The sequence below is a fragment of the Gaetbulibacter sp. PBL-D1 genome, assembly GCF_050509525.1.
GTDB lineage: Bacteria > Bacteroidota > Bacteroidia > Flavobacteriales > Flavobacteriaceae > Gaetbulibacter_B > Gaetbulibacter_B jejuensis.
Genome location: NZ_JBNWKB010000002.1, coordinates 173,014 through 230,684, shown reverse-complemented (window position 1 = coordinate 230,684; position 57,671 = coordinate 173,014). Strand labels below are relative to the sequence as shown.

Genomic DNA, 57,671 nt, shown 5'->3' with positions numbered 1-57,671 from the left:
ATTCAATACCATCAAGAAATTCTTCAATAACAACTTTTGAACTTGCGTTACCAAATTTTGCATCAACTAACATGTTTTTTAATTCGGCTTTAGCTTCGTTCAAATCATTTAAAATCAAAACACCTTTACCTGCAGCCAATCCATCTGCTTTTAATACATAAGGTGGATTTAAAGTTTCTAAAAACGCATAACCATCCTCAACATTACTTGCATTAAAACTTTGATAAGCAGCAGTAGGAATGTTGTGACGCATCATAAACTCTTTTGCAAATTCCTTACTGCCTTCAAGCTCAGCAGCAGCTTGTTGAGGTCCAATTACAGAAATATGTTTAAGTGCTTCGTCATTTAAAAAAAAGTCGTGAACGCCTTGTACCAATGGGTCTTCAGGACCAACAACAACCATGTCAATTTGTTTTTCTAAAACTAAGGTTTTAATAGCAGAAAAATCGGTAACTCCAATGTTTACATTTTGAGCAATTTCAGCAGTTCCTGAGTTACCAGGAGCTACATAAAGTGATTTACATAAAGGACTTTGGGCTATTTTCCAAGCGAATGTGTGTTCTCTTCCTCCAGAACCTAGGATTAAAATTGTCATAGTTTGTGTTGTTTGCCGCAAAAATAATTGCTTTTACGCTCAAAAAATAATTATTTTACAGAAAACATCTAATATGCTTTTCGTTTGAATTTATTTGACCTTTCATTACAACTCAACGGTTTTCCTATTAAAAAGGCAAGAGCTGTTTTAAAAGCTGTTCAACAACAAAATGATAACGAATTTAAGGCTTACATTGAACAAGAAAAACAAAACATTGTTAGCTATCATTTAAAGCATAATCCCTTTTACAAGAATTTATCTAAAAACATTACCGTTGAAGACTGGAATTCAATTCCTGTAATGACTAAAAGTGATTTGCAGCAACCCTTAGAGCAAAGGCTCTCAAACGGTTTTAGTAAAGGTAATGTATACATTAATAAAACTTCTGGTTCTTCTGGAGACCCTTTTGTGTTTGCTAAAGATAAATTCTCACATGCATTAACATGGGCTGTTATTCAAAATCGATTTGGATGGTTTGGTTTAGACTTCAACAAGTCCAAGCAAGCGCGTTTTTATGGTATTCCATTAGATAAAAAAGGGTATTATAAAGAACGATTTAAAGACTGGTTAGGGCATCGTTATCGGTTTTCGGTTTTTGATTTAAGTGATGGTGCTTTTGAAAACTTCCTTAAAAAATTTAAAACATCCTCCTTTGATTACATTAACGGTTACACGAGTTCAATTGTTCAGTTTGCAAAGTTTTTAGAGCGAAAACAGTTGGTTTTAACTACAGTTTGTCCAAGTTTAAAGGCTTGCGTTGTAACTTCTGAAATGCTTTTTGAAGATGATAAAACACTTATGGAAACGCAGTTCGGTGTTCCTGTAATTAACGAATATGGCGCTTCTGAATTAGATTTAATTGCTTTTGAAAATAAAAACAACCAATGGCAGGTTAATAGTGAAACCTTGTTTGTTGAAATTTTAGATGAAGAAAACAACATATTACCAAACGGAAATGAAGGCAGAATAGTCATTACCTCATTATACAACAAAGCACATCCTTTTATTCGCTATGATATTGGAGATATTGGCATCCTTTCAAAAGAAAGCACAGCTAAAACACCTATTTTAAAACAACTTATTGGAAGAACCAATGACATTGCGATTTTACCAAGTGGTAAAAAAGCTGCAGGATTAACTTTTTACTACATCACCAAAAGTATTATTGAAAATGATGGTAATGTAAAAGAATTCATTATTGAGCAATTGCAACGTGATACTTTTAAAGTTATTTACGTAAGTAAAACCATTTTATCAGCTAAAAAAGAAGCGATAATTAAAGTAGAAATGGAGACTTATCTTGAAAAAGGGCTTCATATTATTTTTGAACGACAAGACGTTTTAAACCGCACAAAAAGTGGTAAATTGAAACAGTTTTCGTCATTTGTAAAACATAACACATGAACATTACCATAGTTGCTGGCGCACGACCTAATTTTATGAAAATAGCTCCAATTCTTGAGGCTTTAAAACAAAAACAAACCCAAGGTTTTAATATAAATTTTCGTTTAGTGCATACAGGTCAACATTACGATAAAAATTTAAGCGATACGTTTTTTGAAGAATTAAACATCCCTTTTCCTGATGTTAATCTTGAGGTAAAAAGTGGCTCACAGGCTGAACAAACTGCAGGAATAATGATTGGTTTTGAAAAAGAACTAGCACAACACCCTTGTGACCTCGTAATAGTTGTTGGTGATGTTACCTCAACAATGGCTTGTACTATTGTTGCCAAAAAAGCTGGTATTGATGTTGCGCATGTTGAAGCTGGAATTCGATCGGGTGATATGGCAATGCCTGAAGAAATAAATAGAATAGTAACTGATAGTTTAACCGATTATTTTTTCACTACCTCAACAATAGCTAATGACAATCTTAAAAACTTAGGTGTAAAAAATGAGCAGATTTATTTTGTAGGCAATGTGATGATTGATACGCTTAGAAAAAACGAATCGCGCTTAAAACAACCCAACATTTGGAACGAGCTAGGTTTAAAAAACCAACAATATCTTGTGATAACGCTACATAGACCAAGTAATGTTGATGAAGAGCAACAATTAAAATCAATCATTACCCAAATTGTAACTCTAGGAAAAGACTATCCAATTGTATTTCCTGTTCATCCAAGAACAAAAAAGCTATTGGAAGGTCTCAATTTAAACTTTGAAAACTTGCACTATATAAGTCCTTTAGGGTATTTGGAATTTAATTACTTAGTGAAACATGCTTTGGGAGTATTAACAGATTCTGGAGGAATAACCGAAGAAACTACAGTTATGAATATCCCTTGTATTACGCTTCGCGAAAACACTGAGCGACCTGAAACCTGTGATATTGGAACTAATGTGTTGGTTGGCAGTGACTCTAAAAAAATTGAAACTGCGTTTAAAGCCCTATTGTCTAACAACTGGAAACAAGGGCAAATTCCTGAACTTTGGGATGGGAATGCAGCACAGCGAATTGCAAATCATATCATTGAAATTTATAATTTATAGTGTCAGATATTCTTATCATAACAAGTTATTTTCCACCTGAGACAGGAGCTGCTTCTAATAGAATTTTTCATTTGGCAAATGGCTTAGAACAGCATCATTTTAATGTTTCGGTAATCACACCTTTACCTAATTATCCTAAAGGAAAAATTTTTGACGCGTATAAAGGTAAATTCAGGCATACTTCAACCGAAAACAATATCAAAATTCATCGTTTATGGATTTATGCAAGCAACTCTAAAAACAAGATTCTACGTTTATTTGCAATGCTATCGTATAGCTTTAGCTTAATCTGGTTTTTTATAAGCAATAAAATCCCAAACAAAGTTATTGTACAGTCTCCTCCTTTACTTGTTGCGTTTACATGTATGTTCTTTTTGCGTCGAAAAAAGAGAAAACTCATTTTAAACGTAAGCGATTTATGGCCTATTGCAGGCTTAGAATTAGGAGCTTTTAAAAAGAATTTTAGTTATAGAATTTTGGAACGAATTGAGCATTTCAACTATAAGAAAGCCGATTTAGTTTTAGGCCAAAGCAATGAGATTTTAAAGCATGTTACGTCTTTATGTCCTAGTAAAAATGTTTTCCTTTATAGAAACTTTCCTGATTTTAATCCTCCAACAATTGAAGAGGCTGTTTCTAATGAAAAAATAAAAGTGGTTTATGCTGGTTTGCTTGGGATAGCCCAAGGTATTTATAAATTATGTGAACATCTAGATTATAGCAATATTGAGTTTCATATTTATGGTGCAGGAGCTGAAAAAGAAAAGATTAAAACTTTTATTTCAAAAAAACCTCACTTGCCAATAATCTATCATGGAGAAATATCGAGAGAGTTGCTTCATAAAGAGCTTTTAAAATACGATTTAACCATTATTCCTTTACTTAATAGGATTTATGGGTCAGTGCCTTCCAAAATATTTGAATATGCTCGCTTAGGGTTTCCTATGGTTTATTTTGGTGGTGGTGAAGGCGAAACTGTTATAAGAAACTATAACTTGGGTTGGGTAGCAGAATCTAGTAATTATAAAGATTTAAACTCTGTTCTAAACAAGATTAAAAAAGAAGATTTGACAATCGCTTCTAAAACAATAATCCAAAAAACAGCATTACAGCATTTTAATTTTAATAAGCAATTAAATGAATTAATAACTATAGTTTAATAGGCTTTTTCTTCACCTTGAACTGCATTCATAAAGGTTTTGAAAATAATTTTAAGGTCTAAGAAAATAGACCAGTTTTCAATATAGAAAATATCATATTTAACTCTACCGATAATATCTTTATCTGTTTCTACTTCTCCTCTAAATCCGCTTATTTGTGCTAAACCTGTAATACCTGGTTTCACAAAATGACGAACCATAAATTTGTCAACCTTCTTTGCATACATGTCTGTATGGCTAACCATATGTGGTCTTGGTCCAACTACTGACATGTCTCCAAACAACACGTTAAAAAACTGAGGTAATTCATCAATACTAGTTTTACGTATAAAGCGTCCTACCTTTGTTACTCTCATGTCATTTTTTGTTGCCTGTTGTAAATGAGCATCTTTATTAGGCATCATAGACCTAAATTTATAGCAGTCAAATTCAGTGTAGTTAAATCCATTTCTAGATTGTTTGAAAAAAACAGGTCCTCTAGATTCTAGCTTAATAAGTATCGCTATTATTGGCGTTAACCAAGACAGGATAAATATTATTACTAAGCCTGAAAAAACAATATCGAAAATACGCTTTACCACCATATTAATAGAATCTTCCAAAGGAATATTTCTTAATGAAAGAATCGGGATGTAATCATAATATTCATACTTCAATTTTTTTGAATAAATTTCTTTGTTATCCGGTAAAAACTTTAAAATTTTCAAGTTGTTATCTGCAAAATCTATTACTTCTCCTATCTGGTTATTAGTCAATTCTGAAATTGAGCAATATATTTCATCTACACCTTCTTCGAGAATAAAATTGAAATATTTCTCAAGACTTACTTCTTTTTTTTCTTTAAAAGAGAACGTTCTTTTGTGAACATATCCGTACTCAGGGTTTTTGTTGAAAAAATTTTCTAAAGCCAAGGTTTTTTTGTTGACTCCAAAAATCACTGTTTTTCTATAATTTCCTCCAAAAGCTGTTCGATACTTTTGTAGTAAATAGTATATAGCAAATTTAAAAATCGTAACAAGCAAAAAAACCGTAAACGTGTAACTAACAACCAGTTTAGGTTTAATGTTCAATTCATTGTTATATCCTGAAAACGCGAGCATAATCAAAAAAAACAAAACAAGTTGCCTGATAATTAATGACAGTATTGTCACCTCTCTAGTATACCTATAAACATCATAGAATTTTGAAGAAATAGATAGTATTACCCATGACAACGATATAACAACAATAAACACATTGGGATCAATAATATTTTTGAAAAAGTAAAATACCGCCAACCCATTTACTATACTTAAGTCAATTAAGTAAGAAATTGGTCTTAAATACCCTGAATATCTTCCTTGTTTAAACGTGCTCAAATTATAGTTTTATGTGTTTTGAAAAATCTTTGTGTTCACTTTTATAGAGTTCTTCTTCAGTGAGACCTTTAAAATAATCAAAAGTTAGTTTCATTCCCTCGTCTCTACCTACTTTTGGTTCCCAACCTAATACTTTTTTTGCTAATTCTATATTGGGTTGTCTTTGGAGCGGGTCGTCTTGAGGTAATGGTTTATAAATTATTTTTTGATTTGTTCCTGTCAGTTTTATTATCTCCTCAGCAAAATCTTTAATTGAAATTTCATTAGGATTGCCAATATTTACAGGATATACGTAATCGCTAAATAATAGTTTATAAATTCCTTCAACCTGGTCATCTACATAACAAAATGAACGTGTTTGAAAACCATCTCCAAAAACTGTTAAATCTTCACCTCTTAATGCTTGTCCTATAAAAGCAGGTATTACTCTTCCATCATTTAATCTCATTCTTGGTCCATAGGTGTTAAATATCCTTACAATACGCGTTTCTAAACCATGAAATCTATGATATGCCATTGTTATAGATTCTTGAAAACGTTTAGCTTCATCATAAACACCTCTTGGACCTATTGTGTTAACGTTTCCATAGTAACCTTCAGATTGTGGATGCACTAATGGGTCTCCATAGACTTCAGAAGTTGACGCAATTAATATTCTTGCGTTTTTAGCTTTAGCTAATCCAAGAAGGTTATGTGTTCCTAAAGAACCTACTTTTAAAGTCTGTATTGGGATTTTTAAATAATCTATTGGGCTTGCTGGTGATGCAAAATGAAGAATATAATCTAACTCACCTGACACATGTACAAACTTAGAAACATCATGATGATAGAACTCAAAATGTTCTAGAGGAAATAAATGCTCTATATTTTTTAAGTCCCCAGTTATAAGATTATCAATTCCTATAACGTGAAATCCTTCGTTTATAAATTTATCACAGAGATGCGAACCAAGAAATCCTGCAGCTCCTGTTATTAATATTCTTTTCATAAATTATTTAACAGTAACTCTGCCAATTGAGTTATAGTAAAACCCTTCTCCTTTCATTTCATGAATATCATATAGATTTCTACCATCAAAAATAACAGGGCTATTCATGTTTTTTTTAAGCTTATTAAAATCTGGTGTTCTAAATATACTCCATTCTGTACAGATAATCAATGCATCTACATCTTTTGTTGCATCATACATGTTATTTGCATAATTTAAAGTGTCTCCAAACTTTCTTTTAATATTAGGCATCGCTTCTGGGTCAAAAACATTAAGCTTTGCTCCTCCAGCAAGAAGTTTTTCCATCATGTAAATAGAAGGTGCTTCTCTAATATCATCAGTTTCTGGTTTAAATGCTAATCCCCAAACAGCAAAAGTTTTACCGTTTATATCATTATTATAATATGATTCTATCTTAGGTATTAAGATTGTTTTTTGGGTATTGTTAACACTAATAACCGAATTAAGAATATCAAATGTGTAATCACTATCCTTCCCTGACTTATGAAGTGCTTTAACGTCTTTTGGAAAACAAGAGCCACCATAACCTATTCCAGGAAAAAGGAATCGCTTACCAATTCTAGAGTCGGTTCCCATACCACGTCTCACCATATCAACATCTGCTCCAACTTTTTCACAGAAATTGGCAATTTCGTTCATAAAAGTAATTTTAGTAGCCAAGAACGAGTTAGCAGCATATTTAGTAAGCTCAGCAGACTTTTCGTCCATTACTATAATAGGGTTTCCAGATCTAACAAAAGGTTTATAGAGCTTTTGCATTAAAGCTGTTGCTCTTTCAGAGCTTGACCCAATTACAATACGCTCAGGTTTTAAAAAGTCATCAACTGCAAAGCCTTCTCTTAAAAACTCTGGGTTTGATACTACATCAAAGTCAACGTTAGTTTCTTTTGCGATAACCTCAGTCACCTTATCAGCTGTACCAACAGGTACTGTACTTTTATCTACTATAACTTTGTACTCTTTTATAAGTTTTCCTATATCTTTTGCTGCACCCAATACATATGAAAGATCTGCAGAACCGTCTTCATCTTCAGGAGTTGGTAATGCTAAAAAGATAATGTCTCCATGCTCAATACCTTCTTCTAGTGAAGTTGAAAACTTAAGTCTTTGGGCTTTTATATTACGATCAAAAAGCACGTCTAAATGCGGTTCATAGATTGGAACTATACCCTTTTGCATTTGTTTTACTTTTTCTTCATTTATGTCTATACAAAGAACTTCGTTACCTGTCTCTGCCAAACATGTTCCTGTAACTAAGCCGACGTATCCTGTTCCTATTACTGATATTTTCATTTAGTTTCTTTAAATAGGTTGTAAATCATTAAATTCGGTTTTCACACAAAAAGACTCTCTAATAATCAATAAGTATATAACAACATTAGAATATGTGAAAAAATTTCCAGCAATAAAAATAATACTAATTAATACCAAAAGAAATAAAGCAGGTATTTTTTCTATCTTAAAATTTAAAAATGCTTTTAGGTATGAATAGATATAAATTATTGCTCCAAGTATACCGAAGAAGAAAATAAGATCAATAAATCCCATTTCAGATTTTAATGAAAAATCATTTACACCTCCAAATAAATAATTCACAGCTCCCCAATTCATCTGAATATAAGGTAAGGTATCATTAATAAAACTATAATTTCGATAAGATAAAAATGTAGTCAAAAAACCATCGCTCACTCTAATACGATTAAAAATTCCAAATTGGAAAAAACTTAAATATCCGAAAATTATTAGTGCTATTAATCCAATAGAAACAAGAACGATTTCTTGTTTTTTCTTTGTAAACACTATTAAATAATAAAGAATTATAATAAACAGAGAGAAATAAATAGTTTTTGTTCCAATCAATAAACTGCCAATCAATATAAAAACACCAATAGGCTTAAAGAAAAGCTTCTGCTTATACGCATTTAAAAAATAAAAAAGAGAAATAACATATATGTAGGAACTAGTAGAGGAATTCACTAAAAACCCATTATATCCAAATCTATCTCCATTATATGTTTTAAAAAAAGAAATACTAAAAATAAAACCCAAAAAAACAAATATCGTGTTAAAAGCAATAACTTTCTCAAAGATTTTAAACAATTTATTTTTATGTTTTTGATGAAGTGGTTTTTCTTTGAAATAAAATAATAACAACAAAGGAAATATATACTTTAAAAAAAAAACTATAATACTAAATTCGAATGGACTCTTAGTAAATAACTGTCCTAATATAAAACTAGAAAATACAGCAAAAATTAAATATTTTGCTTTAATATCTTTAGCTTTAAACAACGAAAATACTAAATAACATAAAACTATTAGTTTTGTAAATTTTTGTATCTCTAGATCAACATTAAAATAATATTTATAAACTTTGCTTATGCTTTCAGTTGAGAAAAACAACATTAGTAATAGCGATGCTAAATGATTATTTAAAAATATAATGCCCCTATTACTTTTCATTTCTAAATTTTAAAATCTTAGCTGGCACTCCACCCACTATAGCATAATCGGGCACATCCTTTGTTACAACAGCCCCTGCCGCTACAACAACATGGTTGCCAATATTACAACCAGCTGTAATTATAACATTGGCACCTAGCCAAACATCGTTACCTATTCTGGTTTCAAAACAATTCTTACCTTGCTTCTGAATAGGTATGGTTATTAAATCAAACTTATGATTTCGAGAATAAATTTTTACATCTGGCCCCATAATTACATTATCTCCTATATAGACATTAGCCTGTATTAAACAGTTAGTGCCAAGTTCAGAATAATTGCCCAAATAAGCCTTAGGCGAAATCTCTGCGCCCTTTTTTACTCTTGGCTTGTGTCCACACTTTTCAAGAAAATTTTTCACTAAGAAACTTCTAATCCTAGGAAAAAACAATGCATAGGGTCTGAAATCTTCTGGAGTTTGCTTAAAAAACAGTGTGTACATTAAAAATTGTACTTTACGTTTTAGAGATATAGGGTCTTTTTTCATTATAAATTACTGCTTTATTTATGTTAAAAAACATTGCAAAAAATGTTATACCCATGTTCCTAACTAAAAGGTTTTCTGTCATTGAAATACAAATTATAAAAATAATCAATAATAGTTGTTTATAACATGAAGGTTTTATCGCCTCATAACAATTAAATATTAAAAAAAACATAAACACAGACAGCCCAAAAATTCCTAATTCAATTAAATAATTTAAATATTGATTATGCGCATTATATTTTTTTTCATAAGAAAAAATCAAGTTGTTTTCAAGGTAACCTCTTTTAAGGGTCAATATTTCTGATCCTGTTCCATGGCCAAAAATGGGTTCTTTCAAAATTTCACTTAATGCGACTTGCCACCTTGCCATCCTAGAATCGGAAATAAGTTTTTTGGTAGTATTACTGTTTCCTATATTTTTAGACAAATCCCAAACAACACCTCTCTCCCATTTCTTAACAAAATATGTGTCTTTTAATAAATAAATTGTCCCTATAACAGCGGTAACCAAACTAACAAAAAAAACAATTTTCTGTCTTTTATTCTTTAACTTTATAAAAAAGTAAAATATAAAATATATTAATCCCGAGATAAATATTACTCTGCTATTAAGAAAGATTAAACTTATAATAGTAACTATATAAAAAACTGTTTTTAGTCTCTTTTTCAGCTTAAAATTACTAAACTCTAACATTGCAGAATTGGTTAAAATGTAAAACCCCAAATAAGTTGGGTGTGAATCGTGAAGAGGCAACACAAACTTCTGAGTAGTATACCTATAGCTAAAAAGAGCTCTTAATGTGAAGTCTCCTGATTTTGTATAGTTGAATAATACATTAAGCAATAAGTATAAACACGTCAAAATTAAGCCAATTGTCAACCCAAGTAATAGTGTGTTTTGAATTTTTTTGATATTTAACTTTGACCTAAAACCTAAAGCTAAAGGAATAATAAGAAACGTTGAGATTCTTCCTAAAAAAATTAAACCTTTGTTTACATTTTCAGAATAAATAACACCTATTAAATATGCGACAAACAATATTGATGTTGATGTTAAAAAAAAGTTTGTGTTAAAAAAAAAGTCTGTATCTACCTTATAAAAAATTATAATGATAGACAGTGCCAAAAAAATATTACTCGCCGGTAAATGAAAGGGTAAGAAAAAGGCAAAAAGAAAGAATGGTACAAGTAAATATTTATCCAACTTCTGTGCTAAAATTTTCATTTATTATATTTGATTCTAAAAGTTAAAAATTTAAAAACAGATATTATTATTAACATAATATAAAATGTTAAATCAAAATATCCGGTATGAATGCACATAAGAGTATTTATTGTAAGTAAAGAATATAAAGTCAAAATAAATGGATCCTTTCTCTTCTTCATTAATTTCTTTACATATTCTATTATAGATCCTATTAAAAAAAACCCTAAAAAAACTAAAAAATAACCACCATCAATAAACAAAGCTCCTTGTAAAGTAGGAGTTATACTCCAAGGCTTTCCGTTAGGCATTTTTCTCGCTCCAACTATCTCACCAACAATGTTTCTTACACCCAGTTGACTCCCTGGCAAAAGGGTTTTAAAGTTTGCCATTGCTAATCCCAAATAATATGGTTCTTTCTCTGTTTTATCTATAATAACCTTAACCATTTGCTGATCAAATCTAAATAAAGCCAAAGTTGGCACAAACTGTTTAAGTATGGGTTTATCATTAAAATACTCTACGTTCATGTTTTTGTAATACCTTGAAAGATTGTATTTTAATCCTACTCTAAAAGAAGATATATAGGACATTGCTAGAATAATAATTAAAAAAACTAAAAGATTCTTTTTAGTAAAAATATTCTTATATCTATTTTGAAAATCATTTCGAATAGTAAAAAATAAAATTGCTATTCCTCCATTCAAAATTATTAAAGGAGATCTATATCCTAATGATATTATAAAAAGAGACTGTAGCAATATAAATCCTATATATTTTAATTTAAATCTGTTATTCTTTAAAAGCTTTTCTGCAAAAAATATTAATGAAGCAATTATACCAGAATAAACGATTACATTTGTTATAGCAAACGTCCCAAACCTTTTGGTTGCCGACAAAATTAAAATTCCTCCATTTAAATAATGAGTGAGTGAAATCAATAGAAAACTAAACAGGTTAATTGTAATGAATAAAATATAAATAATTTGAGGTTTGAATACGCCTTTTGTATTGTAATTAAATTTAAATTTAACCTCTCTAATCAGCATTACGCCAAAAACAAAACCTAGAAAGCCTAAAAGAAAAACAAGAAATAATTTACCATTATCTAAAGCAAAAGCATAAAACGGGAAATTTATTATACCAACTAAATTAACCACAAAGAATATAAACAAAAAAATTCTTAAGTATGGTAAAGGTTTTATTAAAACATTATCATTCATAGTAAAAATACAAACAAACAAAAGTATACAACAAAACACAAAATATAAGTATTAAAAATGAAATTATTTCTAATCTCAAACATGTACCCCTCCCAAAAAGACCCTTTATTTGGAGTCTTTGTTAAAAATTTTAAAAATGAGTTAGAAAAACAAGGCGTAAACTTTGTAAAGTTAAGTTTAATAAAAGGGAAATCTAATTCAAGTATAATAAAATCTCTACGCTATTTCAAACACTATTTTAATTGCATAACCAACTATTTATCTGGTGATTATGATTTGATTTATGTCCACTACTTAACACATCATATACCTATATTATATTTATTTAATTTAAGTAAGAAAAAAATAGTCATAAACTCTCACGGAAGCGATATTATAAATATCCAAAAGCATCCAATGCTAAATTTATACGCAATAAAAATTCTAAAAAAATCGCATTTAACGATAGTTCCTACGTCTTACTTCAAGGAAAAGGTACTTGAATATTATCCGTTTTTGAATCCAAAAAAAATCTTTGTTTCACCATCAGCAGGCATTGAGTCTAATAAGTTTTACTTCAAAGGAAACAAAGATTTTACAAAGAACTCTATTACAATAGGTTTTGTTTCAAGATTTATAGAGGAAAAAGGGTGGAAAACTTTTTTAGAGGCCTTAGTAATCTTAAAGCGTTCTGGTATCCCCTTTAATGCTATAATGGCAGGAAAAGGGCCAGATGAATCTAAAATCTTAGATTATATATCTAAACACAAGTTAGAAACTCATTTAGAATTTCTTGGACTGGTTAAACAAGAGCGCTTAATAGATATTTATAACGATTTAGATCTTTATATTTTCCCAACTTATAGAGAGGCTGAAAGTCTTGGGTTAACTGGTTTAGAGGCCATGTCTTGCGGGACTGCTGTTGCTTCTTGTAACGTGTCTGGTCCTACCACCTATATTAAACACAATCTAAATGGTTTTTTATTTCCGCCCAAAGCAACTGATGCTTTAGTTGAAATTATCACACACTATTACCACTTAACTGAAGAGGAAAAAAGAAACCTGTCTAGAGAAGCTCTAAAAACAGCAAAAGAATATGACAGTAAAATCGTGAGCGAAAAACTCTTAAAGAAATTAAAAGAAATAACCATTTAGTAAATTTTTTTTCTAATGTAAATTACACTCACTATATTCCAAAAAGCTAAACTTGCTGCAGTAGCGGTAGCAACCCCATTTATTCCATATTTGCTTACTAAAAGTAAATTTAATGAGATATTAATAATCAAAGCTATGAATAGAATATTTTGAAAAACATTCTGTCTACCTGTCATCTGTAAAATAGAGCCAACTGGACCACAAATTGCATTAAATAATTGACCTATACATAATATTATTAATGCTGTTGCACCTAACCTAAATTCTTCACCAAAAAATCTTAAAATAATATCTTTGAATAAAAATATACCTATAACTACTATAATCGATATAATTAAATTAATTAGTGTAGAAAACTTAACCAATTTTTTGAATAATACCATGTTGTTATCATGAAAAGCCGAAGACAACTTTGGTGCTAATATAGAATCAATAGCCTGAAAAGTAAAGCTAGTTATTGCTGCTATTTTTAAAATTACACTATAAACTCCAACAATACTACTTTCTCTGTAAATTCCCAAAATTATAGTGTCGGACCACCCTAAGAAAACTATCATAGATGCCGAAAAAAGCATTGGCAGAGATTTTAGAACAAACGTCTTAGAGTCATAATTCGTTCGCTTAGAGAATGGAAACAAATACTTAAAAACATAAAAAAGTGAAATTAGAAATAACACAAGTATACCTAGCGTATGCGCTTTGACACTAGACTCAGGTGCCGAATGCCCAAAGAAAATCATAACTCCTAAAAAGAGAAGTGTAAAAACGAACCGACCTCCATTAAATAAAAAAGAATATAATGCATTTTTTTTTAACCCTCTAAACACACCTGCATTTAAAAGTATAAATGTAAAAAACATGATACAAGGGGCTGTCCACTTTAAAAATAAAGCTAAGTCTTGGTCACCAAAAATAGCTGTACTAATTACATCTGAAAGCATATAAACTACAAGGGATACTACACACGTTATCCAAAAAACAAATGGAAATATTCTGAAATAAATCCCCCTTGCATTATCAAAATTGTTATTAATCGCAAAAATCTTTACAAAATGTGTATCAACCCCAAGTCGACAGAACAAGGCTCCTATAATCATAAAAGAAAAACTCAAGGCTAATCGTCCTTGAGTTTCTGCTCCATAAAGTTTTACTGTATAGAAAATAAAAATATAACCTGCTATAAACCCTAATATTCTGATAAATAAGGCAACTAAACCTTTTTTCATAATTTCAGAAAGGTCTTTATTTGCTATTGTTTTTAATGCTTTTTCTTTCAACTAATTTTATTTTATCTGTTTTTCTTCTGTTATCCATATAGGGTTTCCAATAATCCCTCTATATTTATCTTTATCATATAAAAAAAGTTTGGTTTTTTTATAATCTTTTATGAGTGTATTGAGTTGAATTGTCAATTCATTTTCTTTTACCTTATTTAATAACACATTAAAACGATCATAAGAAATCCTATCAACTTTACTTCGTTCTGAAACAAGATCTTTTGAACTTTCTTTTGGATAAATATGAATTCCAAGCCTATATTTCTCTAGATTATTATGGGAAGTAGATGCTGCATCAAAAAATAATTTTAACTCATATCCCAATTTATTCTGAGTTATTTCAATATTATCTAAGATAATTTCTTCATTTAATTGTTTTTGTTCAGTTTCAATTCTTAAATTTTTTTTATCATTTAGATTTTTCATCTTAAATTTCAATTTTTTCGTATTAAAGTCTGGTATAAGTTCATCTTTAATTACATTTGAAAGATGTATTGAAACTTTACTTGATCCTCTATAATTAAGATGGTTTGGATCATTAAAATCTAATTTAGTTAATGATAGTTCCTTCCAATAATTATTATAATCAAGAAAAGGAACCTTTAGTTTATTCAAATATTCTGCTATCGCATTTTGATACTCTCTATATTTAATATTATACTGTTCACTGTATGATGGGGCACTACAAAAAATAAAAGGGACACCCGCCTTTCTAAATTGTTTAATTACTTGGTTTATTAAATCTTTTTCAACATCAGTTAGATTCTTTTTACTTAGCTTTTTATGCTTACTATTTAATTTGTTCTGTTTATTTTGGAATTTGTTCCAAACCTCATTACTAAATGTAGTTGTTGATGTATAAAACCCTTTTGAGTAAAATAATTCCTTTAAATCCGCCTTTTTATAATAACTAGACTGAACTAATAAATTGTGATTTCTAATAATTGTTGACAGATTTAAAATATTTTCAAAGCCATATATATCTCCAAATGCCTTAAATTTAGCCCAAGACATTTCGACATTGTCTAGTGCTTCATATTGCAAGTTTTTTGAATGTTTATTTAAGTTTGTCCCAAGGCTCATTTCAAAAATATCAACTACAGCTAACTTAAGTTTTTCTTTTTTCAAAACCATATCTACCATAGGAATTGTAGCCGTAAATCGTTGTGCGGGAGTCCCAAAATTAAAACTGTTAAGACCAGTTATTGAATCAATTATTATTGGATTAAGCGTCGATTGTACATGTGAACTACCAAAAAAAGCCACATCCACTTGACCCTTTAGTTTATTATATTCTTCTTTCGCATAAGAGCTTTTTGTAGGTCGTTTAAAAGAAGAATCAAAAAAGGTCAGAATTATAATTACTATAAATAACAAAAAACAGCTTTTTAACAGAATTTTATTCATAACATTAAAATTGAAAATAAATAAACTCTTTGGGTGCCGTGTCTCCATAAACCCCAAAAATTATTAAAGTAAAAACGATTATTAAATAAACGGTCCACCTAAAAACAATAGGTTGAGCTGCCAATTGTTTAGTAAAACTAATTTTTTGATGAGTCCACTCAAAGATTACCAAAATGGTAATGGCAAAAAAGGCTGTCCAAAATTCTTGGGCATTTAATCCTAATTCGTAAAAATTAAGTACTTGAGACCATTGTAGCTTTAGACCATTTTCTATAATTGTAAATGCATCTTTTAAACTATTTGCTCTAAAAAACACCCATGCAATACACACTATGCTGAAAGTAATTGTTATGTAAAACAGTTTGCGCGATACCGTATTGGTTTGAAAGCCTAATTTTTGAGCAATGGTTTTACGTTGTTTTGATAGTGCTTTTTCAACAACAATAATGACACCATGAATAGCACCCCAAATAATAAAAGTCATGGCAGCACCATGCCATAAGCCACTAACTAAAAATACTAAAAACAGATTTCGGTAGGTTTTAAATTTACCATCACGACTTCCCCCTAAAGGTATGTACACATAATCTCTAAACCAGGTAGAAAGCGATATATGCCAACGTCTCCAGAATTCGGTTATTGATTTTGATAGATACGGACTTCTAAAGTTTTTCATCAAATCAAACCCCATAGTACGTCCTACGCCAATAGCAATATCTGAATAGCCTGAAAAATCACAATAAATTTGAAATGCAAATAAAACCGTAGCTAATATAATTTCATAGCCATAATAGGCATCAGGGTTGTTATAGACCTGATTAACCAATACCGAAACCCTATCTGCAACAACCATTTTTTTAAATAACCCAAATGCCATTAACAACAAACCCGACTTTACTTGATTGTAGTTAAATTTATAGGTTTTATAAAACTGCGGTAATAAATGCGAAGCCCTTTCTATAGGCCCTGCTACTAATTGCGGGAAAAAGGCTACAAACGTGAAAAATGAAAGAGCATCTTTTGTGGGCTCTAATTGCTTTCTATAAATATCAATCGTATAGCTTAATGTTTGAAAGGTATAAAAACTAATTCCTACCGGTAAAATAATATTTAATGTAGATACCTCTAACTCCTTACCAAATAAGCGAAACGAATCGACAAAAGTTTCTATAAAAAAGTTAGCATATTTAAAATAGCATAAAAATCCTAAATTAACTACTAAAGATACTAATAACAGTGTTTTCTTTTTCTTACCTCCTTGAGCTTTTGGTATGGCTTGCCCAATACTAAAATCAATTAAAGAACTTATAAATATAAGAAACAAAAAGCGCCAATCCCACCATCCATAAAATACATAGCTAGCTACCAGCAATAAGCAATTTCTAGCAATTTTATTTTGAGCTACTAACCAATACAGTACAAATACTATTGGAAAAAAAACGGCAAAATCTAAAGAGTTAAATAGCATGCTTAAGTAGTATACTAAACAATCATCCCAGCAGCAACCGTCTCATTAGTAGCATCATCTACCAAAATAATGCTTCCTGTTGTACGGTTTTCTCTATAAGCATCAATCATTAATGGCTTTGTAGTGCGTATTTTAACTTTTGCAATATCATTCATTGCTAAATCACTATCTTCACTGTTACGCTCTAAAGTATTGATATCATACTTGTAAACCACTTCTTTAATCATCGCCTTTTGATCGTTTGAGGTGTGTTTAATAGTATACTTTGCTCTAGGCTTAGCGGGACTATTATTTAACCAACACAACATCACCTCAATGTCTTGAGAAGGCTCTGGTTTATTGTTTGAACGCACAATCATATCACCACGACTAATGTCTATATCGTCTTCTAAGGTAATAGAAACTGACATTGGTGCATAAGCTTCTTCTAATTCTTTATCATGAAGGTTAATGCTTTTTATTTTAGAAGTAAAGCCTGAAGGCATCACAGTAACCTCATCCCCTTTTCTTAAAATGCCACTTGCTACACGACCTGCATAACCTCTATAATCTATAAAACCTTCACGTTGTGGTCTTATTACAGTTTGTACAGGAAAACGTCCATCTACTTTATTAATATCACTACTAATATGCATAGTTTCTAAAGTATGTAGCATTGGTGCTCCTTGATACCAAGGCATATTTTCTGATTTATTTACTACATTATCTCCTAACAGTGCCGACATTGGTATAAAACGAACGTCTTTTACTAACATTTTTGAAGACACTTCTTCAAACTCCGATACAATGTTGTTAAAAACCTCTTCAGAAAAATCAACCAAATCCATTTTGTTTACACAAACAATAATGTGTGGTATTTGCAATAGCGACGCTATAAAAGCATGACGTTTAGTTTGCTCGATTACACCATGTCTTGCATCAATTAGAATAGTCGCTACGTTAGCTGTTGATGCTCCAGTAACCATATTACGTGTATACTGTATGTGTCCTGGTGTATCTGCAATAATAAATTTACGCTTTGGTGTTGTAAAATATCTGTAAGCAACATCAATAGTAATACCTTGCTCTCTTTCGTCTCTTAAACCATCTGTAAATAGTGCTAAATCTACACCTTCATGACCTTTTTTCTTACTTGTATTTTCAATAGCTTCAAGCTGGTCTTCAAAAATAGATTTAGAATCGTATAGCAAACGCCCTATTAATGTACTTTTTCCATCATCTACACTTCCTGCAGTTGTAAAACGTAATAATTGATTGTTGTCTAACATGTTATTCTTTATATGAGATGCCAAGTGTAATTGGCATGACAGTTAATTTTTTATTTAATTTTGATTAAAAGTATCCTTGACGCTTACGGTCTTCCATAGCAGATTCTGATCGCTTATCGTCACTTCTGTTTCCACGCTCGGTATTTCTCATACCAGCAACTTCAGCAGCAATTTTCTCTAATGTATCAGCATCAGATTCTACACCACCAGTAATAGTAATATCACCTAACGTTCTAAAACGTATCTTTTTAGTCACTACTTCTTCATGATCTTCTAATACTAAAAATTCAGAATTTGGAATCCATGAGTCTTGTCGCCAAACGACTTCGCGTTCATGTGCAAAGTATAATGATGGAATAGCAATATTCTCGCGTTTTATGTAGTTCCAAACATCCATTTCTGTCCAGTTACTTATAGGGAATGCTCTAAAGTGTTCACCTTCAAAATGCTTTCCGTTGAAGATATTCCACAGTTCTGGTCGTTGATTTTTAGGATCCCATTGTCCAAAATCATCTCTATGAGAGAAGAAACGCTCTTTTGCTCTTGCTTTTTCTTCGTCACGACGTCCACCACCAATAGCACAATCAATCTTATTTGCTTCAATAGCATCAAGAAGTGTTGTAATTTGAAGTGCATTACGCGTAGCATTTTTCCCTTTTTCTTCAGCAACACGACCTTCGTCTATAGATTCTTGTACAGAACCAACAATAAGTTGCGCGCCTAATTCTTTAATAATGTCATCTCTAAACTGAATGGTTTCTGGGAAATTGTGACCAGTGTCAACATGCATTAATGGAAATGGTATTTTAGCAGGATAAAATGCTTTTTTGGCTAAATGTGTTACCAAGATAGAATCTTTTCCTCCTGAAAATAAAATTACTGGGTTTTCAAATTGTGCCCAAACTTCACGTAAAACAAAAATTGCTTCACTTTCTAACTCATCTAAATAATTTAAATAATACTTACTCATTATTTATTTTTTTCTTCAAATAATATATCTCTAACTTTAAAATCACCTAATCTTCCGGAACCTTTCCAATCTTTTCTTTTGTATATGTAGACCCAAATACTATCAAAATAAGTCATGTCTTTTATAACTCTTTCCATAACAATGTACTTACTTTGTCCAATTTCTATCAAATCAGGACTAAAAGACATGTTTTTAGGTTCCAATAAAGTCTTATCAAAAATTCGAAATCCTACACTATAATTTAATACAGTCTCTTTTGTAGTGTTTTCATTTAATTTAAAAACAAGACCAATTATACTATCATGCCTTTTCTGAATACCAAAGCCTTCAACTTTATATGAATCTGTGAACTGTTCATTTATCTTCCTGTAATCTATGAGTGTTTCTTGAAAATCCTTTGCTTTCTTATCAACTACCTGTTTAGCGGAAGAATCACTTACATTGTTTGATTTGTTTTTGTTATATGATTCACAACCAAAAAAAGCTAATAATACTATTAAAATAATTAATTTTCTTGTCATAGTTTTTGAATTACATATTCTACAATACGCTGCGCTGAAGATTCTATTGATTCGCTTTCTGTTTTTATTTCAATATCAGGATTTTCTGGCGCTTCATAAGGCGCTGAAATTCCTGTCATGTTTTTTATTTCTCCTGCACGTGCTTTTTTATATAGTCCTTTTACATCACGTCTTTCACATTCTTCAACACTTGTATTAACGAATATTTCGATAAAGTTAACATCTTTAACGATACTTTTTATGTTCTCTCGGTCTTTTTTGTAAGGTGACACAAAAGCTGCAAGTGTTACTATACCTGCATTAACCATTAAGTTGGCTATTTCAGCAATTCTACGGATATTTTCAGTTCTATCTTCTGGAACAAAGGTTAAGTCTTTATTAATTCCTTTTCTTATGTTATCACCATCTAACATATAGGTCCTTACACCTTGTTGGAATAGCTTTTGTTCTACTAAATTAGCAATTGTAGATTTACCCGAACCCGAAAGCCCTGTAAACCATAACAAAAAAGAGTTGTGTCCGTTTAACTTTCGTCTATCATCTATAGATATTTGATAATTGTATGGGATAATGTTTTCCTCCATTTTATTTATTGTTTCTTTTACTTAATCCAAAATCTATATTATACCACACGCGCTCATGTAAATAGTAAAGTATCATTTTAGTTACCACCTCAGCAAAACCAATTTGTAATGCTGAAAGTGGGTTGCCAGAAATAATCCACGCTAATGTCATTGTATCTATTGTTCCTATAAACCGCCAAGTAATTGTTTTAGCTATATGTCGTTTTCTACTTTCAAGAAGAACACCGTCCTTCGATAAATTAATTTTGTACCAAACACGTTCGTGTAAATAGTATAATACAGATTTGGTAGTGACTTCTGCAAACCCTATTTTAAGTCCTGCTAAAGGATCTCCTGTAATTATCCAAGAAAGAATTATTGTATCTATTGTTCCAACAACCCTCCATGTTATGGTTTTGGCTATATGTCTTTTATAGGATACATCTGCCATTTATTTGCTAACTAAAAAATAACTGTTTAATAGGTTTTCTTTATTGTATGCTAATGGTTTATTTGTTTCTTTTGAAATAACTTGTAATCCAACAGCATTACAAATGGCTTGTCCTGCTGCAGTGTCCCATTCCATTGTAGGTGCATATCGTGGATATACATCGGCATTTCCTTCGGCAACTAAACAGAATTTTAAGGAGCTTCCTTTTGATACTATTTCAACCTCTTTACCATCTGCTTTCAAACTTTCTACAAAATCTAAAGTGTCTTGATTCATATGCGAACGACTACCAACAACCTGAACGTTATTGGTGTTGTTTTGTTTAGGCTGTAAGGGTTCGGCTAAATCCAATATGGTTTCAACAGTAACATCATGAGACTCTAAATCGACCTTAAAGGCTTCGTTATTTTCTACATTGGCAAAATAAATAGTTTTCACTGCAGGTACATAAATAACTCCTAAAACAGGCTTACCATTTGTTACTAGTGCAATGTTTACAGTAAATTCTCCATTACGTTTTATAAACTCTTTAGTGCCATCTACTGGATCTACAACCCAGCATGTTTCCCATGTTTTTCTAACAGCATAATCTGTTTGTTTGTTTTCTTCAGAAATAATTGGAATTTCCGTAGGAATCAGGTACGAATTAATGACATCATTAGCTTTCTTATCAGCTTCGGTTAAAGGTGACTTATCATCTTTTATTTCTACATCAAAAGCTGAATTATACACTTGCATAATTACTTTTCCTGCCTCTAATGAGGCTTTGACAGCTGTTTCTAAAAATCTATTCATCTTTTTACCAGCTAAATACTTTTCTGTAAATATTTATGAGGTTTTTGTTTTCGTGCTCCCAAGAAAGCTCATTTAAAACTCTATTGTAACCGTAAGTTCCCATTTTTTCTCTTTGTTCTTGATCATCTAGGAGTTCTATTATCTTTTCTGCAAAATCTATAGGGTCTGTATTTTTTGCATAAAGAGATGCCTCTTTGGCAGAAAACTTTCCTTCTTTTAATGTATATTGAACGATTGGCTTCTTCAAAGCCATATATTCCATGATTTTATTCATGGTTGACAAATCATTCATCGCTGTTGGTTTATCTGGGTTTACACAAACATCAGCAGTGTTTAAGACCTGTAACATTGTTTTATCATCTACACGACCGTAAAAATCAAAATGGCCTGATAAATTCATTTTTTCGCAGAGTTCTTTTATTTCTTCCAAATGTGTTCCTCCGCCAACAATACCAAAGTGAACATCGTCTCTTTTAGTTAAAATATGTTTTGCAGATTCTAATAGTAAATCCAGCCCTTCCTGTTCACCTATAACTCCTATATAACCAATTAAATATTTTCTTCCTTTCTTTAATTGATTTACCGAATCTATTAGTTTTAGGCGTTCTAACTTTGGTCCACTTCTAACAACTTGAACTTTTTCAGGATCCATTTTACCTCTTTCAATAGCTATTTTTTTATAGGATTCATTTGTAGCTATTGAAAAATTTGCTGTTTTAAAAGTTAATTTTTCGAAAAGCAGCATTAGTTTATAGAAAAGCCCTTTCTTCTCAAATTTAGAAATATAAAGCTCTGGATTAATGTCGTGATGATCAAAAACATACTTAACACCAAAAGGTTTAAAAACCAAAGCTGTTAGGAATATTAAATCTGGAGGATTACAACCATGAATGACATGAAACCGCTTCTTGAAAAATATTTTCCAGCTAAGGATAAACTCCCAGAAAATTGCTTGAGAGTATTCTACGGCATAGCCCAAAGCGCCTTTTCCTTCCTTTAAAGGGTGTCTATAAATCTCTATATCCTCTATAACTTCGTAGCTCTTTTCATAACCCTTCATTTTAGGGCAAATTATAGAAACTTTAGCTCCGTGCTCCTTAAGTGTTGTAGCTTCTTGCCAAACACGCCTATCGAATGGTGCAGGAAGGTTTTCTATGACTACAAGTATGTGTTTACCAGCAAATTCCAATGTAATTGTCTTTTGAGGTTTTTTCTTTATCTACTCTTACCAAATCTATAATTATTTTATCTGAAGGAATTGATGGTAGTAATTTACCGAACTCTTTGGCATTGTTTCCTATTACTAAAACATCTGATGCGTCAATTACATCTTGTACGTCTTCTTTTAGTAATTTATAAATGTGAGGTATATGGCTATTAATATATTCTTTGTTTTTACCCAAAAGCGATGATAAATGTACATTACTATCATAAACACTTAAATTGTAGCCTTTACCAATTAGTGTTTCTATTACTGTAACAATAGGGCTTTCTCTTAAATCATCTGTACCAGACTTAAACGCAAACCCTAAAAACCCTACTTTTTTCTTACCTGTATTGTAAATAAGATCCAATCCTCTATCAATTTGATAAAAATTACTTTTCATTAAACTCGATAACAAAGGGGTTTTTAAATCTAAAGATTTTGCTATTTGAGTTAATCCTCTAACATCTTTTGGTAAACAAGATCCTCCAAAAGCAAATCCTGGCTTGAGATAATATGAGGATAAATTAAGCTTCGTGTCTTTTGCTACGATATCCATTACTACATGTCCATCGACATTATTTTCCTTACAGATATTTCCAATTTCGTTAGCAAATGCAATTTTCATAGCATGAAAATTATTATTTGCATACTTAATCATTTCTGCCTCTTCTGGCTTTATATAATAGAGAGGAGCGTCTATATTAGCATATAGGCTTGTCATAACTTTGTTACTTTCTTCACTATTGGTGCCTATTACTGTATATGGAGGGTTTACAAAATCGTACATTGCTGTTCCCTCTCTTAAAAACTCAGGGTTAGAGACTACTCCAAATCCTTGATTATGTTTTTTCCCAGAAATATCTTCAATAATTTCTTTACAGGTTTGTAAAGTCCCAACTTTTACCGTACTTCTTATAACAACCGTATGGTAAGTGTCTTTTGTTTTAATAGCTTCTGCTATTTGTTTAGCTACTTCATAGATATAAGCTAAATTTATTGCTCCATTAGATAAACTTGGAGTACCTACACAAATAAACGAAATATCAGTATCTACAACTGCTTGTTTATAATCTCTAGTGGCTGATAGTAAGCCCTTATCGACAGATTTTTTTATTTGTTCCTCTAACCCTTCTTCAATGATTGTTGATTTTCCATTATTAACTAAATCTACTTTCGTGTTTTCAACATCAACACCAATAACTTTATGGCCATCTCTAGAAAAGCAGGCACTACAAACTACTCCAACGTAGCCTAAACCAAATACACTTATATTCATTATTTATATACTATATAATTTAATATTCTTGTTATATTATCTTTAACTGTTTTTTTTTCCTTTTTTGTTGAGCTATGCAAAGTTAAGGTTTCTTTTAGTCTTATTCTATTCCCATCAAAAAGGTAACCTGTATTAAGGGGTTCGCCTTTGGAAAGTTTTTTAATTAATTCTTCACAGTCTTCTCCTAGGGCTATACTAAGTTCCTTTATTGTGCCTTCAGAATTGTTTACTAAATCTTCGTACTTTACCACTCCTACTTTGTGTTTTCTTCTTTTAAGAATACCAACACAAATTTGACATAAAATATTAACAATTAAATAATATAGGTTCGACATCAAAAAACCTTTACTTGGCTGTTCTAAGTTTTTTTTCTGAAAAGACCTGACTACTTTTACAGGGTCTTTTTTAAGATAAATATACTTTATATCAAACCTTTCTTTATCTAAGTATGTTGAAATATTAAGTGCTCTAGTTGGATACTTTGAGGACTCTATCAAAACTCTTTCTTGAGTTACAAATTCTAAAGTTTCGTATTGTTTTTTTAAAGCGTCTACGTATTCGGTATCATTGTTACGAAGTGTCGATTTAAAAAAAGCAGAATGATACTCGTTTTGCTCTGATTGCTTATGCAAAGCTTTAAAATCTGTAATGCTTAATTGGTTCTTGTAAGCATTCCAAAATAAAAAAACTTTAGACGTTTTGTCTCTTTTAGGAGGTATACCATTGCGCTTATAAAACCTATTAATCTCTCCAAGACTAATGCCATCCTTTATGTTACCAAACATTATATCCAACAAAGTTGTTCCACTTCGTCCTGCTCCAATTATATAGATTAATGTTTTTTTCATTTGCTTAAAGTAGAAATAAGGCCTGCAAAATTATCATTAATATAAACTAAATCAAGGGTTTTGTTTAAAAATTACCTAAAAAACTTATTTTTATTTCATAATTAAATTTTTTAAACTCATTCTCCAATCATTAATTTCAAAATTAAGTGTGCTCTGTATTTTACTTGTCTCTAAAACACTAAACATTGGTCTTTTTGCTTTTGTTTTATAGTTTTCAGAAGTTATTGATTGTAAGTTTATTTGAATTTTTTTTTGCTTAAAAATTTCTTGAGCAAATCCAAACCAACTTGTTTCTCCTTTGTTACTAAAATGGTACATACCATAGTTATTGCTATCTTCTTTTATCACTTTTAGAATTACCTCAGCTAGGTCCTTAGCATAGGTTGGAGACCCTATTTGATCATTGACCACATTCAATTCCTGTCTTTGTTTTGAAAGACGCAACATGGTTTTCATAAAGTTATTTCCATATTCAGAATACAACCATGAGGTTCTAAATATAAAATACGTATCTAAAAGCTCCTTTATGTATTGTTCTCCTTGTAATTTTGAAGCACCATAAACATTTATTGGATTTGGTGCGTCTGTTTCTGTATAAGGTGTGTTTTTTAAACCGTCAAAAACAAAGTCTGTAGAGACATGTATTAGTGATGTGTTATAGTCTTTTGACAGTATAGCTAAGTGTTTTACGCCTTCAGCGTTTACAGCAAACGCTTTCTCTTTTTCGTCTTCGGCTAAATCGACAGCTGTATAAGCTGCACAATTAATACAATAATTAAAATGGTGTTTTTCAAAAAATGCTTTAATGCTATTGAAACTAGTAATGTCTAATTCTTTTGAAGACTTAAAAATAAAGTTTAATTCCTCAAAATTTAAAGAAAGTTCTTCGATACATTTCCCTAGTTGGCCATTAGCACCAGTAACCAAAACGCTTTTTTTCATTTAAAAAAAGTGTTAGAAGTTGGTAATATTTTATCTTTTTCAGATATAATTAATTCATCTTCGGGGAAACCCCAATTAATACCAATTGAAGGGTCATTAAAAATAAGCCCTCTTTCAGAATCTTTATGGTAATAATTATCGCACTTGTAGCTAAATATTGTATCGTCTTCTAAAACCAAAAACCCATGTGCAAATCCTCTTGGAACAAACAGCTGTTTTTTATTTTCTTCGGTTAATTCAACAGAGAAGTATTGCTTAAATGTTGGAGAATTGCGTCTAAGATCAACACAAACGTCTAAAACTTTGCCTTTAATAACTCTTACTAGTTTTGCTTGTTCATAATCTCCTACTTGAAAATGCAAGCCTCTTAAAACACCTCTAGAAGATTTAGATTGATTGTCTTGTACAAAATTTACATCTAACCCAGTTAGTTTTTTAAAGGTGCTAGTATTAAAACTCTCATAAAAATAGCCTCTTTGATCCTCAAAAACAGTTGGACTAAAAACATATACTCCTTTTAAATACGTTTCCTCTGCTTTCATTTTACTTCAAATTTAAAAGGTAATCTCCATAACCGCTTTTAAGGAGTGGTCTAGCAAGTTCAAGAAGCTGAGGTTTATTTATATATCCCATTTTATAAGCTACTTCTTCAATACATCCAATTTTTAATCCTTGTCTTTCTTCTATTACTTGAACAAATTGAGAAGCTTGCATAAGCGAATTAAATGTACCTGTATCTAACCAAGCTGTTCCTTTATCTAAAATTTGCACACTAAGCTTGCCTTGCTCTAAATAAGATTTGTTAACATCTGTTATTTCTAACTCTCCTCTATCGCTAGGTTTGATGTTTTTGGCAATTTCAACAACTGAATTGTCATAAAAATATATTCCCGGAACCGCATAATTAGATTTTGGTTGGTTGGGTTTTTCTTCAATAGAAATTGCTTTATTATTATCGTCAAATTCCACAACTCCATATCGTTTTGGATCCTGAACATGATAGGCAAATATAACACCTCCATTAGGGTTAACATTAGCTTGTAGGCTTTGTTCTAGTCCTGAGCCATAAAATATATTGTCCCCTAATATTAAAGCTACAGAGTCGTTACCTATAAACTCTTCTCCTATTATAAATGCTTCTGCTAAACCGTTAGGTTGTTCCTGTACAGCATAATGAAAATTGCACCCAAAATCTTCTCCGTTACCTAATAATTCTTTAAACCTTGGAGTATCTTTAGAAGTTGAAATTATTAAAATTTCTTGTATTCCAGCAGACATTAAAGTAGTAAGAGGATAATAAATCATTGGTTTGTCATAGATTGGCATAAGTTGCTTACTAACAACTTTAGTAAGTGGGTGTAACCTTGTCCCTGATCCTCCAGCTAAAATTATTCCCTTCATATTGCTTTATATTTTTTCAAATACCAATTTATGGTTTTTTTTATTCCAGATTCAAAGTTTTCGTCAGCTTTCCATCCTAATTCATTTTCTATTTTTGATGCATCTATTGCATATCTAAAATCATGACCAGGTCTATCTGATACAAATGTAATTTGATCTTTATAAGGCTTATCTTTAGGAACAAGCTCGTCTAAAATTTCACAAATAATATTAGCTATATATAGGTTATTACGTTCATTTTTGCCTCCAATATTATAAGTTTCTCCTGCTTTTCCATTTTGAAATGCCAAGTCAATACCCTTACAGTGATCCATTACATATAACCAATCTCTTATGTTTTGACCGTCTCCATAAATAGGAATATTTTCGTTATTAATTGCCTTTCTAATAATGGTTGGAATTAACTTTTCGTCATGCTGTTTAGGTCCATAATTGTTAGAACAGTTTGTAGTAACCACATTAAGACCATAAGTGTGGAAATAACTTCTAACCAAAAAGTCTGAAGATGCTTTTGAAGCACTATATGGACTGTTAGGTGCATAAGCAGTGGTTTCGGTAAAAAGACCTGTTTTGCCTAAAGTACCATAAACTTCATCGGTTGAAATATGAAGGAATCTACAATTTTCAAAACCTTCTTTTATTTTATGTGGTTGCTCTAACCAATTTCGTTTTGCAATCTCTAAAAGGTTAAATGTTCCTACAACATTGGTGTTTATAAACTCATCGGGTTTATTTATCGAGTTATCTACATGAGACTCGGCAGCAAAATGGATGATATCAGTAATTTTATATTTGTTAAAGACTTCTTCAAGTTTATTTTTATCACAAATATCTCCTTTTTCAAAATAATAATTTGGATTGGTTTGGTGTTCACTTAAATTAGAAAGCTCACCTGCGTAAGTGAGCTTGTCTAAAATTATTATCTTTGTTTGTGTATAAGTGTTTAAAAAGTACTCAACAAAGTTTGAACCAATAAAGCCGGCTCCTCCAGTAATTAGAATATTTTTACCCCTCATATGATTTTACATATTTAATTGCTTTAACTGCTAAATAAATAACACTCAATACTATAAAAGCTAAAAACGGAAATATTATAGAGTAGCGCTCCCATATTGTTGTGTATTTTGCTCCAACATCCTGAAAACTAGATAATGTATCAAAAAACACATCCTCTTCAACTTTTTGAGACTCTAGTTCACTTAATTCCTTTCTTAGGTTTATCTCTTCTTTTAGAAGCTCGTACTCTTTAGTATTTGTTTTTTCTTGTATAAAAGATAACCCATCTCTTGTAGTATAAGAACCATCCTGAGATTTTGATTCTTCTTCCATCACATTTACATAAACCTGCTTTAATGAGTCTACAACCTTAATAGATGATAGTATTCTTTGTTTTTTAATAGCTATCAAAGAATCTCTTTTTTGCATTTTCTTGATAGAATATGTGTTTGTAAACGTAGAGTTCAAGCCATCTTCTAATGATCTAAAAATATCTTTCTTAAAAGACTGAACATTAATTTCGAATATATCTCCTGAATAAATACTTCTATTTTCTAAAAACTCATCAAACTCTACTTCTTGAGCTCTAACACTATCTAATTCCTTCAAAAAACTATCATATTGTTTTATTTGATCATTTTCGTTTTCCGGACCAGGATGAATTTCAAACTGAATAAGCTGCTTTGCTTCTTCATCGTTTATGTCAAAAATTTGTGTTAACTGCTTATAGTCTTTTTCCCCTATTAAAGCGTTGTAATATTTTATATTAGTTACTAATTGAAACTTTGAATCAAAATAGGGTTTAACTAGCATTTGAGAAGTATAGACTTCTTGTTTTGTTTTCTCTAAAGCATACCCAACAACTCCTGCAATCCCAACAACTATTGCTATAATTTTAAAATTATCAATTATGGCCTTAAAAGCATAAATAATAATTGAAAAAAATTCTCTAAAAATAGATTTTATAAATTCTATAAACTTATTAAAAACTCTCCCAATCACATTAAAGATTTGAATCAAATCTATTTCTTCAGAAGGTGTATGGTCTGGTAAATTTTTACTCATTTGATGATATGATTAATTAAATATTTGTTTTATAATTTGTCTTGTTATTAAGTATGTTGGTTTAACTCCTGAGGTTCCTAACCCTCCTGAAGCTAATGTACTCCCTGTCTCTAAAGGATTATCACTAGCATAATAAGCGTACCTTACTTTAACATCAGGTCCTATATTCCCTCTAACTTTTGATGCTGCTTGGATAGCCTTTTGGTAGTGAGCTCCTTCCATTTCTAAGCCAATTACATTCCATGTTGAATTAAAGAAAAACTTTAGTATCTCTTTGTTTTGTAAAGATGTTCCTAAGACCGTAATCATAGATCCTTCATAAACATCTATATCATTACCTTCTAATTCAGCCTTACTTAATTCATTTTTAAAAGGGTAGTTATCTGCTGTACCTTCAAAAATATGCGCAGAAGGTATCATAATATCTCCTTTTTTTCCTTCTAAAATTCCCGCTTTACCCATTAAAGATATTGAAGCTACATTAAGGTGTGTGTTTGTTGCTCCTACTTTTAAAGGTTTTAAAAGCTCATCCATAGTTTCGTAAGCTTGCTCTCCAAATGCATAATCCATAACAATTATAACAGGCAATTCGCTAGTCTTAGATACTTTTTCTTTATCAACATCTATGTCTAGCTTTGAGAAATCAATCTTAGAGGTGTCAAAAATTTGCACATCAATATTAGCTCCTGAGTTATCTGGAATGTAAATCATTCCATTCTGCAACGCAACTTTTTCTACTTTATTGCGTAATGCCTTATTCTCTTTTTGACTTAAAGCTTGGTATACATCAAAAATGTCTTTCTTAGCTGCAAACGTTTTTAACGCTTGTGGCATAAATAGAGAGTTCATAACACTGTGCATATTAGCACTAATAACATGAATCTCGCGATCCAATAAATTGTTGCTCTTTAATACATTTTTTATGTTATCTGCCCAAATTTCTCCATGAATATGATGTCCTAATCTTTCTCTTAAAACAGGACTAAAAGTTACAGTTCGTTTGTTATTATTAACTGTCTCTTCTATTGCTAGCTTACCCAACCAGTATACTATATGTAAAAATCGTTCTGGTTGTGTAGGTATAGAAAAACTATCGTAAATAGACATTAGCTCGTTAAACGTTCTGCCTAAAATATTTGCCGTATGAGTTACAGCTATTTCTCGTTCTTTTTGATCTAACTTACTACTTTTTAAAACTGCTTTTTCAAGCTTTATCCAATCTCTTGTTGTTGTACCTTGTTCGTCTATTAAAACACGGTTACTTATTTTGTGAGACTCTACGAAAAGAAACGTAAGATGTGTAAGAATATCGTAAATCTCTGAACGTCCTCTAGTGATTTCAATATTCATCTGCTCATCATCAATCCTGTAGCAATTTCTTCTTCGTTTTGGAGGAATTATGGGTTTGAAATGCGAGTTTGCATAACCCTCATCGCTTGTTAAGTTGATAAACGTACATTCTTCAATACCTTGAGGTAATCTATCAATTACATACAGAAGTCCTTCAAGCTCTGCTTTTTCTTCTGAAATAGAACCGTAAATTTCTGGTCTAAGTAGCAATAACGACTCTCGAAGTGTTTCACCAGAAACTCCCATAGGCTTATAAAATCCTCTATTAAAGAGATGCCTCATGGTAATGTACATCCTTTCTATAGCATTCGAGCTTTCTTGAGCTCTCGTTCTGTCATGGCGTTTACTTTTGTTCATACTAACTATTTGGCGAGCAAATATAACACTATTATTTAGTTAAATTAAGCTTTATTAAACTAGTCGCAATATCTCTTCCGTTTGAAAGTCTAGGCAATTTGTTTTGACCGCCTAATTTTCCTATGCTTTTCATGTAGTTTTTAAACCCATCTTTTTTTATTAGAGTGATTTTTAACGGTCTAAGCACTTTTCCTTCGATTAAATCAAAATAATAACTGTTCTGTTTTTGCAATGATTTATCAATCTTTTCTTCTAATTCAAGAAGGTTTTCAGGCTCGTTTTCAAACTCTATAAACCACTCGTGATATGGTAGTCCTTCAGTTGGATTAATTTGTGGCGCAACTGTAAATTCTGTAACCTGAATATTGGACCCTTCAACCGCTTCTTGTAATGCTTGTTCAACCTCTTTACCAATGACATGTTCTCCAAAAGCAGAAATAAAATGTTTTATTCTTCCAGATACAATTACACGATACGGTTTTATTGAAGTGAACTCAACTGTATCTCCTATATTATAAGCCCACAAGCCTGCATTGGTGGAGATAATCATAACATAATTTACACCAACCTCAACATCTTTAATCGTAATTCGTTTGGGACTCTCTTCAAAAAACTCATCAGCTTTAATAAACTCATAAAAAATTCCTGAGTTTAATTGCAATAGCATTCCTTTTTCGTTTTGTTTATCTTGAAAAGCAAAAAAACCTTCGCTTGCTGGATATAGTTCAATACTGTCAACCTTCCTGCCTATAAGGCTTTCAAATTTAGCTTTATAAGGTTCGTAGTTTACACCTCCAAAAATGAATAAGCTGAAGTTTTTAAAGACATCTCCAACGTTTTTATTGGTCTTTTCTTTAATCTTTTCAAAATACATTTGAACCCAAGACGGAATACCAGAAATAACCGTCATGTTTTCTGGCAAAGTTTCGTCAACAATAGCATTTACCTTAGTTTCCCAATCTTCTATGCAATTGGTTTCCCATGATGGCATTCTGTTTTTTTGAAGATAATTAGGCACATAATGTGCTACAATTCCTGAAAGTCGTCCTAGTTCTATGCCATTTTTCTTCTCCAAAATTGGACTTCCTTGAAGAAAAATCATTTTTCCATCAACAAACTTACTGTTTCCTGTTTCGGCTATGTACATTAAAATAGCATTTCTAGCAGCTTCAACATGAGTTGGCATGCTTTCTTTTGTTAATGGAATATACTTTGCGCCAGATGTTGTCCCTGAGGTTTTAGCAAAATAGATTGGTTTCCCTTTCCAAAGTATATCTTCTTCGCCAGCAACAACTCGTTCTACATAAGGTTTTAGGTCTTCATAATCTCTTACAGGAACCGCTTTTACAAAATCGTTGTGGTTATTAATTCCAACAAAATTATGGTCTTTACCAAATTGCGTAGCTGCTGCAGTACTTATTAGTTCTTGAAACACTTTTTCTTGTGTTTCAATAGGGTTATTAGCCCATTTTAATATCGACTTTTTTACTCTTTTGGCAAACGGTTTTGCAAGTGCAGATTTTATTGAAAACATTACTTAAAATCGATAAAATTAGTTGGGTTTACTGGATAGCCTCTATTCCAAAGTTCAAAATGAAGGTGAGGTCCTGTTGTAAATTGTCCTGTGTTTCCTGCCATAGCAATAACTTCGCCTGCTTTTACTAAATCGCCTTGTTGCTTAGTTATTGATGCGTTGTGCTTGTAAACAGATATTAGCTCATAGGTATGCTCAATAATAACAACATAACCTGTTTCGGCTGTCCATTCAGCAAAAATAACTGTACCATCAGCAGTGGCTTTAACAGGTGTGTCTTTTGCAACAACTATATCTACAGCATAGTGTTTGTCCTTTACATTATACTCTTCAGAAATTGTTCCGTTAACAGGAGGAAACAATACAAAATTTGATGCAGAAATAGCAGATTCAAATAGATTATACTTATCTTCTTTATCTACTCTTTCTCTTAATAGAGAGTCTTCTTTACTAGGTGTTAAGTTTATATCATTAAGGTCTTTGTTTACAGCTTCAATAATAGAATCTTTATTGAAATCGACCGTTTTTACATCTCCTGTAAGCACTTTTTTAATAGACTCGAAATAGCGTTCATTCATATGAATCACTTGCTGTAACGAATCAGTTTTATAATTAAGCTCAGTAGCTTGCTTTTTTAATGCTGTTGAAGAGTAACCAGGTATGTACTCTCTTAAGGAGGTAAATGCTATTAAAAGAATGGTTCCTGTAATTAATAATATTGTTGAAAGCGCTACAATAACAAAAACATTAAGTCTTGTTAGTTTTATAGCAAAACGTTCTTCAAAAGTATCCTCGTTTAAAATAACTAGCCTATACTTGTGAAGCAGTTTTTTAGCGAATTTTTTTTCTTTCTTTTTTTTAGCCATTGCAAAGCAAAATTAATTAAAATAAACGCAAGTTATAATGCTATTTCTTAAAGTTTGCTTTTAAACGCTTAAATTGAACTTTAATTATTAAATTTGCAATTCAAATTAAAATGTTATGATAGCAGCAAGTATATTTTTAGCTCCAGGACCATGGCAAATTGTTTTAATAGTTGTAGTGGTATTATTATTATTTGGTGGTAAAAAAATCCCTGAACTTATGAGAGGTTTAGGAAGTGGTATTAAAGAATTTAAAGATGCCAGTAAAGAAGACGAAAAAACACCTTCCGACAAGAAAGAATAAACTTGATATATTCTAATAAAAAAAGCCAACTTAAATGTTGGCTTTTTTCTTATTTGATTTTTGTGGATCGTATTATCGATTCTAGTTCAAAGATGTAATCTCTTTTATTTATTGAAGGCGCAAAAACATAACCTTCAACTACAATATATCTTTTGTTAATTTCATCTTCAATAGCATAATTGATAAATGGTCCAGACATAAAGTCGTTTTTAACTTCCCAAATACCTTTTGTTTCTATTGTAGGTTTATTGTCAATAATGGTTTCAAAAATGTAAGGAGCATACGCCTTTTCGGTAATCATGTGTGTGTTTTCCAATCGTCCTTGAATGTGTTTTTCTCCAATAGAATCTCGCATCCTTACAATATCAATTACTGCACTATCGCCTTTTCTTATACGATTAAGAGGTACTTCATATATCATTAAATCCATATTTCCTGTTTGGATGTCTTTACGAATCCAAAAGAAATCGTCTGTTGCTGTAGCAATTCTATAAACTGATGGAAATTTAATAGACACTCCCAACTTATCCTCTATAGGTTTTGAGTCGAAAAGCGAAAGATTAATTCGTCGTTGTTTTTCTTTAATTTCCTCCTTTTTAAAGGCATCAACAATTTTATCAGCATTAGTTTCTAATTGCTCAATAATTTCAGCATCTGTTTGACCAGAAACAACAATAACGGTTTGTGGCTTTGCAAATACATCATGTGCAATTTTAGATCCTGCAGCTTTGCCTTTTTCAATTTTTAAAATAGTTCTGTTTTTTGTTGTAAAACCAGAAAATACCTGAGTAGGCATTTGACTAATAGAAAACAGTGGTTCGTCTTGAGACAAACCGTGTACTGGAGCAGCTAGTATGCCTCTAATGCTTTCTCCAACACTGTCTTCCCATAATAAATTGTCGGCAACAACCAAAAGTTCATTGATGTTTCCTGACGAACTTGGAACAATACGTTGTCCTTTAGAGTTTTTTTCATCGCATCCTACTAGGACAACAAATAAAAGTAGTGCTAATGTGGTTAGTTTTTTCATTGTGTAACTTTAGTTTTTTTAGTTTGAAACTATAAGAGTCATTCCTATTTTCAACTTTGTACCACTAATACCGTTCCAATCTTTAATATTTTGAACAGAAATTCCAGGAAATTTTTGAGAAATACTCCACAAAGAGTCTCCTTTTTGAACTTTGTAGGTCTTTTTATTAGCAACATCTATCGTTTTAGTAACTGTTGTGGTAGGCTTTGGGCTACTTGAAACCGAAGGGTTTCGAGGGTATATTGTTAAGCGTTGTCCTATTCTTAAATTATTACTTCTTAAACCATTCCATTGCTTTATTTGACTAACTCTTACTCCAAATTTTCTCGCAATTTTTCCTAGGTAATCACCACTTTTAACTCGATATACTGTTTTGGTATCTGCGTTAAAAAACTGTGGTAAAGGTTTTTCTCTTTTGTCAAATTCAGCTTTTGCATAACCATAAATTTGCTCTTCGTTAGCCACAAAAGATCCAACTGCTTGCCTTGGAAGGCGCAAGTAATAATCTTTACCTTCAATATGCGGTATGATGTCTAATTTATAGGAAGGGTTTAAAAACTGAAGCTCTTCAATTGGCACTTGAGTAACTTCAGAAACCTGATCGAGCGTTATCATTTGCTTTACTCTTATAGTATCAGTTTCTACATAATGAAACTGAGGTTTTTCTGGTTTAAAACCATGTTCTTCAGCAAACTCAAAAATGTACATTGTAGCTAAAAACGCGGGAACATAACCTGCTGTTTCACGAGGAAGATTATGTCTTATATTCCAATAGTTTTCATAACCTCCAGAACGTCTAATCGCTTTTGAAACGTTTCCTGGTCCTGAGTTGTAGGCTGCTAAAGCTAAATCCCAATCACCAAAAATTTCATATAATTTTGAAAGATAAGTAGCAGCAGATTTTGTTGATTTTATTGGGTCGCTACGTTCGTCTACATAACTACTTACATCTAACCCATATTGCTTTCCTGTGGCAAACATAAACTGCCATAAACCTGTTGCTCCTACTCTAGATTTTGCTCTGGGTTTTAAAGCTGATTCTACAATGGAAAGATATTTCATTTCCAAAGGAATGTTGTAGTTATCAAACTCTGCTTCAAACATTGGGAAATAATAATGGCTTAATCCCATGAGTCTTTCAAAAGAGTTTCGTCGGTATTTTAAAAAGCGTTTAATAACACTCTCTAACGACGTATTATATTCAACATTAAAAGGTGTTCTGGCGTTTAGCTTTGCTAATCTTGCTTTAAGCGTGTCTGTTGAAAGTTCAGGGAAATCAATGTCTTTGTAATCTAGTTCAGAAACCGTTTTATAAATGGTATCAAACAGCGTGTTACTGTACAATTCCTCTAGCCATTTTTCGTCAAGTTCCAATGCTAATTCATGATCTTTAAGCTCTTTTATGGATAATGAATCTTGTACAGGAGAAATGGGTTTTATAGGAATAGTTTTTCCATCTACAACCGAATCTATTACTTTTTCAGTTGTTTTAACCAAAGTGTCTTTTGTGGTTTTTGTTTTAGCCTTTTCTTGGGAAAAACAAATAGCACACAACAACAATGCGCCTAGTGTTAGGGTTTTTAGTTTAGGTTTCATCGAAAACATGTATTTATCTACCAACGGCAGATAAGCTAAAATCGTATTTTTTTATCTAAAATGAAAGATAGCAATACTTTTTTAACAGAAACTCAATGTACAGTAAAAAACTGTGTTATTCTAAAATAGCAGCAATACCTGGTAAGGTTTTTCCTTCTAAGCTTTCTAGCATAGCTCCACCTCCAGTACTTACATAACTTACTTTGTCTTCGAACCCAAATTGTTTTACAGCAGCAACTGAGTCTCCTCCACCAACAAGCGAAAAGGCACCATTTTTAGTAGCTTCAGCAATATAATCGCCTAAAGCAATAGTTCCTTTAGAGAAGGTTTCCATTTCAAATACACCTAAAGGTCCATTCCATAAAATAGTTTTACACTGTAAAACAACCTCTTTGAAGTTTTCTAATGATTTTGGTCCAGCATCAAGACCTTGCCAACCGTCAGGGATTTTAGTTACATCCATAATTTGTGTTTCGGCAGTATTACTAAATGCATTTGCAGCAAGCACATCAACAGGTAAATGAATTTGAACACCTTTTGATTTGGCTTGTTTTAAAATATCTAAGGCTAACTCCATTTTATCATCTTCACAAATAGAATCTCCTACGCTTCCGCCTTGAGCTTTAACAAAGGTAAATGTCATACCACCACCAATTATTAAGTGGTCAACTTTATCTAAAATATTTTCTATAATGGTAATTTTTGAAGATACTTTTGCGCCTCCAAGTACTGCTAAAACTGGTTTTTCACCAGACGTCATTACTTTATCAATACTTTCAATTTCTTTAGCTAATAAACTACCAAAGCATTTATTTTCAGGGAAAAACTCAGCCACAATAGTTGTTGAAGCATGCGCTCTATGCGCAGTACCAAAAGCATCGTTTACATAAATGTCTCCTAGTTTAGACAATTGCTCAGCAAACGCCTTGTCACCAGCTGTTTCCTCAGCATAAAAACGTAAATTCTCTAACAGCACCACTTCTCCTGGTTGAAGGTTTTTTACAACTTCCTCTGCCTCTGCTCCAACACAATCAGGCACAAATTTTACAGCAACACCTATGGTTTCTGAAACTTTGTCAACAATATGCTTTAATGAAAACTCTTCTTGAACACCTTTTGGTCTTCCTAAATGCGACATTAACACACAGCTTCCTCCATCTTCTAAAATTTTAATAATTGTAGGTTTAGCTGATACAATTCTTGTGGTATCTGTTACCTCAAAAGCGTCGTTTAAAGGCACATTAAAATCTACACGAATTAAAGCTGTTTTGTTTTCAAAATTGAAGTCGTTTATTGTTTTCATTGGTTGTTTATTTTATATCCTAATAGCACAAATGTAGTTAATTAAATTACTCCAAAAAATCGGTTTTTCAACGAAAACGATTTCATCTTAAAAGAAGTATTAAAAAACATATATTTGCTGATATGTTGTTTACAGAAGTTATAGGGCAAGAACATATTAAAAACCATTTAACCACAAGTGCCGACAATGGTCGTATCTCGCATGCGCAATTGTTTGTTGGACCAGAGGGTTGTGGTGCTTTACCAATGGCTATTGCCTATGCGCAATATATTTTGTGTAAAAACTTAAATGGTGAAAACACAGGCGGAAATGATGCTTGTAATTTAAAGTTTAAAAACTATTCGCATCCTGATTTGCATTTTGCTTTTCCTGTTGCTGCTAATGATAAGGTGAAAAAACACCCTGTTTCGTCTCATTTTTTAGAAGAATGGCGAGAATTGTTAAAAGAGCAACCTTATGGCAATTTATTTGATTGGTACAAAAAACTAGGAATTGAAAACAAGCAAGGTCAAATAGGTGTTGATGAGGCACAAGATATTGTAAAATCTTTAGCCTTAAAATCTTATGAAGGCGGTTACAAAGTGATGATTATCTGGATGGCTGAAAAAATGAATACTTCGGCTGCTAATAAGTTGCTTAAGCTTATTGAGGAACCACCAGAAAAAACCATTTTTATTCTTATTGCTGAAGACGAAGAGCAAATTATAAATACCATTTTATCACGTTGTCAAGTGCTACATTTTCCGCCATTAGCTGAATTGGATATTAAAAACGCACTACTACAACAGTTTGATATTGCCGAAGCAGATGCTACTAAAATTGCACATCAAGCTAATGGTAATTACAACAAAGCTTGTGATTTAGTGTATCACGATTCTGAAGACATTCAGTTTGAAGAATGGTTTGTATATTGGATTCGTTCGGCATTTAAAGCCAAAGGAAACAAAGCCGCAATACACGATTTGATTTCTTGGAGTGAAACTATTGCCAAAACTGGTCGTGAGACCCAAAAGCAGTTTTTACATTTTTGTATGGACTATTTTAGGCAAGCTTTATTGTTAAATTATAATGCACAAGAGCTTGTTTTTGTTGAGCCAAAATCAGAAAGTTTTAAGCTAGAAAAGTTTGCGCCTTTTGTTCATGGTAATAACATTATGGATATTTCCAACGAGCTGCAAGATGCTATATATCATATAGAACGAAACGGAAATGCCAAAATTATTTTAACCGACTTATCAATAAAACTCACACGTTTATTACATAAAAAAGCCAGCTAATTGCTGGCTTTTATTTTTTATTCAAAAGTATAAGTAGCAGTATCTACTTCAGTAACCCTAAAGTACCCAAACGCATAATTATCTGGGTTGGTTGGGTTAATACAATTTCCTCTTATTAAAGCTGCTGTAGAGCTAAATGGGTCGCCTTGACTACCATGTTGCTCAATTAACAAACGTATAAAGTTGTAGTACTGCTCAGAAATTCCGTAAAGGCTAATATTAACCACATCTCCTGCTTCAAAAGGCGTTTCTTCACTGTCTTCATCATCGTCTTTTTCAAGGAAATCATGAATTTCGTTACCATCAGTAAATTCATCAGACACATCTTCTAAATACGGAAACAAATCACCTTCAACATCATACTTTATTAGGTAGAAGTTTTCAATATTAGCAGGATCTGTAAAGTATAAATTGAGTTCTAGTAACTCGTCGTCAAATCCGCCTTCAATGCTTTGATTAACTTCATTAATATCTGAAACCGACATCAAGGTTTCAGTTGCTTCATACGTTTCACCATCATAAACAATTTCTAGGTGATACGTATTATTTAAAATAGGAACAAAAGTACTTGTTGAATAGGTGCCATCATTGTTGTCATCAAAAGGAAAAACCTCTCCAGAGTCTTCATTAGTAACAGTTACAATTGCTCCTGTAACACTAGTGTCTTGGTTTGTATCAAAAAACGGTGTTGACATACTCAATGAAATGGACTGCACATTTCCTGTCGTGCCTTTTTCCCAATCTAATGAGGCTTCTACCACTAATCTGGCTTGTGCTGTTGGAACATCTACGTCTATAGTGTCTTCGCAAGACGTCAATAAAAAACCTAGTGTAAATACTATTAATATATATCGTTTCATGGAATTAAAATTTAAAGTTATAAGTTACTGAAGGAATGATGCCAAAAATGGAAATTCTAGACGCTTCGTTTAAGCCTGTTTCCCTATTTTGACTAAAACTAATTGAGGCTGCATTTTTTCGGCTGTACAGATTGTAAATACCAAAAACCCATTCTGATTTCCAGCGTTTATCGGGATTTCTGTTTGGTTTATAAATTGCAGAAACGTCTAATCTGTGATAAGCAGGTAAACGGTCTTCGTTTCTGTTTGAATAGGTTGCAACTGATAACCCTTCGTAGTTGTACTGCCCATTAGGATACGTTACAGGACGTCCTGTTTGAAACACAAAATTTGAACTGAAACTCCACTTGTCATTCAGCTTATAAACTCCTGTTAAAGAAATATCATGAGTACGATCATAAGGTGTGTTGTACCAATCTCCATTGTTAATTCCTGGTCCACCAGCATTTCCACCAACAGCACGTTGCTCAGACTTTGAAAGTGTATAGGCTAACCAACCAGTGAAATCGCCTTTGTTTTTCCTAAGCAATACTTCCAAACCGTAAGCTCTAGCTTCACCATTTAATATTTCAGTTTCAATATTGTTGTTTCCTATTAAATCGGAACCGTCTATATAATCAATTCTATTATCAACATGCTTGTAATAGGTTTCCAACTCCAAAGCATAAGTATTGTCTTTAAAGTTCTTGTAATAACCCATAGCAAACTGATTGGAAATTTGAGGTTTTATATATTTTCCACTTGGTGTCCAAACATCTAATGGTGTAACTGACGACGTGTTGGATAGCAAATGCAAATATTGCGTTGACTTGGTGTAACTCGCCTTAATGGAAGACGCATCGTTAAGTTGGTAAGACACACCTAATCTAGGTTCAAAATTACCAAAGGTTTTAATGCTTTCGTTTTTGCTGTACGATGTTTCGCTTTCTGCTTCACCACGTTCGTAAATTCCTAAATCGCTATTGTAAACCACAGGTTGATTGTTAACATAATTGGTCATGCTTTGTCCACCAAGTCTAGAAAACGTACTGTAGCGTAATCCATAGTTAAAGGCAAGTTTATCAGAAATTTGATGTTCCGCACTTATGTAAGCAGCACCTTCAAAAGCACGTTTTTCGTCTAATTTTAGAGGGTTAATTGGAGATGTTTCTGAAGATGGTCTTACTTCTCCGGGATTAACATTGTAGGTTAATCCACTAATACCAAAATCGAGTGTAATATCATTATTTACGTAGTAACCTAAATCATATTTCACATTAAAATTAGTAATATCAGCATCCCAATCTAGTTCAATAAAATCTAGCACAATGTTGTAATCGTATTTGCTATAAATAAAAGATAGGTTTGAAAACAGCCTATCGTTAAACACATGATTCCAACGTAAGTTACCAGTTGCGTTACCATAGTTGTTTTCTATAATTTTTGATAGATTAAATACGTCGCGACCAAAATAACCAGACAAATACAACTTGTTGTTTTTATTAATCTCATAATTGGTTTTAAGATTAAGATCGTAAAACGAAATTTTATCGTCTTTTACATTTTCAATAAGTGGCATAAATAGATGTGCATAAGATGCTCTACCAGCAATTAAAAACGAGCCTTTATCTTTAAATAAAGGCGATTCGGCTGTAAGCCTACTAGAGATTAAACCAATACCTCCTGTAAGTCCAAATTGTTTGCTATTTCCATCTTTTTGTCTCACATCAAGTACAGAGGACACGCGACCACCATACTTTGCAGGAATGTCTCCTTTGTAGAGTTTGATGTTCTTTATAGCATCTGAATTGAATACTGAGAAAAACCCAAAGAAATGTGACGTGTTATAAATTATAGCTTCGTCTAAAAGTACAAGGTTTTGGTCTGCTGCTCCACCACGAACATGAAATCCAGCTGAACCTTCTCCATTATTGGTTACACCAGGAAGCAATTGAATAGATTTTACAACATCAACTTCTCCTAAAACCGCTGGCATTTGTTTTATGGTTTGCGCATTAAGTTTTGAAACGCTCATTTGTGGTTTTCTAATGCTTACTACTTCAGATTCTTCTGCTACAATGATTACTTCATCTAATGCAGTTGCCGATTCTTGTAACTCGAAATCTAGTTTTTGATCGGCATTTAAGGTTATTTCTTTGGTTACGGACAAATACCCAACGTAAGAAATAACCAAAGTGTAACTCCCTTTTGGAGCGGTTAAAGAGAAAAACCCATACTCGTTGGTTGTAGCTCCATAATTAGTGTCTTTTAAGTAAACGGTTGCCCCTAAAAGCGTTTCTCCATTAGTAAGATCTTTAATGGTACCGCTAATACTGTATTGTTCCTGTGCTTGACACCATAAGCTAGTAAATAGGAAAAGGACTAAACATAATTGTTTCATTAGTTTTTGTTCTGTTTTTTGATTGATAAAATTAAGGTTTGAAATAGAATAAAAATCGATTTTTACATTATGGATTTGTTAACGCAAAATAATTTCAAATATTGATGAAATCCATATTCTAGACGACCTTTTGGAGTGAATTGTTACAGTTTTGGAGTGAATTGTCCTAGTTTTAAAATCAATTGTAGCAATAAAAAAGTATTAATTATCCAAATCCTTCTTTATAGCTTCTAAAAAAGAGTTGGAAACTGGGATTTTTAACCACTCAAAATTGGTGTTAAGCACTAAAAACGCTTTTCCGTTTTTTCTGGTTAAATGTTTCACGTGAATTAAATTTACAGCAAACGACCTATGACATTGTTTAATTGGTAAGTTTTCGGTTTGAGACAATATGTGTTTTAGTCTATTTCTTACAATGTGTTTTTTAATAGTATTGTTTTTTATAAAATTAACTACAACATATTGATTGCTAGATTCTATGTATACAATCTCATTTATAGATAAAGCAATGTCTAATTGATTGTTCTCGTCTAATAAGTTTAACGTGTCTTTTTGCTTTGTTTTATCGTATTTGTATTTAAATGTAAGTAGTTGCTGATCTAGTTCCTTTACTTCGGTTTGAAGTCGTTTTATGGCTATGTAAATGACTGTTCCAAAAAAAGGAAAAATTAAAATCAATAACAGCTTAGGATACATTTTTACCTGAAACCAAATGTTTAGTTCTTGTTCAAAATCGTTACCTAAATCAGGAATAATAAAAGACATTCCAAAGTTTATAAACAGCAAAATTAAAGCCTCAATCAACAGCCAAAATATATATTTTTTAATTTTAATATTTTGAAAACCAAATAGTTGCCTAAAAAAGAATTGTGAAAGTGTTAATGCTAAAAACGTACTTAATGCAATGGAAAAGAAAAACAAAAACTTATTAAGCGTACTGTTAACAGGGTTTGACATTTCTTCTGAAATACCGTAAGGCTGAAAAATAATAAGGAATAAATGAGAAAATACAATAGCACTTAATATGTAAAGCCATTTCGATTTCTTGTCATCAAAATAATCAAAAGGTTCTTTTAAATACTCGCGTATTTGCATGATGTATGAATGGTAGTTAAACTAAAAAAGCTAGACGGAATCCATCTAGCTTTACAATAACGTTTGTTATGTCAAAATTATTTTAGTCGCTTACTCTTCTTTTTTATAATCTGCGTTTAACGCATCAATAATTGTTTGAGAAAGATCTTCTGAACCATAAAGTACACTTGCTGCAGTATCGCTAGTTCCAAAAATGTAAGAATATTGGTTCTTTTTACCATAATCGTTTACAAAGTTTTTTACTTTAACGATTAATGAATCAATATCAGTTTGAAATGCTTTTTGCATTTGTTGTTGCTCCATTTGAATTCTTTGAGTTAACAACTGTTCTTTTTGCTGAATTTCTTGAGATAATTTTTGAAGATTAGCCTGAGACATATTTTTAGCTTTTAATTGAGCTTCTTTTAACTCTAATTGATAATTACTAATCATACTATCTCTTCTTTTTTGAAAAGCTAAATCTTTTTGCTCGTACTTTTTCTCTAAATCAATTTTTTCTTGATATTCATTAATTACTTTTCCGTTATCAATAAAAGCTAATTTTTGTTGTTCTTGACAAGAAGAAAAACTTAACGCTGCTACAAGTATTAAAACTAGGTATTTCATTTTTTAAAGTTTTTAATTTTTTGCAAATGTAATAAAGTTGAGACCTGAAATCTTAAAAAATGAACATATTAATAAAAATAATACTTCATTAACGATTAATTCATTTTAGTTATAAAAAACGGCTTTATATAAAAGCGTGTAATAACGATTTAAAAAAAGGCCAATAAACGACAAGGACACAAATAACAAAAACGCTTAAAACGCCTTAAAATGCGTTTTAGCTCTTTTTAAGCACATAAATAAGCGAAGAATACTCTCCAGTGCGTTTTGCTTTTAAATTAGATTGTAATCCTACCCAAAAAGCTGTTAATGGATTTTTGGATCCTGATTTATATTGCTCAGAAAGTAAGCTTACATAAAATGCATCAAATGTCATTGGCAAGGTTTTTTCAATTTCTAAATTGTTTTTTGAAAATAATTTTGAGATTGATGTTTGCGAAAAATGCCAAAGATGTCTAGGCACATCATAAGCTGCCCAAAATGCATTGTAATGTTTTGCATCATAACTTTTAAAATTTGGAACTGCTATTACAAGTCTTCCTTCGGGTTTTAAAAGTCTGTTTAAGTTTTGTATTTCGGTTTCTAAATTTGGTAAATGTTCAAGTACATGCCAAAGTGTAATAACATCAAAAGTTCCTGATTCAAATTCCTGCAAAGTATTAGTATCAAAAACTTGATTTTTTGTTTTTGAATTTGCAATCGCTCTTGCCTTTTCGTTTGGTTCAATACCATAAACATTCCAAGAATTGTTTTTTGCGGTTTGCAAAAAATCTCCTGTACCACAACCAACATCTAAAATAATTTTTCCTGAAACTGGAAACGAATTAATCAACGTTAATTTTCGTTTCAAAGCCATTCCTCTTACAAAATGATATGCTTTTTCAAACCAATTTCTTTTAGAATCGGTATGCGAAATATAGTCTTCACTTTTGTAATATTCAGAAAGTGTATTTGCACTAGGTTGAGGAATTGTTTCCAACATATCCAATTCTTGATTATGCACTAATTGAAAATCTTCACCAGAAACCGAATGGTCTTTTACAGTTAAATATGTTGGTTTTTTATTCATTTTAAAATAGATTCTGAATCAAGTTCAGAATGACAAAATAAAGAAATTAATAAAAGTGTTCCACGTGGAACTTAAATTAAAGTATTATACAATTCAACATTTAGCATGTTAGATAAATCTTTACCTAAAGTTAAAACTTCAGCTTTATTAAAAGATTTAAAAACGGTTTGATTTCCTTCTTTATTAAAAAATTTAATTGAATACATTTCAAACTTATCTTCACCAAAAGGCGTGTGAAAACCAAAACCCATTACTGTTTTATATCGCTGCTTAAACAATGAAATATATTCTGGTTGAATGATTTTTATCTTAAGTTTGACAAGCCTTAAATTGAAAAAACCAAACCTAATATAACTGTCAAAATTCGCTTTTATCAAGTAGTCATAATTAAATACAAAAAGCAAAGCTCCTATGATAATTGCAAAAGAAAACATAGGGTGGAAAATTGATAAAACAACAGATACAAACAAGAAAGGAATTAAGAATATAACTTTTGATACAATAGAAATATGTTGTTTTAATACAATTTCTCTCATTCTATCTACCCATATAAACTAAAAGCACCGAAATATCACTAGGAGAAACTCCACTAATTCTTGAAGCTTGAGATATGGTTACAGGCTGAATTTTATTCAATTTTTCTCTTGCTTCCATACTCATAGATTTAAGTTTAGAATAGTCAAAATTAGCTGGAATTTTAATCCCTTCTAGCCTATTTAATTTATCAGCATTGTTCTTTTCTTTCTCTATGTATCCTGAATATTTAATTTGAATTTCGGCTTGTTCAATCACTTCATTATTCAAATTATGTTCTTGGATGTATGCTTCAACAGCTTCAAATTGACGCATGTCTTCAATAGTAATATTTGGTCTTGAAAAGATTTTAAACATCTTATCTGACTGTTTCATCAACGAAGAATCTTTAGCTTCAAGTACAGGATTTGCTTCTTCAGGCTTTACACTAGTTTCTCTAAAAAACGACACAAAAGCTTCAGATTGCTCCTTCTTGTTTTCCATCTGCTTCATGCGTTCTTGAGTTGCTAAACCAATCTCAAATGATTTTGGAGTTAATCTAAAATCGGCATTATCTTGTCTAAGTAGCGTTCTGTATTCAGCTCTTGAGGTAAACATTCTATAAGGCTCTTCAGTACCTTTTGTAATTAAATCGTCAACCAAAACACCTATATAGGCTTCACTTCTACTTAAGGTAAAAGCATCCTTTTCTTGAACTTTTAAAGCAGCATTTATTCCTGCCATTAACCCTTGCGACGCAGCTTCTTCGTAACCTGTGGTTCCATTAATTTGTCCTGCAAAATATAAACCACTTACGAGCTTAGTTTCTAGCGTGTGCTTTAATTGCGTTGGTGGAAAATAATCGTATTCTATAGCATAACCTGGTCTAAAGAATTTTACGTTTTCAAAACCTGCAACCGAACTCAATGCTTTAAATTGAACATCTTCTGGCAGTGATGTAGAAAACCCATTTACATACACCTCAACAGTATTCCAACCTTCTGGTTCAACAAATAATTGATGACGATCTTTATCTGCAAAACGATTTATTTTATCTTCAATTGAAGGACAATAACGAGGTCCTAAACTTTTAATTCTACCATTAAACATTGGCGACCTATCAAAACCTTCTCGTAGCAAATCATGAACTTCAGGACTTGTATATGTCATGTGACAAGAACGTTGTTGTGTTAATGGTTTTGTAATATCTAAGTACGAAAACTTATCAGGATTATCATCTCCAGGTTGCTCTACCATTTTTGAATAATCTAATGAACGTCCATCAACACGAGGAGGTGTTCCTGTTTTCATTCTGCCAGAATCAAAACCTAAATCAACCAGCTGTTCAGTAATTCCTGTTGCAGCGCGTTCACCTGCTCTTCCTCCTCCAAAATTTTTATCTCCAATATGGATAAGTCCGTTTAAGAAAGTACCATTAGTTAGCACAACGCTTTTAGCTTTAATTTCTAAACCTAAAGATGTTTTTACACCAACAACTTTATCTCCTTCCATTAACAAACCAGACACCATCTCTTGATAAAAATCTAAATTAGGAGTTTGCTCTAACAGGTTTCTCCACTCTTCAGCAAAACGCATTCGGTCACTTTGAACACGTGGACTCCACATTGCAGGTCCTTTTGATTTGTTAAGCATTTTAAACTGAATAGCTGTACGGTCGCTAACAATACCACTATAACCTCCAAGCGCATCAATCTCTCTTACAATTTGACCTTTAGCAATTCCTCCCATTGCGGGATTACAAGACATTTGTGCAATGTTTTGAAGGTTCATAGTTACCAATAAAGTTTTTACACCCATATTGGCAGCAGCAGCAGCAGCTTCACTACCTGCATGACCTGCTCCTACAACTATAACATCATATGTATCTTTAAATAAACTCATAGTGTTCCACGTGAAACAATTTAGATTCTGTTCAAAATTTTGGGATGCAAATATACAGCGAAATTATTGTAAATCAACCAATACCTTCATGTACTGTTCTTCCTTTGCTCGCATTACCTTGGCATCTTCATCGGTCTTATCTTTATAACCACAATAATGAAGTATACCATGAATTATCACTCTAGACAATTCTACATCAAAATCTACTTTAAAATCCTTTGCGTTATCTTCTACTCTTTCTACGGAAATATAAATATCGCCATATAGGTGTTTTCCTACCGAATAGTCGAAGCTAATAATATCAGTTAGCGTATCGTGATCCAAAAATTCTACATTAATTTTATGCAAATAGTCATCGTCACAAAATATGTAATTGATATCTCCTAAGCTGCAACCTTCGTTTTGTATCGTTTCTTTTATCCATTGTTCAAAAATGGTTTCATTGGATAATTGAAACTGGGTTTCGTAGTTAAAACTAATCATCTGATTTTTTAAAGTACTCTTGAACTTTCTTTTTATAAACTTGGTGCAAAGGTAATGCTTGTCGGTTTAAAATTTCAGTAGTATTAAAATATTCTTTAGCCTTTGGAATTTGGTCTGTAGTGGTGTTATTAAACTGTTTGTCGTTAGTTTCAGATTTTCGTTTATTATCCTGACCTTGAGTAAATGTAGCATCTTCTAACTTTAATAATTGATGCTGTAAGTCCATCATTTTTTGCAAGGTTTGATTGGTGAATCCTTTGTTTAATAAGTCCAATTCAATCTCTTCCATTTTCTCCAACAAATCTTTTCCTTGTCCTTGTAAACCGTCTTTAGCTAGCTTATCTTGTAGCGCTTGCCTTAATTGTTGCTGTTGCTGATAAATTCTAAACAACTCACCATTTAACTCTTCACTATTCCCTTCGCCATCGCCTTCTTGACTACCTTGTTGACTTCCGTTTTGTTTGCCTTGGTCACCTTCCTTCCCTTCATTTCCTTCTTTACCCTCATCGCCTTCTTTAGATTTTCCTTTCTCTCCTTTTTTCATGCCTTCTTCCATTTCTTTATTAAGTTCCTCTTGACTCTTAATAATATCTGGTAATTGCATTTCTTGTCCGCCACTTCCTGATTGACCAGAACCTTGTCCTGAACCTTGACCAGAAGAGGAATTCATTTGGGCTTCCATATTATCTAAAACATCGCTTAAAAAACTTGACAACTCATTTGTTGCTGTTATAGTGTATTGCTGCGTGGAAACACCTTGATAAATTTGATTTTCCGAAAGCTGAGACATAGACTTATCGATGTTAAAAAACACATCGGTAATTTGCTTATTTACTTGTTCGGAAAGCATTGGTTGACGCAGTGAAAGCGCAAATAAACTGTCGTCAATATGTTCAAAATGTTCTCTTAAAGTGTTCTGTTTGCGCAAGTGCTTGCCATATTGATTATGGTTAATGTCGATGCTTCTAAACTGATTCATTAAATTTTCTTGATCGAATGAAAACAGCACTAAGTTGTCTAAAATTTGACGAAGCATTGCCGCATCTTCCGAAAGCTGCTCTCCACTACCAGACATCATAGACTGCATCATTTTTGCACTCATTTGCTTCATTTTTTCTGAAGCTTTCTTTTGGCTTTGCTGTGCGTTATTTTGGTTTTCTTGCGAGTTTTGTTTATCGCCTTGTTGTTCGTTTTGTTCTTGCTGCTCTAATTGTTCAGAAGCTTCTTGCTGGTCTTTTTTAATGCTTTCTTCAGTAGCTTTATCATCAGGAATAGCAAATGGTTTTTTAAGGTCTTCGTTTTCCTTTTTTAACTCCTCTAACTCTTCTTGAAACTCTTCAAAAGCTTTATTTAATTCATCTTGAGCTTCTTTAGTGTTTTCTTCATCTTGCTTAGATAATTTATCTTGTTCTTCAGCAAGATTTTCTAATTCCTTTTGAAGTTTCTCGGTTTTTTTAGCCACATAATAGCGCTTGGTCAACTCCAAAAGTTGTTCTAAGCTACGTTGTTTATTTTTGTTTTGCTTAGCGAGTTCTTCTAGTTTTTCTGTAAGCTCTTCCTTTTGAATTTTGTCCTGAAGTTTTTCTAATTCTTCAAGTAATTTTTCATCTTCCTTAAGTTGTTGCTCGTTTTCGTTTAAACGTTTTTGAAGGTCTTCTTTAAATTGATCTTGTTCTTCATTTTGAAATTCCTCAAGGTTATCTTGAAGTTTTTTATTGAAGTTTTGCATCAATTGCTCCTGCTCTTTTTGACGTTTTAAAAAGTTTTCGAGTTTCTTTTTATCGTTGAAATTGAGCTCTTCTTTTTCCTTTTGATTTTTTGAAATTTCTTCGAGTTTCTTATCCTGATCTTTCAGTTTTTCAAAAGAATTGTTTAAGTCTTTTATGGTTTCGTTTTGCTCCTCTAATTGCTTTTGCTCTTCTTCATCTTTAGTCAACTTTCTATAACTAAACACCGAACTTTTAGTGCTTTTGTAATTATGGATTGCATCGTTATCAAACACCTGAAAATATAGATCATAATCGACACCTTCGGTAAGTTGTAGTTGGTTTGGGAACGCACTTACAAACTCGTCAAAATTAGATGAGCTAACAGGAATAGTTTCGGTCTTTTTATCACTATCATCATTTGAAGGGTAATACACCAACTGCAGTTTGCTCAATCCATAATCGTCACTAACCTGTCCGAAAAAATACAAGGATTGGTTATCAATTGAATCTTTTTCAACCTTTAATGTTAACTCAGGATAATCGTCTTTAATCACATTAATTGAAAACGCTAAATTTTCGTAATCTTTCAACGCATCATTACTTGTGCTAATACTGTACTCTAAATTGTTGTACAAGCGTTTATTAGCTTCAAAATTTCCATTGTCTAAAGGCTTAAACTGTATAGTATCTTGCGCGTAGAGTGCTACTGTATTTGTGGACTTAGTATTGACTTTCCAAGTAACGTTAGTCCCTTCTGGAACTGTTGTAGAACCTGTACTTTTAAGGGTTTCATCAGCTTTTTTGGTATGCGAAGGATAATCTAAAACCATTTCAAAATTCACCAGCTTAGGGATGTTTACCACATTTAAACTATATGTTTTAGAGTTAACATTATTTGCCGATAAATTAAATTCTATTTTATCTTTTGGTTGGGTAAACACATACTCAAATTGTCCTGGAGCTGTTTGCTGTAAAAAATAAGTTTCGTTGTTGTATTTTATTTGAGCGTTTTCAGGGATTACTTTTCCTATAGTAGAAACCAGAAGTTTAAAATCTTTGTTTTCAATAGCATTTAAATCTTCATTAACAACAAAAAACTGAAAAGGTGCAGGTGGCTCATACGCCACATTGTAATTCACCACACGTTCATAGCTATCGCTAAACCAATTTAGTTTTCCTGTTGCGTAAGAGAGCAACAAAATAGCAATTGGTATGGCTGCATATTTTAGATATTTGGCGTTTTTCTTGAAATTAACTGCCAATTTAAACGGAATTGGGCTCAATTCGGCAGATTTTTGTTCAATACTAGCCAATAGTAATTCAGAGTCTGCAGCATGCTGTTTTAGCTGAAGCACGTTAAGCAACTTATCATTTACTTCAGGAAAATGGTTTCCTATAATTTTTGAAGCGTCTTCATAGTTAATACCTTTTTGAAGTTTAAACAGTTTCGCTAAAGGAATGGCAATGAACTTTGCAAAAAGTCCAATCTCTACCGCAACAAACAACCAAAATAAAACAGTTCGTGCTGTAGGGTTCAACCAAAGTACATATTCAACAAAAAGGGTAAATAAAAGATACAACAAGCCAATGGCAAAAAATAAAATAATGCCTTTTAACAACTCATTAGTGTAAAATCGCCTAATAAATTGCTCTAGCTTAGCTTGTATTTCTTTAAAATGACTTGCCATACGGTTAAATAACTTACTAATATAAAATTTATTTTGGTCTGTAAATGCTTAAATTTTGGTAAGATTCTGTTAATTTCGAGAAGATGTATTAAATTTAAGACTAACATTTTGCTTTTGTTATGAAAGATTTTAAATACTTAGCTGCTTTTTCAATTCCAATTGTTGCGTGTATTGGCATCTACTTAAAAGGATATTTTTCTTACTTAACTCCTGTTTTTGCCTTTGTCATTATTCCTTTGCTAGAACTAGTGTTTCCTGTTGATACGCATAATTTATCTTCACAAGAAGTTGATAGTAAACTAAAACGTAAACTTTTTGATTGGTTACTGTATCTTAATCTTCCTTTGGTATATGGCCTACTCTTCTTTGGAATTTATGAAGCGACAACCTCAACAATTGAAACTTATGAATTTGTAGGTTTAATACTCTCTGTTGGTATTGTTTTGGGAGTTAATGGTATAAATGTGGCTCATGAACTTGGTCACAGACAATCCACCAACGAGCGTTTTATTGGAAAAGCCTTGTTGTTACCTTCATTGTATATGCATTTTTATATTGAACACAATTTTGGACATCATTTGCATGCAGCAACTCCTGAAGATCCTGCTACAGCAAGATACAATCAAAGCGTATATTCTTTTTGGATTACTTCAGTATTTAGACAATATGGCAATGCATGGAACATTCAACTAAAATTGCTAAAAAACGGCAAAAAAGGGTTCTTTTCAGCAAAAAATGACATGTTTTGGTACATTTTGCTTCAAACAGGCTATTTATTTACAATGTTTGCGTTGTTTGGAACTTTAGGTTTAATATTTGCGTTTTCGGCAGCAATTATAGGTTTTATACTTCTTGAAACGGTTAACTATATTGAACACTATGGATTGCTACGATTAAAAACTAAATCTGGCAGATACGAGCGCGTTAAAGAAATTCATTCCTGGAACTCCAACCATGTTATTGGAAGAATTGTGCTTTATGAACTCACAAGACATAGCGATCATCATTTTAAATCTTCTAAAAAATATCAAGTTTTAGATTGCCATGATGAGAGTCCGCAAATGCCTTATGGTTATCCAACCTCAATGGTTTTGGCAATGCTGCCTCCACTTTGGTTTAAAATTATGAATAAACGTGTTCCACGTGAAATGATTTCTTAAAAAGAGAAGAGAAAAAAGAAGATAGAAAAGAGACTGTTGTGCATTATCTTTCTCTTTATTCTATTTTCTTTGTTCTTTCTTCTGCTCTAGTCTATCTTTGCAGCCATAAACTAAAAACAATGTCAAAAAACGTTCGTGTGCGATTTGCACCAAGCCCAACAGGACCTTTACATATTGGAGGTGTAAGAACTGCACTTTTTAACTACTTATTTGCCAAAAAACACAATGGTACTTTTGTATTACGTATTGAAGATACTGACCAAAACCGTTATGTTGAAGGTGCTGAAGACTATATTGTAAAATCTCTTGAATGGTGCGGAATTCCTTTTGATGAAGGTCCAGAAAAGAATGAAAAATTTGGTCCTTACAGACAAAGCGAACGCAAACATTTATATAAAGAATATGCTGACAGATTAATTGCTGAGGGAAAAGCTTATTATGCGTTTGATACTGCTGAAGAATTAGATTTTCATAGAAAAGACCACGAGGCTAAAGGCAAAACCTTTATCTATAATTGGCATAACAGGCTAAAATTGAGTAACTCTTTATCACTTTCTGAAGATGAAGTAAACGCAAAATTAGAAGCTGGAGACGATTATGTGATTCGTTTTAAATCGCCTCAAGATGAGACACTTCATCTAAAAGATATTATTCGTGGTGATATTAAGATAGACACTAATATTTTAGATGATAAGGTATTATTTAAAGCTGATGGTATGCCAACTTATCACTTAGCAAATATTGTAGATGATCATTTAATGGAAATCACTCATGTTATTCGTGGTGAAGAATGGTTACCTTCTCTTGCTTTACATATTCAACTTTATGATGCTTTTGGATGGGAAGCTCCAGAATTTGCTCATTTACCTTTAATTTTAAAACCAACCGGAAAAGGAAAATTAAGCAAGCGTGATGGAGATAAATTAGGCTTTCCTGTGTTTCCTTTAGAATGGAAAGACCCAAATACTGGAGATGTATCTAGAGGTTATAAAGAAGATGGTTATTTTCCTGAAGCTGTGGTAAACTTTTTAGCCTTTTTAGGTTGGAATCCAGGAACAGAGCAAGAAATTTTCTCTTTAGAAAACTTAACTCAAGCGTTTGATTTAGCTAAAGTTAATAAAGCTGGTGCACGTTTTGATCCTGATAAAACCAAATGGTTTAACCACCATTATATGCAAGAACAAGACAACTATGATTTAGCTGTTACGTTTAAAAATTCTAAAGCTGAATTATCTGAAATTGACACACAGTATATTGAACTAGCAATAGGATTAATTAAAGAACGTGCCACTTTTGTGAGTGATTTTTGGGATTTGAGTCATTTTTTCTTTGTAACTCCTACTGAATATGATGAAAAATCAGCTAAAAAAGCATGGAAAGAAGATTCATTAGACTTAATGAAAGAACTTATTCTTGTTATAGAATCTGTTGATGATTTTACAGTTGAAAACCTTCAAACCGTTGTAAAAGGTTGGATAACTTCAAACAATATTGGTTTTGGAAAAGTAATGATGCCTTTACGACTAGCTCTTGTTGGTGCTTTACAAGGACCTGATGTGTTTGATATTATTTACATGATAGGTAAAAACGAAACTGTACAACGTATACAAAACCTTACCAATAATTTAAAGTAAAAAAAAGCGAGTTGTAACAACTCGCTTTTTTATTTTATTCTTTATCGTTTAGAAGACAATAATAGCTGTAAAGGCAAGCATAGACTGGTTTCCTTTAAACTTGTTGTTTCCTCCTGTTGTGTCTAAATCATTATTGTTATTAAGTTTATTGAGCATGTTTGTAAACCCATAAATGTATTGCGCTCTTAACTTAAACCCTTTAAAGCCTGCTGTAGCTCCTACTGCTCCATTGACATTAAACTGTGAAATTCCTGTGATATCTTTAGCTAAAAGATTGTTATAGCTTCCAATAATGTAGTTTTCGTGGTTGTCATCTTTTAATTCCAATTCGCTATTGTATTGAATCATTGGTCCCACATCAACAGTAATGTAATCTTGTAAAACCTTAGCGTGAAACAAAAAAGCCACTTGCGCTGTAAACAATTTATAATCTATTTCTTCTTCATTAGCAATTACATTTGATGGTCTAGCAAAAACACCAACATTGTTTTCAGATAATTGAATGTTATAACTAACTGTGTACCATTTATGAGGTAAATCGACCGTTGCGCTTAAGCCTCCTATCCAACCTTCGCCTTTTACTGTTTGAAAGTTGTCCGTAATAATGTCAAATTGGGTCAGTCCTCCATATATTCCTATACCATTTTTTATAGAATATCGTTGGTGTTGTGATAATGCAGTTGTAACAAAAGCTATACTAAATGCTACTAATAAGAAAAGTTGTTTTTTCATGATTTTGTTTTTTGAGGGATGAACAAACCTAATCATTTTTTGATTTAAACTTTGGTAATTCGTAAAAAATATGGTGCTTCATTAAAATATAACTTAAATTAGTAAACAAATATTTCCTAACCATTAAAAAACTTGTTATGGGCGAATTTATCTTATTTCCAATTATTTTTTTCGGATTAATCGTTTTAATCTCTTCCTTCTTTATTGTTAAGCAACAATCAGCTGCCATTATTGAACGTTTTGGTAAATTTCAAAGCATTCGTCATTCTGGACTTCAAATGAAAATCCCTTTAATCGATCGTGTAGCTGGTCGTTTGAGCTTAAAAATTCAACAGCTCGATGTGATTATTGAAACCAAAACGTTAGATGATGTTTTTGTGCGCTTAAAAGTTTCGGTTCAGTATATGGTAATAAAAGATAAAGTTTACGATGCGTTTTATAAATTAGATTATCCACATGATCAAATTACTAGTTATGTATTTGATGTGGTTCGTGCCGAAGTGCCTAAAATGAAACTAGATGATGTATTCGTTAAAAAAGACGATATCGCCATTGCTGTAAAAGCCGAATTAAATGATGCAATGTTAGAGTATGGTTTTGACATTATTAAAACCTTAGTGACTGATATTGATCCTGACTCTCAAGTAAAAGCTGCAATGAACAGAATTAATGCTTCAGAGCGTGAAAAAATAGCTGCTCAATACGAAGGTGATGCAGCACGTATTTTAATTGTTGAAAAAGCAAAAGCAGAAGCTGAAAGTAAGCGTTTACAAGGTCAAGGTATTGCTGATCAAAGACGTGAGATTGCTCGTGGTTTAGAAGAATCTGTTGAAGTTCTAAATCGCGTTGGTATTAACTCACAAGAAGCCTCTGCATTAATAGTTGTAACACAACATTACGACACTTTACAATCGTTAGGAGAAGAAACTAATAGTAACTTAATTTTATTACCAAACGCTCCTCAAGCAGGAAGCAATATGCTTAATGATATGGTGGCTAGTTTTGCTGCAAGTAACCAAATTGGAGAAGCTATGAAAGAAGCTAGAAATAAAAAGAAAGAAGACTAATTATTTATATTATAAAGTAAAAGCCTCAAAGTTATTTTGAGGCTTTTTTGTGTTTATTAATTAGTTGTTTTAAACTTTCTAAATAATCCTCAAGTGCTTTGTTATTGACTTTTGGATGCTCCATATTAGGAATCGTCATTGGGTTTTCATCCAAATGCTCATAAATTTCAGGGTAATTGGTTTCAATTTCTCTCGTTAATACTGATATTTCTGTTATTAAATCCTTTGCAGTTTCCATAGTATTTGAGTTTATCTTAAAATACAAAAAATATAACCCAAACAGTATTAAGAATTAGTTAAAAGGATGACGTTCTTCCCAATCTCTTGTTGGATTCATTAGGCTAAAAATCAATTTTAAAGCAGCATTTAACAACACGTTTGTATGCCTTAAGTATATGAACATGTTTTTAGGTTTTGCACCTACCGAACTCTTTATTTCCATTGCTGTTCTTGCATAAACAGTATGTTCAAATTTGTTGTTTATAGCAAATTCTGCCATATCGTACAGCATATTCAAATACAATTGATGGTTGTATTGATGTGCACTATCATACCCAAGAAAATAGGTTTCAAGCACCTTATTATTCAGAATTAATGTATAAAAACCTACAAGAGTACCATCAAGATAATACGCAAAGACTTTAAATTGGTCTTTTAGCTCTTTTTTAAGCGTGTAGAAATGATTTTTAGGAAGTATAAAGGTATTTATCCTTGCATTATCAGAAACGTTCTTATAAAGCCTAAATAACAATTCAGAATGAGTTTCAATAGCATCAAGGTTTAATTCTTTTTTTTGAATAGCACTCGCCTTTTTACGAGCTGTTTTTAAACGTCTTCGGTATTTTTTATTTAAACTGGTTTGATAATCGTTAAAGGTATTCCAATTCTTATGCGTTGGCATAATCATATTGGGTTGAACCGAGACTTTTCTGAATGCATTCGTTTTAAACAATTCTGAATACGAATGAATAGAATCATCTTCAAAATAGTCTTTAAAAATTAAGGTCCTTATGGTTTTTCCTTTTGATGATTTTATATCTTTTTTCAACTGATACACAGCCTCAAAAACACAGAAAAGAAAATCACGTTCTGATATGGCTTCAGTATTAAAATAGAAACCGTGTTGTCCTGTATGCATAAGGTTTCCAACAACCAAAACATTTCCTTTAAGTACTTTAGAAACATAATGTTTTACGCGTTCTTGAAAACAAGAGTCTTTATGGTTTCTAAAAATATCTTCAACATACAATTGCACACGCTGAATGATAGCAATACCCACTAAATTTTCAGCATTAAAAACACCTACATAATACCATGACATATTATCTGGTGAGGCGTTTTCAACAGCAGTTAAATAGGGTTTTTGGAGAAATACATCATGCGTGGTTAGTACTTGCCACGAATCAGGTAAATCGTTTTGAGAATTGTATATTTTAAAGTGTATCAATGTAAAAAGAAAAAGACTGAACGCTTATGTCAGTCTTTTTATGTTATAATTCATTACAAAATTTATTGCCATCCGCAAACAATGCCTCCC

General features: G+C 31.8%; 53 protein-coding genes (2 of these 53 only partly in view). 9 read left to right on the top strand and 44 right to left on the bottom strand.

The features are described from left to right. Positions 1-595, bottom strand: partial view of a phosphoribosylamine--glycine ligase gene (purD, locus tag ACQ0RB_RS02995; RefSeq protein WP_430496389.1) — the 5' portion only. The gene continues 677 nt to the left of window position 1, outside the view; 595 of the gene's 1,272 nt are visible here — the first part of the coding sequence; its start codon is at positions 593-595; its stop codon lies off the left edge, out of view. 84 nt (positions 596-679) lie between these two features. On the opposite strand from purD, the gene ACQ0RB_RS02990 reads away from it, so the two are divergent. From ACQ0RB_RS02990 to ACQ0RB_RS02980, 3 genes are read left to right on the top strand one after another with little or no spacing between them, the layout of a single operon-like run. Then, entirely contained in the window at positions 680-1,999 is a 1,320-nt protein-coding gene (locus ACQ0RB_RS02990) for a phenylacetate--CoA ligase family protein (protein ID WP_430496388.1), read from the top strand. Next, positions 1,996-3,090: a non-hydrolyzing UDP-N-acetylglucosamine 2-epimerase gene (gene wecB, locus ACQ0RB_RS02985; RefSeq protein WP_430496386.1), complete on the top strand. Its 1,095-nt coding sequence runs from the start codon at positions 1,996-1,998 to the stop codon at positions 3,088-3,090. Before ACQ0RB_RS02990 ends, wecB begins: the two co-directional genes overlap by 4 nt. Next, positions 3,090-4,250, top strand: coding sequence for a glycosyltransferase family 4 protein (locus ACQ0RB_RS02980; protein ID WP_430496384.1), 1,161 nt, complete (start codon positions 3,090-3,092; stop codon positions 4,248-4,250). The genes wecB and ACQ0RB_RS02980 overlap by 1 nt, the downstream gene beginning before the upstream one ends. Here the strand turns inward: ACQ0RB_RS02980 and ACQ0RB_RS02975 are convergent. Genes ACQ0RB_RS02975 through ACQ0RB_RS02945 form a run of 7 tightly spaced genes read right to left on the bottom strand, consistent with a single transcriptional unit; the run spans position 4,247 to position 12,033 of the window. Next, complete coding sequence (locus ACQ0RB_RS02975) at positions 4,247-5,608, bottom strand: undecaprenyl-phosphate glucose phosphotransferase (protein WP_430496382.1); 1,362 nt, start codon at positions 5,606-5,608, stop codon at positions 4,247-4,249. The two genes, ACQ0RB_RS02980 and ACQ0RB_RS02975, sit on opposite strands and share 4 nt — an antisense overlap. Position 5,609: 1 nt before the next feature. Further along, a complete protein-coding gene (locus tag ACQ0RB_RS02970; RefSeq protein ID WP_430496380.1) occupies positions 5,610-6,596 on the bottom strand; it encodes a UDP-glucuronic acid decarboxylase family protein in 987 nt (328 codons plus the stop codon). Positions 6,597-6,599: 3 nt separating this feature from the next. Next, positions 6,600-7,910 carry a UDP-glucose dehydrogenase family protein gene (locus ACQ0RB_RS02965; RefSeq protein ID WP_430496378.1) on the bottom strand — a complete coding sequence of 437 codons (1,311 nt, stop codon included), beginning with the start codon at positions 7,908-7,910 and terminating at the stop codon, positions 6,600-6,602. Positions 7,911-7,919: 9 nt separating this feature from the next. Continuing rightward, on the bottom strand, positions 7,920-9,080 hold the full coding sequence (locus tag ACQ0RB_RS02960; RefSeq protein ID WP_430496376.1) for a hypothetical protein: 1,161 nt from the start codon (positions 9,078-9,080) through the stop codon (positions 7,920-7,922). Beyond that, the gene (locus ACQ0RB_RS02955; protein ID WP_430496374.1) at positions 9,070-9,606 is read right to left on the bottom strand and encodes an acyltransferase; all 537 of its coding nucleotides are present in this window, start codon (positions 9,604-9,606) and stop codon (positions 9,070-9,072) included. Before ACQ0RB_RS02955 ends, ACQ0RB_RS02960 begins: the two co-directional genes overlap by 11 nt. Next, a complete protein-coding gene (locus ACQ0RB_RS02950; RefSeq protein WP_430496372.1) occupies positions 9,575-10,831 on the bottom strand; it encodes an O-antigen ligase family protein in 1,257 nt (418 codons plus the stop codon). The genes ACQ0RB_RS02955 and ACQ0RB_RS02950 overlap by 32 nt, the downstream gene beginning before the upstream one ends. Beyond that, on the bottom strand, positions 10,828-12,033 hold the full coding sequence (locus ACQ0RB_RS02945) for an O-antigen polymerase (protein WP_430496370.1): 1,206 nt from the start codon (positions 12,031-12,033) through the stop codon (positions 10,828-10,830). The genes ACQ0RB_RS02950 and ACQ0RB_RS02945 overlap by 4 nt, the downstream gene beginning before the upstream one ends. Positions 12,034-12,429: 396 nt before the next feature. Here ACQ0RB_RS02945 and ACQ0RB_RS02940 point away from each other — a divergent pair, with 396 nt between their 5' ends. Then, a complete protein-coding gene (locus tag ACQ0RB_RS02940) occupies positions 12,430-13,167 on the top strand; it encodes a glycosyltransferase family 4 protein (RefSeq protein WP_430496368.1) in 738 nt (245 codons plus the stop codon). Here the strand turns inward: ACQ0RB_RS02940 and ACQ0RB_RS02935 are convergent. The 20 genes from ACQ0RB_RS02935 to ACQ0RB_RS02840 all read right to left on the bottom strand — a co-directional run bounded on the left by ACQ0RB_RS02935 (position 13,164) and on the right by ACQ0RB_RS02840 (position 33,729). Then, a complete protein-coding gene (locus ACQ0RB_RS02935; RefSeq protein WP_430496366.1) occupies positions 13,164-14,444 on the bottom strand; it encodes a flippase in 1,281 nt (426 codons plus the stop codon). The two genes, ACQ0RB_RS02940 and ACQ0RB_RS02935, sit on opposite strands and share 4 nt — an antisense overlap. A 6-nt stretch (positions 14,445-14,450) precedes the next feature. Beyond that, positions 14,451-15,851 carry a hypothetical protein gene (locus ACQ0RB_RS02930; protein ID WP_430496364.1) on the bottom strand — a complete coding sequence of 467 codons (1,401 nt, stop codon included), beginning with the start codon at positions 15,849-15,851 and terminating at the stop codon, positions 14,451-14,453. 4 nt (positions 15,852-15,855) lie between these two features. Next, the gene (locus ACQ0RB_RS02925; protein WP_430496363.1) at positions 15,856-17,319 is read right to left on the bottom strand and encodes an MBOAT family O-acyltransferase; all 1,464 of its coding nucleotides are present in this window, start codon (positions 17,317-17,319) and stop codon (positions 15,856-15,858) included. Between the two features lie 14 nt (positions 17,320-17,333). Further along, positions 17,334-18,587, bottom strand: coding sequence for a sulfate adenylyltransferase subunit CysN (gene cysN, locus ACQ0RB_RS02920; RefSeq protein ID WP_430496362.1), 1,254 nt, complete (start codon positions 18,585-18,587; stop codon positions 17,334-17,336). A gap of 64 nt (positions 18,588-18,651) precedes the next feature. Next, positions 18,652-19,557: a sulfate adenylyltransferase subunit CysD gene (cysD, locus tag ACQ0RB_RS02915; RefSeq protein ID WP_131506372.1), complete on the bottom strand. Its 906-nt coding sequence runs from the start codon at positions 19,555-19,557 to the stop codon at positions 18,652-18,654. After that, positions 19,557-20,078, bottom strand: a complete 522-nt coding sequence (locus ACQ0RB_RS02910) for a hypothetical protein (protein ID WP_430496360.1) — start codon at positions 20,076-20,078, stop codon at positions 19,557-19,559. Before ACQ0RB_RS02910 ends, cysD begins: the two co-directional genes overlap by 1 nt. Beyond that, positions 20,075-20,662 (bottom strand): adenylyl-sulfate kinase, encoded by a 588-nt coding sequence (gene cysC / locus ACQ0RB_RS02905; RefSeq protein WP_430496358.1) that lies wholly within the window; start codon positions 20,660-20,662, stop codon positions 20,075-20,077. Before cysC ends, ACQ0RB_RS02910 begins: the two co-directional genes overlap by 4 nt. Before the next feature lies 1 nt (position 20,663). Beyond that, on the bottom strand, positions 20,664-21,092 hold the full coding sequence (locus tag ACQ0RB_RS02900; protein ID WP_430496356.1) for a DUF2061 domain-containing protein: 429 nt from the start codon (positions 21,090-21,092) through the stop codon (positions 20,664-20,666). After that, positions 21,093-21,887 carry a 3'(2'),5'-bisphosphate nucleotidase CysQ gene (gene cysQ, locus ACQ0RB_RS02895; protein ID WP_430496354.1) on the bottom strand — a complete coding sequence of 265 codons (795 nt, stop codon included), beginning with the start codon at positions 21,885-21,887 and terminating at the stop codon, positions 21,093-21,095. A gap of 4 nt (positions 21,888-21,891) precedes the next feature. Then, on the bottom strand, positions 21,892-23,076 hold the full coding sequence (locus tag ACQ0RB_RS02890) for a glycosyltransferase family 4 protein (protein WP_430496352.1): 1,185 nt from the start codon (positions 23,074-23,076) through the stop codon (positions 21,892-21,894). After that, the gene (locus tag ACQ0RB_RS02885; RefSeq protein ID WP_430496350.1) at positions 23,060-24,370 is read right to left on the bottom strand and encodes a UDP-glucose dehydrogenase family protein; all 1,311 of its coding nucleotides are present in this window, start codon (positions 24,368-24,370) and stop codon (positions 23,060-23,062) included. The genes ACQ0RB_RS02890 and ACQ0RB_RS02885 overlap by 17 nt, the downstream gene beginning before the upstream one ends. Further along, complete coding sequence (locus tag ACQ0RB_RS02880; RefSeq protein ID WP_430496348.1) at positions 24,370-25,218, bottom strand: sulfotransferase; 849 nt, start codon at positions 25,216-25,218, stop codon at positions 24,370-24,372. Before ACQ0RB_RS02880 ends, ACQ0RB_RS02885 begins: the two co-directional genes overlap by 1 nt. 90 nt (positions 25,219-25,308) lie before the next feature. Next, positions 25,309-26,160: a dTDP-4-dehydrorhamnose reductase gene (gene rfbD, locus ACQ0RB_RS02875; RefSeq protein ID WP_430496346.1), complete on the bottom strand. Its 852-nt coding sequence runs from the start codon at positions 26,158-26,160 to the stop codon at positions 25,309-25,311. Further along, a complete protein-coding gene (gene rfbC / locus ACQ0RB_RS02870; RefSeq protein ID WP_430496344.1) occupies positions 26,157-26,702 on the bottom strand; it encodes a dTDP-4-dehydrorhamnose 3,5-epimerase in 546 nt (181 codons plus the stop codon). Before rfbC ends, rfbD begins: the two co-directional genes overlap by 4 nt. A gap of 1 nt (position 26,703) precedes the next feature. Next, positions 26,704-27,561 carry a glucose-1-phosphate thymidylyltransferase RfbA gene (gene rfbA / locus ACQ0RB_RS02865; RefSeq protein ID WP_430496342.1) on the bottom strand — a complete coding sequence of 286 codons (858 nt, stop codon included), beginning with the start codon at positions 27,559-27,561 and terminating at the stop codon, positions 26,704-26,706. Further along, complete coding sequence (rfbB, locus tag ACQ0RB_RS02860; protein WP_430496341.1) at positions 27,558-28,577, bottom strand: dTDP-glucose 4,6-dehydratase; 1,020 nt, start codon at positions 28,575-28,577, stop codon at positions 27,558-27,560. Before rfbB ends, rfbA begins: the two co-directional genes overlap by 4 nt. Next, complete coding sequence (locus ACQ0RB_RS02855; protein ID WP_430496339.1) at positions 28,567-29,622, bottom strand: hypothetical protein; 1,056 nt, start codon at positions 29,620-29,622, stop codon at positions 28,567-28,569. The genes rfbB and ACQ0RB_RS02855 overlap by 11 nt, the downstream gene beginning before the upstream one ends. 12 nt (positions 29,623-29,634) lie before the next feature. Beyond that, positions 29,635-31,329, bottom strand: a complete 1,695-nt coding sequence (locus tag ACQ0RB_RS02850; protein WP_131506381.1) for a DUF6909 family protein — start codon at positions 31,327-31,329, stop codon at positions 29,635-29,637. A gap of 31 nt (positions 31,330-31,360) precedes the next feature. Beyond that, entirely contained in the window at positions 31,361-32,863 is a 1,503-nt protein-coding gene (locus ACQ0RB_RS02845) for a GH3 auxin-responsive promoter family protein (RefSeq protein ID WP_343795321.1), read from the bottom strand. Continuing rightward, positions 32,863-33,729 (bottom strand): M23 family metallopeptidase, encoded by an 867-nt coding sequence (locus tag ACQ0RB_RS02840; protein ID WP_131506383.1) that lies wholly within the window; start codon positions 33,727-33,729, stop codon positions 32,863-32,865. Before ACQ0RB_RS02840 ends, ACQ0RB_RS02845 begins: the two co-directional genes overlap by 1 nt. A gap of 115 nt (positions 33,730-33,844) precedes the next feature. On the opposite strand from ACQ0RB_RS02840, the gene ACQ0RB_RS02835 reads away from it, so the two are divergent. After that, entirely contained in the window at positions 33,845-34,030 is a 186-nt protein-coding gene (locus tag ACQ0RB_RS02835; RefSeq protein ID WP_129759781.1) for a twin-arginine translocase TatA/TatE family subunit, read from the top strand. A gap of 49 nt (positions 34,031-34,079) precedes the next feature. Here ACQ0RB_RS02835 and ACQ0RB_RS02830 read toward each other — a convergent pair whose 3' ends face one another. From ACQ0RB_RS02830 to ACQ0RB_RS02820, 3 genes are all read right to left on the bottom strand, one after another. After that, positions 34,080-35,060 (bottom strand): DUF4837 family protein, encoded by a 981-nt coding sequence (locus ACQ0RB_RS02830; RefSeq protein ID WP_430496337.1) that lies wholly within the window; start codon positions 35,058-35,060, stop codon positions 34,080-34,082. 18 nt (positions 35,061-35,078) lie between these two features. Continuing rightward, a complete protein-coding gene (locus ACQ0RB_RS02825; RefSeq protein ID WP_430496335.1) occupies positions 35,079-36,656 on the bottom strand; it encodes a LysM peptidoglycan-binding domain-containing protein in 1,578 nt (525 codons plus the stop codon). 115 nt (positions 36,657-36,771) lie between these two features. Next, complete coding sequence (locus tag ACQ0RB_RS02820) at positions 36,772-37,959, bottom strand: phosphoglycerate kinase (RefSeq protein WP_262732457.1); 1,188 nt, start codon at positions 37,957-37,959, stop codon at positions 36,772-36,774. A gap of 122 nt (positions 37,960-38,081) precedes the next feature. On the opposite strand from ACQ0RB_RS02820, the gene ACQ0RB_RS02815 reads away from it, so the two are divergent. Continuing rightward, positions 38,082-39,236, top strand: a complete 1,155-nt coding sequence (locus ACQ0RB_RS02815; protein WP_430496333.1) for an ATP-binding protein — start codon at positions 38,082-38,084, stop codon at positions 39,234-39,236. Positions 39,237-39,253: 17 nt separating this feature from the next. On the opposite strand, the gene ACQ0RB_RS02810 is transcribed toward ACQ0RB_RS02815, so the two are convergent. The 9 genes from ACQ0RB_RS02810 to ACQ0RB_RS02770 form a co-directional block, all read right to left on the bottom strand. Next, on the bottom strand, positions 39,254-40,096 hold the full coding sequence (locus ACQ0RB_RS02810) for a DUF4249 family protein (protein WP_134198342.1): 843 nt from the start codon (positions 40,094-40,096) through the stop codon (positions 39,254-39,256). A 4-nt stretch (positions 40,097-40,100) separates the two neighbouring features. Then, positions 40,101-42,476, bottom strand: coding sequence for a TonB-dependent receptor (locus tag ACQ0RB_RS02805; protein WP_430496331.1), 2,376 nt, complete (start codon positions 42,474-42,476; stop codon positions 40,101-40,103). Between the two features lie 201 nt (positions 42,477-42,677). Continuing rightward, complete coding sequence (locus ACQ0RB_RS02800; protein ID WP_430496329.1) at positions 42,678-43,571, bottom strand: LytTR family DNA-binding domain-containing protein; 894 nt, start codon at positions 43,569-43,571, stop codon at positions 42,678-42,680. 90 nt (positions 43,572-43,661) lie between these two features. After that, positions 43,662-44,177, bottom strand: coding sequence for an OmpH family outer membrane protein (locus tag ACQ0RB_RS02795; RefSeq protein WP_129759792.1), 516 nt, complete (start codon positions 44,175-44,177; stop codon positions 43,662-43,664). Between the two features lie 217 nt (positions 44,178-44,394). Continuing rightward, positions 44,395-45,246: a class I SAM-dependent methyltransferase gene (locus ACQ0RB_RS02790; protein ID WP_430496326.1), complete on the bottom strand. Its 852-nt coding sequence runs from the start codon at positions 45,244-45,246 to the stop codon at positions 44,395-44,397. 71 nt (positions 45,247-45,317) lie between these two features. Next, entirely contained in the window at positions 45,318-45,782 is a 465-nt protein-coding gene (locus ACQ0RB_RS02785; RefSeq protein WP_262732460.1) for a hypothetical protein, read from the bottom strand. A 1-nt stretch (position 45,783) separates the two neighbouring features. Next, a complete protein-coding gene (gene mnmG, locus ACQ0RB_RS02780; protein ID WP_430496324.1) occupies positions 45,784-47,661 on the bottom strand; it encodes a tRNA uridine-5-carboxymethylaminomethyl(34) synthesis enzyme MnmG in 1,878 nt (625 codons plus the stop codon). 63 nt (positions 47,662-47,724) lie between these two features. Next, positions 47,725-48,144 (bottom strand): rRNA maturation RNase YbeY, encoded by a 420-nt coding sequence (gene ybeY, locus ACQ0RB_RS02775; RefSeq protein WP_430496323.1) that lies wholly within the window; start codon positions 48,142-48,144, stop codon positions 47,725-47,727. Next, positions 48,137-51,541 carry a DUF4175 family protein gene (locus ACQ0RB_RS02770; RefSeq protein WP_430496322.1) on the bottom strand — a complete coding sequence of 1,135 codons (3,405 nt, stop codon included), beginning with the start codon at positions 51,539-51,541 and terminating at the stop codon, positions 48,137-48,139. Before ACQ0RB_RS02770 ends, ybeY begins: the two co-directional genes overlap by 8 nt. 119 nt (positions 51,542-51,660) lie before the next feature. Between ACQ0RB_RS02770 and ACQ0RB_RS02765 the strand changes: the two genes are divergently transcribed. Both ACQ0RB_RS02765 and gltX read left to right on the top strand, forming a co-directional pair. Beyond that, positions 51,661-52,701: an alkane 1-monooxygenase gene (locus ACQ0RB_RS02765; RefSeq protein ID WP_430496320.1), complete on the top strand. Its 1,041-nt coding sequence runs from the start codon at positions 51,661-51,663 to the stop codon at positions 52,699-52,701. Positions 52,702-52,820: 119 nt separating this feature from the next. Further along, a complete protein-coding gene (gene gltX, locus ACQ0RB_RS02760) occupies positions 52,821-54,335 on the top strand; it encodes a glutamate--tRNA ligase (protein WP_430496318.1) in 1,515 nt (504 codons plus the stop codon). A 48-nt stretch (positions 54,336-54,383) separates the two neighbouring features. On the opposite strand, the gene ACQ0RB_RS02755 is transcribed toward gltX, so the two are convergent. Then, complete coding sequence (locus tag ACQ0RB_RS02755) at positions 54,384-55,067, bottom strand: hypothetical protein (RefSeq protein ID WP_430496316.1); 684 nt, start codon at positions 55,065-55,067, stop codon at positions 54,384-54,386. A 137-nt stretch (positions 55,068-55,204) separates the two neighbouring features. Here ACQ0RB_RS02755 and ACQ0RB_RS02750 point away from each other — a divergent pair, with 137 nt between their 5' ends. Next, complete coding sequence (locus ACQ0RB_RS02750; protein WP_129759800.1) at positions 55,205-56,134, top strand: SPFH domain-containing protein; 930 nt, start codon at positions 55,205-55,207, stop codon at positions 56,132-56,134. A 31-nt stretch (positions 56,135-56,165) separates the two neighbouring features. Here ACQ0RB_RS02750 and ACQ0RB_RS02745 read toward each other — a convergent pair whose 3' ends face one another. From ACQ0RB_RS02745 to ACQ0RB_RS02735, 3 genes are all read right to left on the bottom strand, one after another. Further along, the gene (locus ACQ0RB_RS02745) at positions 56,166-56,372 is read right to left on the bottom strand and encodes a hypothetical protein (protein WP_131506399.1); all 207 of its coding nucleotides are present in this window, start codon (positions 56,370-56,372) and stop codon (positions 56,166-56,168) included. A 54-nt stretch (positions 56,373-56,426) separates the two neighbouring features. Further along, the gene (locus tag ACQ0RB_RS02740; protein WP_430496314.1) at positions 56,427-57,581 is read right to left on the bottom strand and encodes a GNAT family N-acetyltransferase; all 1,155 of its coding nucleotides are present in this window, start codon (positions 57,579-57,581) and stop codon (positions 56,427-56,429) included. A 62-nt stretch (positions 57,582-57,643) separates the two neighbouring features. Then, on the bottom strand, positions 57,644-57,671 hold the 3' portion of the coding sequence (locus ACQ0RB_RS02735) for a DUF1761 domain-containing protein (protein ID WP_430496312.1). The gene runs 455 nt beyond the window's last position; the window shows 28 of its 483 coding nt (coding positions 456-483); its start codon lies off the right edge, out of view — the gene reads right to left on this strand; the stop codon is at positions 57,644-57,646.

What these genes read in the sequence shown, in the direction of transcription:
- wecB (WP_430496386.1), top strand. Translation starts at nt 1,996, where the DNA reads ATGAACATTACCATAGTTGCTGGCGCACGACCTAATTTTATGAAAATA.
- ACQ0RB_RS02970 (WP_430496380.1), bottom strand. Translation starts at nt 6,596, where the DNA reads ATGAAAAGAATATTAATAACAGGAGCTGCAGGATTTCTTGGTTCGCAT.
- ACQ0RB_RS02965 (WP_430496378.1), bottom strand. Translation starts at nt 7,910, where the DNA reads ATGAAAATATCAGTAATAGGAACAGGATACGTCGGCTTAGTTACAGGA.
- ACQ0RB_RS02960 (WP_430496376.1), bottom strand. Translation starts at nt 9,080, where the DNA reads ATGAAAAGTAATAGGGGCATTATATTTTTAAATAATCATTTAGCATCG.
- ACQ0RB_RS02955 (WP_430496374.1), bottom strand. Translation starts at nt 9,606, where the DNA reads ATGAAAAAAGACCCTATATCTCTAAAACGTAAAGTACAATTTTTAATG.
- ACQ0RB_RS02950 (WP_430496372.1), bottom strand. Translation starts at nt 10,831, where the DNA reads ATGAAAATTTTAGCACAGAAGTTGGATAAATATTTACTTGTACCATTC.
- ACQ0RB_RS02945 (WP_430496370.1), bottom strand. Translation starts at nt 12,033, where the DNA reads ATGAATGATAATGTTTTAATAAAACCTTTACCATACTTAAGAATTTTT.
- ACQ0RB_RS02940 (WP_430496368.1), top strand. Translation starts at nt 12,430, where the DNA reads ATGCTAAATTTATACGCAATAAAAATTCTAAAAAAATCGCATTTAACG.
- ACQ0RB_RS02930 (WP_430496364.1), bottom strand. Translation starts at nt 15,851, where the DNA reads ATGAATAAAATTCTGTTAAAAAGCTGTTTTTTGTTATTTATAGTAATT.
- ACQ0RB_RS02925 (WP_430496363.1), bottom strand. Translation starts at nt 17,319, where the DNA reads ATGCTATTTAACTCTTTAGATTTTGCCGTTTTTTTTCCAATAGTATTT.
- cysN (WP_430496362.1), bottom strand. Translation starts at nt 18,587, where the DNA reads ATGTTAGACAACAATCAATTATTACGTTTTACAACTGCAGGAAGTGTA.
- cysD (WP_131506372.1), bottom strand. Translation starts at nt 19,557, where the DNA reads ATGAGTAAGTATTATTTAAATTATTTAGATGAGTTAGAAAGTGAAGCA.
- ACQ0RB_RS02910 (WP_430496360.1), bottom strand. Translation starts at nt 20,078, where the DNA reads ATGACAAGAAAATTAATTATTTTAATAGTATTATTAGCTTTTTTTGGT.
- cysC (WP_430496358.1), bottom strand. Translation starts at nt 20,662, where the DNA reads ATGGAGGAAAACATTATCCCATACAATTATCAAATATCTATAGATGAT.
- ACQ0RB_RS02900 (WP_430496356.1), bottom strand. Translation starts at nt 21,092, where the DNA reads ATGGCAGATGTATCCTATAAAAGACATATAGCCAAAACCATAACATGG.
- cysQ (WP_430496354.1), bottom strand. Translation starts at nt 21,887, where the DNA reads ATGAATAGATTTTTAGAAACAGCTGTCAAAGCCTCATTAGAGGCAGGA.
- ACQ0RB_RS02885 (WP_430496350.1), bottom strand. Translation starts at nt 24,370, where the DNA reads ATGAATATAAGTGTATTTGGTTTAGGCTACGTTGGAGTAGTTTGTAGT.
- ACQ0RB_RS02880 (WP_430496348.1), bottom strand. Translation starts at nt 25,218, where the DNA reads ATGAAAAAAACATTAATCTATATAATTGGAGCAGGACGAAGTGGAACA.
- rfbD (WP_430496346.1), bottom strand. Translation starts at nt 26,160, where the DNA reads ATGAAAAAAAGCGTTTTGGTTACTGGTGCTAATGGCCAACTAGGGAAA.
- rfbC (WP_430496344.1), bottom strand. Translation starts at nt 26,702, where the DNA reads ATGAAAGCAGAGGAAACGTATTTAAAAGGAGTATATGTTTTTAGTCCA.
- rfbA (WP_430496342.1), bottom strand. Translation starts at nt 27,561, where the DNA reads ATGAAGGGAATAATTTTAGCTGGAGGATCAGGGACAAGGTTACACCCA.
- rfbB (WP_430496341.1), bottom strand. Translation starts at nt 28,577, where the DNA reads ATGAGGGGTAAAAATATTCTAATTACTGGAGGAGCCGGCTTTATTGGT.
- ACQ0RB_RS02855 (WP_430496339.1), bottom strand. Translation starts at nt 29,622, where the DNA reads ATGAGTAAAAATTTACCAGACCATACACCTTCTGAAGAAATAGATTTG.
- ACQ0RB_RS02850 (WP_131506381.1), bottom strand. Translation starts at nt 31,329, where the DNA reads ATGAACAAAAGTAAACGCCATGACAGAACGAGAGCTCAAGAAAGCTCG.
- ACQ0RB_RS02845 (WP_343795321.1), bottom strand. Translation starts at nt 32,863, where the DNA reads ATGTTTTCAATAAAATCTGCACTTGCAAAACCGTTTGCCAAAAGAGTA.
- ACQ0RB_RS02840 (WP_131506383.1), bottom strand. Translation starts at nt 33,729, where the DNA reads ATGGCTAAAAAAAAGAAAGAAAAAAAATTCGCTAAAAAACTGCTTCAC.
- ACQ0RB_RS02835 (WP_129759781.1), top strand. Translation starts at nt 33,845, where the DNA reads ATGATAGCAGCAAGTATATTTTTAGCTCCAGGACCATGGCAAATTGTT.
- ACQ0RB_RS02830 (WP_430496337.1), bottom strand. Translation starts at nt 35,060, where the DNA reads ATGAAAAAACTAACCACATTAGCACTACTTTTATTTGTTGTCCTAGTA.
- ACQ0RB_RS02825 (WP_430496335.1), bottom strand. Translation starts at nt 36,656, where the DNA reads ATGAAACCTAAACTAAAAACCCTAACACTAGGCGCATTGTTGTTGTGT.
- ACQ0RB_RS02820 (WP_262732457.1), bottom strand. Translation starts at nt 37,959, where the DNA reads ATGAAAACAATAAACGACTTCAATTTTGAAAACAAAACAGCTTTAATT.
- ACQ0RB_RS02815 (WP_430496333.1), top strand. Translation starts at nt 38,082, where the DNA reads ATGTTGTTTACAGAAGTTATAGGGCAAGAACATATTAAAAACCATTTA.
- ACQ0RB_RS02810 (WP_134198342.1), bottom strand. Translation starts at nt 40,096, where the DNA reads ATGAAACGATATATATTAATAGTATTTACACTAGGTTTTTTATTGACG.
- ACQ0RB_RS02805 (WP_430496331.1), bottom strand. Translation starts at nt 42,476, where the DNA reads ATGAAACAATTATGTTTAGTCCTTTTCCTATTTACTAGCTTATGGTGT.
- ACQ0RB_RS02800 (WP_430496329.1), bottom strand. Translation starts at nt 43,571, where the DNA reads ATGCAAATACGCGAGTATTTAAAAGAACCTTTTGATTATTTTGATGAC.
- ACQ0RB_RS02795 (WP_129759792.1), bottom strand. Translation starts at nt 44,177, where the DNA reads ATGAAATACCTAGTTTTAATACTTGTAGCAGCGTTAAGTTTTTCTTCT.
- ACQ0RB_RS02790 (WP_430496326.1), bottom strand. Translation starts at nt 45,246, where the DNA reads ATGAATAAAAAACCAACATATTTAACTGTAAAAGACCATTCGGTTTCT.
- ACQ0RB_RS02785 (WP_262732460.1), bottom strand. Translation starts at nt 45,782, where the DNA reads ATGAGAGAAATTGTATTAAAACAACATATTTCTATTGTATCAAAAGTT.
- mnmG (WP_430496324.1), bottom strand. Translation starts at nt 47,661, where the DNA reads ATGAGTTTATTTAAAGATACATATGATGTTATAGTTGTAGGAGCAGGT.
- ybeY (WP_430496323.1), bottom strand. Translation starts at nt 48,144, where the DNA reads ATGATTAGTTTTAACTACGAAACCCAGTTTCAATTATCCAATGAAACC.
- ACQ0RB_RS02770 (WP_430496322.1), bottom strand. Translation starts at nt 51,541, where the DNA reads ATGGCAAGTCATTTTAAAGAAATACAAGCTAAGCTAGAGCAATTTATT.
- ACQ0RB_RS02765 (WP_430496320.1), top strand. Translation starts at nt 51,661, where the DNA reads ATGAAAGATTTTAAATACTTAGCTGCTTTTTCAATTCCAATTGTTGCG.
- gltX (WP_430496318.1), top strand. Translation starts at nt 52,821, where the DNA reads ATGTCAAAAAACGTTCGTGTGCGATTTGCACCAAGCCCAACAGGACCT.
- ACQ0RB_RS02755 (WP_430496316.1), bottom strand. Translation starts at nt 55,067, where the DNA reads ATGAAAAAACAACTTTTCTTATTAGTAGCATTTAGTATAGCTTTTGTT.
- ACQ0RB_RS02750 (WP_129759800.1), top strand. Translation starts at nt 55,205, where the DNA reads ATGGGCGAATTTATCTTATTTCCAATTATTTTTTTCGGATTAATCGTT.
- ACQ0RB_RS02745 (WP_131506399.1), bottom strand. Translation starts at nt 56,372, where the DNA reads ATGGAAACTGCAAAGGATTTAATAACAGAAATATCAGTATTAACGAGA.